Origin of the sequence: Desulfocucumis palustris (assembly GCF_002933875.1) — a bacterium.
Lineage (GTDB): Bacteria > Bacillota > Desulfotomaculia > Desulfotomaculales > Desulfocucumaceae > Desulfocucumis > Desulfocucumis palustris.
Genome location: NZ_BFAV01000016.1, coordinates 1 through 51,296, shown reverse-complemented (window position 1 = coordinate 51,296; position 51,296 = coordinate 1). Strand labels below are relative to the sequence as shown.

The following is a 51,296-nucleotide window of genomic DNA, read 5'->3' as shown; positions in this document are numbered from 1 at the left end:
TGGGATGAGGAATGTCCTAACGCATTTAAGGGGACACGCCTTTATTTCGGGCCTGGCTTTTGGGATGAGGAATGTCCTAACGCATTTAAGGGGACATTCTTCCATTTCGGATCAGGTTTTGGGGTGAGGAATGTCTCCAATTTATAAAGTTCGCTCTAAGGGTCTGGCGGGAGAATAGCCCTTCCGGACCCAAAGTTTACTTTATTCCAGAATAGTCCACTTGCCGTCAACTATTTTCAGCATCACCAGGGCGTCTTTGGTCAGGCCGCTGTGATCCTGGGGAGACATGTTAAACACCCCGGAAATGCCCGGGTAATTCTGGGTTTTTTCCAGTTCATCCCTTATTTTAGCCCTGTCGGGCCCCGCCTTTTCCAGGGCCGACACTATAAGCGAAACCGCGTCCGCGCCGTGACCGCCAAAGGTGCTTCTGGGCTGATTGTATTTATTTTCATAATCAGCGGCGTATTTCACCAGAACAGCCTTCTGGGGATCGCTGTCCGGAAGGCTTTCCGCCACCAGCAGCCTGCCCGCCGGGAAGATTACCCCGTTGGCCGCGTCCTGGGCTAAATCCACAAAGGTTTTATTGCCGATGCCGTGACTATGTATCAGCGGCGCGTCAATCTGCAGTTGCCGGTAGTTTTTGGTTACAATGGAGGCCGAAGGAGGAATGGCCCATACTATCACGGCGTCCGGCCGGGCGGCCTTTACCTTGGTCAACTGGGCAGTCATATCGTTGTCTGTGGCCCCGAATTTTTCATCCGCCGCAATTTCAATGCCCGCCTTTTGCGCGGCCGTTGTAAACTCTTGCCTGCCGCTGTCACCGTAGGCGTTGTTCATGCACAAAAAGGCAACCTTTTTGGCTCCTATACTTCCCAGATATTCTATAATTTTTTCCACCACCACGGAGTCGTTCTGGGCTGTTTTAAATACCCACTGCCGCTTATCCACGGGATTTACTATGGATACGCCGGCGGCAGCCGACACCAGGGGCACCTGGTTTTTCTGGGCCGTATCCACTATGGCCATGGAGGTGCCGGTGGTACTGGGTCCGGCAATGGCCAGCACTTTATCCACTTCGATCAATTTTTTGGCCACCTGTACGGCTTTAGTCTCATTGCTCTCGTTATCCCCGATGACAATTTTCACCGGATGTCCGTTAATCCCGCCCCGGGCGTTAATTTGCTCCTCCAGCAACAACGCTGAGTCCCTTTCCGGGACCCCCAGCGAGGAAGAAGGGCCGGTAATATCAAAAATGGCCCCGATCTTGTAAACCTCTTTTTCCTGACCGCCCTGCTCCCCGTCTTTAGCTCCCCCGCCGCAGCCCGCCAAAAGCAGAAGCGCCAGCGTCAACACAACCGGCAAAATGAATCTTTTTGAAGCAAATCCAAACAAATTTTTTTCCTCCCTGCTCTTTAGAATATATATTTCCACGGAAGCTCCGCCCCCGAGTATTTTCCAGGGCAGGGAAAAAGGGTAAATAAAAAGGCACCAGGTGGGTGCCGTAAATAGCCTTCCCTACCGTACTACCGTACTACCGTTGTCGCGGACTAAAAGCAATATTTTAGCCGCGTCCACCAGGGAAATTATTGGCAGACAAACAAAAAAACACCCGATGGAGTGTTTAATAAGCCAACTTTCCCTCCCGTACTTCCATCCGTTTATAATAATTTAAAACCATTTATCACTGTTTACTCAAAACCAAGGAAACAACTTCATGCCATAAATAACCTGCCATTCTACTTCCATTAAATATAACATAATAGAAATACTGGTGACAAGTTAAAAAAAAGATTACATCTATGGAAATTAATGTGTTTAGTTATCCCGCCGTAGTGGAAACATATTTTATTACCGGCTTAATTTATGCGCATACTAATTGCCAAAGGAGGTGTAAAAATGCGTTTAATCGCAAGAATGTCTGATAAACGTCAGGTGGGCTTCCTGGTGGATACACTCCGCAAAGGCGGGTTCGACCGCAAGGACATGATTATTTCACACTTGGGGGACACGGACGAAAGGCTTTTAAAAGACCCGGAGGAAGTGGCCGACGAAATCTCTTTCATTAAGACCGAGCGGGACGGACTTTGGGAGACGGGTTCCTTCGCGCAGGGTATCAAAGAGCTTAAAGGTAAAACAGGAATCCTTGTGGCGGTAAATACCCCAAAACTTGATGCTGACCGGGTAAGAGCCATGATGGAACAATCGGGCGCGGCGGATATTATCCAGGATTAGCCGGCGTTATGCCGGCAGCGTACTTTATTTGATAATTAATTGATATGCTTGAAGGATTATGCAAATTATTGTAAGAATATCCTATTAATTTCTATATACAAATACCGGTTCGGACACAGAGGTAATTTAAAATGCATTCTATTGAAAAAGACAGGGAAAAATTATTACGCGAAATGGCATCCATGCGCCGCAGCATTGACGAACTTGAGCAGTCCAGGGAAACACTCCGGAGACGTAATGATATGTTGAAGGTGTTGTCCCAGTCATCCGCAAATCACCTGGAGTTTCCATTTGCCAAGATTAATTACCAGCCAATAGCAAAGCAGCTTTTAAAACTCACGGGCGCCCTATGCGTAGCGGTCAATACATATCATGAAGCTGAACGAATGGCCACAACCAGGGCTTTGGCGGGGAAAAAGCAATTTCTTCAAAAAGTTGTTGAATTAGCGGGCTTCAGTCCGGTGGGCAGGATCTGGCCGATCGATGATGAATACCTTGTACTTTACAAAACAGGCCGGTTAGTGGAGATTAACGGGCCATATGAACTGCTGTTTAAAAATATCCCCGGACTAAACTGCCTGAATTTTGAAAACATATATGAAACCGGCAAAATATATGGAATAGGGTTAGTACGGAAGGAACATATATTGGGTAACCTCACCATTATCATGCCTGCGGGGAAAAAACTTGAAGAAATTGACATGGTCGAAATTTTTGCCAATATACTGGCGGCCGCTTGCCTGCGCAATAATGCCGAGAAGGAATTAGGTGAAAGCCGCCAGCGATATCTCTCCCTGATTGAAAACTTCAGGGACGCCATTTTTGTTGCCAGGTCCGACGGAAGATTTATTAATGCAAACCCTGCGGCTTCCCGGTTGCTGGGCTACAATAAAAATGAATTGCTGAAAATGAATATACCTGACATCCCCCCCTCCGAGTTGGTGGAAGTAATTATGGCTAAATTTAATGAACTGGTTGAAAAGGGTGTCCTGGAAAATTTTGAAACAATCCTGCAACATAAAAACGGTAGTCATGTCCCTGTTGAAATAAGCGCCACCGTGCTGCCTGAAGGATTATATCTGGGCACCGCAAGAGATATCAGGCAAAGAAAAGGTATTGAAGAATGCCTGCGGCTCTCCGAGGAACGTTTCTCTATAGCCTTTAACGCCAGTCCCAGCCTTATGATGATTTTGAATTTTAAAACCGGGCGAATAATTGATGTAAACGACAGCTTTTTACTCAAACTGAAATACCAAAGACACGAAGTCCTGGACAGGAAAACCACGGAACTAAAATTCTGGGTTAAATCTGAGGAGCCCGGATCTATAAGGAGGAAAATAATAGAAAAGGGTACTGTATATAACCGCGAAATAAATATATATGACAGTTCCGGCGAAATTCACGTGGGACTGTATTCTGCCGACAAAATATACATTGATGGGAAAGAACATCTCCTGGCCTCCATCAATGATATCACACAATATAAAAATCTGGAAAAGGACATGGCCCGCCTGGAGAAGCTTCACCTGGTGGGAGAAATGGCAGCCGGAATAGGGCACGAAATCAGAAATCCCATGACCACAATCCGGGGGTTGCTGCAGATGCTGGGTAAAAAAGAAGAATGCGTAAAATATAAAGAATTCTACGACCTGATGATCAGCGAGCTGGACAGGGCCAACTCCATTATTACGGAATTTCTTAGTGTAGCCAAAAACAAGCATACTGAATTTAAAACCCAGAATCTAAATGAAATACTTCGAAAAATATTGCCGTTAATACAGGCTGACGCCATAAACGCCAAGATGCAACTGTCGGTAGCGACGGAGAACGTCCCTGATACACCTTTAAATGAGGAAGAAATCAGGCAGCTTATACTTAACCTGGTCAGAAACGGACTTGAGGCCATGCCCGCCGGGGGAATACTGGAGATTAGAACTTACAGCGAAAACGGTGAAGTATTTCTGTCGGTAAGGGATCAGGGCAAAGGCATAGAAAAGGAAATCATAGACAAAATCGGAACCCCCTTTTTTACCACCAAGGACTATGGAACCGGGCTGGGCCTTGCCACCTGCTACGGCATAGCCGCCAGGCATAACGCAGTAATCAGCCTGGAGACCGGTCCCGGCGGTACAGCGTTTTCCGTCAGGTTTAAAGTGAACCGCCCCTCCCTTCGCTAACGCTTTCGGGAGGGGCTTCCAGGAGCATAGGCAAAGTTGCGAAACTTCCTGGTTCACCGTAAGCCAGTGGGCCTGGCTCCCCAGGCATCGATTCGCCCGGTTTCCGGCCTGCTACCCAACCTTTTAGTTTCTTTAGGCCGGACTTGAAACTTATGCGCCCAGCTTCTTTAACGCATCGTTAAGCTTACCCAGGTAGACTTGATACTGTTTTTCGGTTTCAGCATATTTTGTTTTTAGCTCGGCGTCATTTAGGTTCTTTATCTGCAATTTTGTTTTACCCTGCTCCTTTACATATTCGCCCTCGGTTGCCAGCCGGATCATTGTAGCCGCAGATGAACGCAAATTTTTTCCGTATTTCAATCCATCCTTGTATAAGGGATCGTCTTTAAATCCGGTTCCCAGCCGGTATTCCCTGTTAAAATCATTGGATTCGCTTTTAATTTTGGCAATATCGGGCTGTATCAGTGATAATTGGCTGTTTAGTTTTTCCCGGTCTATTTTACCCTGGCCAAAGCTGGTATATAAATCAGATATCTTTTTATGCTGGGGTTCCAATTCGTTTGCCAATTTCCTCTCTTTTTTGGCGATCTCCGTTAAACCGACCGTTTTTCTGACTGTTGACTCCGTGGTTCCCGGTGCAGTGGCCGAAGGCTTATTATCCACATTGGTTTCCGGTTTTTTGCTTGCCGAGCAACCAAATGCCATAGCCAGCAAAAGGGTAACAAACAATAAGGACGTCAAAAATTTCTTCACAATAATTCAGCCCCCCGCAAATTTGATTTACTAAGTATTATTGGGAAAACGATATAAGAATATAAATGGCAAAAACCGCCTGTGCGCACCCGGGGGCAAATGATTTCCTGTCCTTAACATTAACATTACAAGGAAAGTCCCACTATTTAAGAAAAGACTGAAATTAATAGTAAAATGTGGTAATATATGAGCGAAAAGGTCTGATCATTTCCATGGAGCGAGGTATATCAATTGCTCTCCATAATCAACAGTACCGCCCTGCACGGCCTCGCAGGCCACATAGTCAAAGTCGAGGTGGATGTCTCTAACGGGCTGCCCTGCTTTGATCTGGTCGGATTGCCCGATGTGGCCGTAAGGGAGTCCAGGGACAGGGTAAGGGCGGCAATTAAAAACTCGGGGTTTGAATTCCCGGTAAAACGTATAACTGTAAACCTGGCCCCCGCCGATATAAAAAAGGAAGGCCCCATGTACGATCTGGCCATAGCCGTGGGAGTACTGGCCGCCACGGGGCAAATAGACCCGGAAAAATGCGGCCCGCTCGTATTTATTGGCGAGCTTTCACTGAAAGGGGACGTGCGCGGGGTTGCCGGCGTACTGCCCAACGTGCTGGCGGCTGTGGAGAACGGATTCACATCGGTGGTGGTTCCCCGGGAAAATGCCGGAGAAGCCGCGCTGGTCAGAAGCGCCGGCATATATCCGGTATCTTCGTTGAATCAGTTAAGCTATTTTTTAACCGGTGAGGAAGAAATATTTCCTTATACCCCTGATGAAAATGAACATCGCCCCGGCCGGGACAACCGTTATCCCGATTTCTCGGAAGTAAAGGGCCAGTATGCCGCCAGGCGGGCTCTGGAAGTGGCCGCCGCCGGCGGGCACAACGTTCTGATGACGGGAAGTCCGGGATCCGGCAAAACTATGCTGGCCCGCTGCCTTCCAGGCATAATGCCGGACTTGAGTTTTGAAGAAGCTTTGGAAACCACCAAAATATACAGCCTGGCCGGGCTTCTTAAACCGGGCCAGGCCATGATAACCGAAAGGCCCTACCGGGCGCCGCATCACAGTGCCTCCTCCATTGCCCTGGTGGGGGGGGGAAAATATCCCCGGCCCGGTGAAATCAGCCTGGCTCACAACGGCATACTTTTTCTTGACGAAATGCCGGAGTTTCACAAGGATGCCCTGGAGGCCCTGCGCCAACCCCTGGAAGACGGCACCGTAACCATTTCCAGAATCAACGCGTCACTCAGCTACCCGGCCAGACTGATGCTGATCGGCTCCTGCAACCCCTGCCCCTGCGGCTATCATGGAGACACGCTCAAGGACTGCAACTGCACCCCCTTGCAGGTGCAGCGCTACATGGGGCGTATTTCCGGGCCTCTGCTGGACAGGATAGATATTATTATAGACGTTCCCAGGGTTACTTTTGACGAACTGGCAGACAGTCAGCCGGGAGAAACTTCGGAGGCCATAAAAAAAAGGGTCGAAGCGGCCCGGGCCATACAAAGGGAGAGATTTAAAAACTCCGGTACAGGCTGTAACGCCAACATGACCGGCTCAGTTGTAAGAAAGAACTGCCTCCTCTCCCGGGAAGCCTCAAGCCTATTGAAATCTGCCTTCAAACAATTGAAGCTCAGCGCCCGGAGCCACGACAGGGTGCTGAAAGTGGCCAGAACGGTGGCCGACCTGGCCGGCAGCGAAAGGATCCAGGCGGAGCATCTGGCTGAAGCTGTCCAGTACCGCCGGGAAATGCAGGGTGGATAGCTTTAATTGACCGGAATCCCCAAATAAGAACCAGGTGCTCCGGGCTTGGAGTATATTATTACAAAAATTTCGCGAATATAAAGTGAGTCTTGGGTTTCGAAGGGTTTCTACCCTTCGAAACATACGTTGGGGACATTTTTCACCCAAAGTCAGGCTCTCAATAGAGGCGTGTCCCCTTTGCTTAGGCTGAAGTTTGAGACTTTCAAACTTTATTGTTAGAAAGGAAGTCCAAAACCCTGTATAGATAATGTTGTTCCAGACAGGAGAAGGCAGACCAATATATTGTATATAGGTTCTTGTGGAACCGTCTTTGTTGGTGAAGGTTTTTGACCTCGGATGGATCAAAAATCCCTGAAAAGTGCCAAGCTTAAGCCTAAGAAAATATTGTCAACCCATGCAGGAATATTTTACAATTATGCCGAAACATAGTAGAAAATATCCCCAGGAACAAAATCCGCGCTTCACAGCGCGGATTTTGTGATGTTTTCAGGCGTCGACACATTCTGACATTTTATCACGGTGTGGAGGTGATTTAAAATGCCGTCGCTTACATTTACAGAACTTTCAACACTAAAATAGTTTAAGTTTATTAAGTACATAAAGAAGGGTAAATTGTTGTTTAATCTGAATGCGTAAAGCTTCCTGATAGTATTCTTTATTTTATAAGGAATGATAATTATAGTGGAGGTTATTGTATATGAGGTCTGCAAAAAAACTGCTCACATATCTGCTGATATTGGTTATTGCTATTGTTTCGCCTGTCTGTCCTGCGCTGGCGGCATCAAATGAAGGCGATTCAAAAGGCTTCGACGTTATCTCAAAAACATATAAATTTGGCACAGCAATAGTTGGCCCAAAAGATTTATCGGGCTTCAATTCGGTTAATATCAATAGTCTAAAATTTATGGGTAAACCGGGGCACCCTATGATACCCTTTAAATCTGTTGTGTTGCTTATACCAAAAGGAAAAAGTATTAAAAAGGTAAACATCTCTCTTGGCGAGCAAAAATTAATTAATAATGTCAAGATTAAGCCGGCTGCTAATATTTATCCCACATTTTCAAAGTCCTTTCTAACAACACCCAATACAAAAATATATAAATCTGACGCCGCTTATCCCGGCAACAGTAATTCAGAGCCGATGGTACAGTGGAAGTCAGCCTATCAACTACTTTTTATTAATTTATACCCAGTTCAATTCTTTCCTTCCCAGGAGCAAATAAAGGTGGCGGAATCCATTAAAATAGACATATCGTTAAAAGATTCCTCCCCGACTAATTCCTTTGCCAATGTAAAACCCACGTCTTTGGACAAAAAAGCCGTTTCCCAACTGGTGGATAATCCGGAAATTTTGCAAACGTATGATTCCAACGACAGTAATTTTTTTTCAGAAGATAAAGTAAATCAGCAGGCACAGTCATCTGTGCTAATTGAAGGAAACGCTGATTATGTTGTTATTACTTCCCGGGATTTTGTTAACGATTTTCAGCCGCTGGTTGACTGGAAAATGTCAAAGGGGCTGACGGCGGCCACTGTGACGGTGGAAGATATCTATACTAATTATCCAGGAGTTGATCAGCCGGAGCAAATAAGAAATTTTATAAGCGATGCTTATCTTAACAATCAGAGTCTGTTTTTTTTGCTGGGCGGCGATGCTGACGGCGGCGATGAGGGTTCGGAAAGCGGAGATAACATTGTGCCGGTAAGAAAGCTATGGGGGCCATTTAGCGACTATCCTTCCCCCATTGCAGCCGATTTATATTATGCTTGTTTAAACGGTGATTTCGATGGTAATGGTAACAGGATATATGGTGAACCCGGAGATAATCCGGATTTACTGGCAGAAGTGTATGTAGGAAGGGCACCAATAGATTCCCATGATGAAGCCTCTAATTTTGTTAACAAAACGATTAATTATGAAAAAGCAAATAAAAATAAGTCAGCCTGGATGATTGGGGAAAAGCTAAGTGAGGATGACCCTCATTGTTCTGTTGAATATGCGGCAATACAACAAGATGAAATGGATCCGAGCCTTGTAGTAAAGACATTGAAAGAACTGCGAGATAGTAAGATTTCTGATGAATATGTTAGCTTCTATTATAAAAACAGTGATTTCTTCAAACAAGCCTTTATAAATAACGCTTTGCTCCTGGCACATTTTACTAAGCTGCTGGTGAAATATGTCCCAGAGTTGAATAATATTTTATCCGGTAATGGCTGTGACAGCATTATTAACCAAGAAGACATTGATAATTTACTGGATTTAACCACGGAATTTCACAATGAATTAACAGTAATTAACATACCTGCGGATAATTTGCAGGATATAGAAGCAAAAATATACCAGTTACAAAAATATATAACTACACTGGAAGGAAAAACAATACAAAATGCCCTAGAAATGTCTCCCTATGTAGACCAAAAGAGTACAAACAGTCTGGCCGACGAAACCTGGGGTGGTGATTGCAAGGATGAGATTAAGAATGGATCGGAGAAAGAGTTTTCAACAAAAGGGTTCCCTTCTGGTTATACAGTAAACACGCTGTATGATCGTGATTATGAAGGAAATGACTGGCCCAAATCGGAGTTGGTAGATAACGTCATAAACACCGATCCAAATTTAATAAACCATTTAGGACATGCCGATATTACTAAACTTATGAAAATGGAAAACGGTGACGTCGATTCCCTGACAAATACAGAACCATTTTTTTTGTATAGTCAGGGATGTTATGCAGGCTCCTTTGACAACATGAACACAGATGGCACTATAAACAGTAGCGACTGCATCTCAGAACATCTGGTAACAGGCAGCAATGGCGCCTTTGCAACCATTGTTAATTCCCGCTACGGCTGGTTTACAAAAAATGATACAAGGGGATCCTCCCAGTTTTTTGACCGCCAGTTTTGGAATTCAATTTTTGGAGAAAAAATATATAACCTGGGCGCTGCCTTAAATTACTCTAAGGAAACCAATTTAACGTATCTGGAAAATAGTGATAGCAGCAACTATATTAGGTATTGCTATTATGAAATTAACCTACTCGGCGACCCGGAAACAAAGCTTACTATAAAGGAACAAGGTTCACCAGTATTAAGAATTAACAATACTAAACCTGCGACCAATCAAAAAGGCGTAAAATTGGATGAAACAATTACTGTTAAATTTAACAAGGCTGTAACAAAAGGAGATAATTTTCAGCAAATATTGGTTAAAAATTCTAGTGATGAACCAGTGGCCACCAATAACACTATTTCTTCAGATACATTGAGCATTGACCCCATTGAACTACTTAAAACAAATATGGCTTATACAGTTTATATCCCGGCCAGCGCTGTTAAGGATAAAGAGGGCAACAAACAGGAGAATTCTTACTACCTGTATTTTACAACCGGAACTAATGACAATGTTATCATGGTAGATAGCTCTTACCCTGAAGATGGGGAAGTTGATATCCCGTTAAAACCAATGGTAAAAATTGAGTTTGACCGGGAAATAGTAAAGGGGAAAGACTTCAAAAAGATAAAACTTAATGATTATAACAATAAAAGCGTTCCTTATAAAGCCTCAATTAAAAAGAGTGCGTTGACAATTACACCCAAAAAGAAATTAAACGAAAATGAATCATACGTGTTAACAATTCCCGCAAACGCTGTAAAAGACAAAAATGGTGCCAGTTTGGCAACAGACCATATAGTCACCTTTACAACAACAGATTAATGCTAATGTTTACTGCTCAAATGCAAGGCGTCTGTGAAAATAGCTCACAGGCGCCATATTTTTTAATCTTCTCTGTAATAAAATCAAGAAAATACCCGGGTTTTCTGGGATAATTCTTGTAGGCTTCTTTTAACAACTCCCTCCCTCACCGCCAAATTCTGCTATATGATTAATCCAACCATATAATCACCTATCCCAGGAGGACCTCTATGCGTATCGCCATCTATGCCCGTGTCTCATCCGAGGGCCAGACCGAACCATTACACCGGAGACCCCTCCGGACGCTTTCTATTGACCATTTTAACAGGTGTAGCGGAACTGGAGAGGGAAACTGGCTTTGACTTGGCTCTAACAGGACAGCACGGAACTGGAAAATGGCTTGGCGGCATAGTACCTTATGAGTACATCGTAAACACCGAGGGTTACCACGAAACAAACGAAAACCCCCTCCCCAGCGTCAACATGACCGAGGATGATGTCGTGCGTCTCATTCACCGCTTGGTAGCCGAAGAGAAATAGAATCAGAAAAGGAATGTATCCTGGAATTGTTCAGGAAAAAAGTGATCAATTTCTCCGATGTTGAAAAGCAGTTTAGTAAGATTTAGCAGGAAAAGGCTTCCCTGGAACAACAGGTGAGAGATATTGAACTGCGGCTTAACTCCGGGGAAAATATATTTGCCAATGTTGCCTCGAAGGAGGAACTCCTGGCGGGGCTCCGAGATAAAATAAAAGAAGACCCTCCGTTTGAGGTTAAGAGAGAAATCGCAAAAACCCTGGTGAAGGAAATAATCGTCCATACCCGCCATGACAATGACGGGATAAAAAGGCCCAAGGCAAATGTGACGGTTCGCTATAACCTTACCAAAGGTATTGTCCACACGGGTGCCCGTGTAGTTAACATAAGCCCCTACCCGGTAAAGAAACCAGGTAGGGGCTTAAAAATTTACTTGCAACTTCATTTGCATGCCGACACCTCCTCAGATGCCGGCTATTTGTTCTTTCTTTCTGTTTCGATGTAACGGAAACCTACGTTAGCAAATTCCATAAAGCCGCGAATTATTTTTACAATACCGTTTTTTATTATTGCTGTCATCGTACTTACCTCCTTGTTTTATTTGATTTAATAATCTTACTAGTACTATTTTTTCTCAATAAAGAAGCTGCCAAACGTATTAACTGGCAGCTTAACAGCTAATTGCAATGTCTATTATTTCACAGCTAAAAAATGAGCCCTTAAATGCATATTGATTTCACAATAGCAACCTTTAGTACAAGCAGTAAACAGTTACTTTGTTTCCATATAAATCACTCCCCGATAAAAGGAACGATCTTTATATATCTACCATACTATACTATGACAGTGAAACAAAAGGAGGTTATTTAATGGGTTACGGTTGCGGCGGAGGCGGCGGTTTCGACGGTAGCTTTATTCTCTTTTTGATACTTATTCTCCTGGTCTTCTCAATGCCTTATGGCGGAGGCTACTGCCAAAAGTAAATGAAAACCCCTGGAGCGAGTGCCCATAAAAGGTCTTCCTGCTCCGGGGGTTTTTACTTTTCCTCCCCGGTCCTGCCGGGGTTCCATATCTTTCACCCCAGTTGGTCGATGTGCCAGAGCTGGAGATATTGCAGTCTTTTAATTGGCGTTGAAGTCGGCGAGTAAAAAGACTGCCACCCAAAAGATAAATAGCCTTTTCATACGGAACCTCACTCCTTAAACAGGTCATCAGCCAGGCCATGGACTTCTTTTTTCAAGTTGGCTGTGGCCTCGGTGTCGACGGTTATCGTTATCTTTATGACATCTCCCTCTTTGGCCCCCTTGGGAATGAGCGATTTAGGGACGTGGAATATTTTTCGATTCATTTCAATTAAAGCATATTGGCCTTCAAAACGATTAATGATTTGCATAAAAAAAGACCTCCTTTATCATGGAAGTATTTCGCTACCCAGTATATTATTTTCCTTCAAGTTGTCTTATTGTCTGGTTGATAAAGTTAAATTTTCCCTTCCATCTTTTTTATCTCATGAATGGCAGTTTCGTCATCAGCAAGAAAATCAGCGAAAGCCTTGCCCTTCATGGCTTTTATTTTTGAACGCAGAAGGCCATTGACGTCTTGTTCTCCTTAATCCATCGGACAACCTAACAGTTTTACCGAAAACATTCCATACTATGCCACTACCTCTAATTAAAATAATGTAACGGTGCTGTACCATAATGTTCAGCCATTTAGGCGTTGACATGGGCGGTAATGAGGAATTTCAATAAGGCATTACCTTCATACCATGGAAGAATTCTTGTAATACACCCAGTAAGGATCAACCGGCGAAGCAAAAAAAGCTTGAGCATCAATAGGTTGTATTTCTTTAAAAACTTTGCATAGGTATTCCCAACGGTCCTTAAACTTGTGTTTGAGAGCCGTTTTATAATACATGTTAAAATCCACCCCAGGGAGAAAACTTCTAAGCAGGTTTTCCCTTTCTCCACGGATGCTGGGGATCTTCTTTTCTCCAAGCTTTCTAAGGATAAATTCTATGTCTCTTGAGGTTAAATTTTCCATTTGAGAATCGGTGTTTAATTTGGGGCTCAGTTCCGCTGCCTTTTCTTCTTCGAGATGTATTTTTCCGGTCCTTACTTTACCGGTCCTTACTTTATATGTAATGACCCCGCAGTGGGCAGGAACAATGTCGCGAACCTTATCCAGATGCTTAGGGTGAATGACGACATAAATATATTCCAGGACTTTTGAGTAGTCCTCCAATTGCTTTGAAAGCTTTGTTAGCGTATCCAACTCTGTTTTTATCTCATAACCATATGAGCAGCCGTTAATCCGCCCTAAATCAAGCCTGCTATTGCCAATATTCATTTCAAAGACGGTAATGTCTTTTTTCTTTTTCTTGAACTCCTTAACCATCAGAAATTTGACCACTTTTTCACAATGGTAATATTTCATTACCATGTCATTGACAATCTTATGCCCTACCACCGTTTTTCTCAACGGCTTTAAAACTGGTTGAGCCCGTTCCGGTATAGCTGCATCAATAATATTCCATATATGATAATCATTCATTAACGGTTGATAGGAATCATGTAGCGTTTTTGCTATATGAACCAGCTCGGGTTTGTCAAAGCTTTTTTCTATTAATGAAAACTTGACATCATAAAAACCCCTTACTGTAGCCTATCCTTCAGTTCATAATCTTATTTAAATTCTAGTTATGCGTCAATAAAAACGTGTCACTCGAAAAAGGTGTTTTTGTAAAATAGCGCCATGAAAATCCAAGAAACTCTTCTGTTTATAGAATATAAAAATTTTCCCAAAAAGGAATAATCTACATCCTAGCGAAAAACTTCTGAATTTATGCTCATGCCCCGGCAACCCCGGGGCAATTCTATTGTACTGAGGCTGCTGCCCAAGCTGCGGGGTATGAGCATTATGGGGTTTGTAAGCCATAAAAAATAAGAGAGGGGCATACTCATGGCCCCTCTTTTTTATCTAATATTTTTGCCCCTTACCCACCCTCGCCAAAACAATAGATCAGAACATGGTAGTAACATTAACGATATAATGTAAACAGTTACATGTACGAGGCATGAACTGTAATTGCAGGAATCGAACCCGCTAGTGCTGCCTTCGCACCACCATCGAAATGCTTAACAGGCATTTTTTTCTGTCCTCGCCTCTATTAATTTTGGCTACCAACAAAGATTTAGCTCTCAATAAGCTCTACTGTCCAGTTTTTTTCCTGGATTTTTGAGTCAAGTTCACGATATTTTTTTGATAAGTCATCAACTTGCTTTTGTATTTCCGCTATATTAACCGTACTAAAAAATTTAACCTCTGACTTGCTGTATCTATCTTGCTTTATGGAAGCAGCCTCGACTAAATCATACAAAATGACGAATTTTAGTAACATTCCCATTAACCACTATCGGGGAGTAGAAAAATGACCTTCGACAACGAGATCCCTACGTTTCTGAGTACGCCAAACGTAAGGCAAAAGGCATCTGCCAGTTGTGTGATTCCCCGGCCCCATTTAAGGACAAAAAGGAAGAACCCTACCTGGAGACACATCATATTGAATGGCTCTCGCAAGGAGGCACAGACACAATAGACAATACTGTCACCCTTTGCCCGAACTGCCATAGGAAGATGCACACACTAAATTTAAATTCAGATATAGAAAAGTTGAAATTGAAGATTTAATTCCCTTTGTATTTACCCCCTACCTAATCACCAAATTTTGCCATACAATAAACCCAAACATCTGATCCCTCGAGGAGGCACCTCACATGCGTATAGCCATCTATGCCAGAGTTTCGTCAGATGATCAGGCTGAAAGAGGAACAATAGAAAACCAGCTTGAGTTCGCCAGGAAATATTGCGACCTCCACCAGCTCGAAATCCAGGATTGGTATAAGGATGACGGCGTTACCGGAACCATCCCCTTGGAGGAACGGCCGGAAGGTGAACGCCTTCTCGATGACGCCAGGCCGCTTTGACCTCCTCCTCATCTACAAGCTGGACAGGCTCGGAAGGTCCGCCAGAATCATTTTAAACGCCGTCTACGACTTGGAGAAGCATGGGATAAAGATACGCAGTATGACCGAACCCTTCGACACTGGAGACCCCTCTGGACGCTTCTTACTGACCATTCTGGCCGGGGGTAGCAGACCTGGAAAGGGAAACGGCTCCAACAGGGCTGCACGGGCTGGAAAATGGCTTGGTAGCATAATACCTTATGGGTACATCGTAAACACCGAGGGATACCTTGAAATAAACGAAAACCCCCTCCCCGGCGTCAACATGACCGAGGCTGATGTCGTGCGCCTCATTTACCGCCTGGTGGCCGAAGAAAAATATTCAACTATAAAGGTGGCTGATTACCTTAACGCCCTGTGCATCCCCACCTCTTACGCCAAGGATGGCCGTAAAATGCGCAAAGGTATCCGGAAAGTCAACACCGCAGGGATCTGGCGGCCAGGCCGGTGAGGCGCTAAAAGAGAGTGCCGCCGGCATGGAGGACAACAGTTCAAAAAAATACTCCCTTCTGGCGGAAAAGGCCACCCTGGTTAAAGAAATGGAAGGAATAGAATCCGAAAAGGAGTGTATCCTGGAATTGTTCAGGAAAAAAGTGATCAATTTCTCCGATGTTGAAAAGCAGTTTAGCAAGATTGAGCAGGAAAAGGCTTCCCTGGAACAACAGGTGAGAGATATTGAACTGCGGCTTAACTCCGGGGAAAATATATTTGCCAGTGTTGCCTCGAAGGAGGAACTCCTGGCGGGGCTCCGAGATAAAATAAAAGAAGACCCTCCGTTTGAGGCTAAGGGAGAAACCGTAAAAACCCTGGTGAAGGAAATAATCGTCCATACCCGCCATGACGATGACGGGATAAAAAGGCCCAAGGCAAATGTGACGGTTCGCTACAACCTTACCAAAGGTGGGTGCCCGTGCGGCTATCATGGAAACCGCTCAGGGACTGCAGCTGCGCTCCCTGCAGGCGCAGCGCTGCAGGGAGCGTATTTCCGGAGCCAAAAGAGGAGCATTTTGGATGAAGGCATTTTTTAGTTACGCCTTAGGGATTTTTTTATCAATTATTCTTTTATTAGCCCTTAGCAATGTAGTGGTATCTTGTTGCAAACATCTGGGATACACAAAAGAAGCCGGTTCGGTAGCAATCTATTTAGGTTCCATCCTTTCAGTTTTAATAATTGGCATAAGTATTGGAAGACATATAATGTCAAACCCAAATGCAATAGTAATCGGCGGTGTTGCCGTGCCTAATTATTTATATAGTGAAAAATTTGAGAAAAATTTTTTTGCCCTTGACCAAAAAACCCACAATGAAAATAAAATACTAAAAAAGAATAACGAAAGCCTTAAAGAGCTATTTGATCAAGTATACCAGCAAAAAGAGGAACATAAAGCATTGCTGGAACAACTCATATATGTTAATGATATATTTATTAGACACCATAATAATGCAAGCAGATTAATCCGTTCATTACTTAGCCTATGGAAAGAAGGAAAGGAAACATGGCTTTTTGAATTCTGTAATTGCGTATTGGATGAGTGCGTTACAACTCTTACTAAAGATCGCGCGGATAAATCATCTGCGATATATTTTAAACATAATGATATTATGGAAATGTACGCATATAATAGAATAGACTATTCATCAGCAAGAGAAAGAAAATTTAAAATAAGTGAAGGATTTACCGGATCTATTTGGGCTATAAACACGCCTGATATTGTTCAAAATGTTTCCCTGGATGACAGGTTCAAAGGAGAGTTTGCGCCATTACATGAATATGGTTCTATCCTCGGATACCCTGTACATATTGGTTCGGAAACCGTCGGTGTTTTATGCATACAGAGTGAATCAATAAATGGTTTTGAGCAGGATGACCTTGTTATGGTAAGTTTTTACGCGGAAATATGTGGACTTGCCAAACTGTGTGATATACTAAAGAAGAATAATTGTTAAAGGAGGGGCATCCGTGGCGGTAAAAGCCTCTCATTCCATGGACATGGTAAAAAGAATTCGGGAAGGATTCAAACAATCCATTGAAAAAGAAGATGAACTAATCCGTAAGGCTAATGAATACGGATATGTCATGGTTCAAAATATAAACAATGCCCCCTCCTTTAGCAAGATGAGGGGAAAAAAGCCAAAGCAACTTATTATGAGTATAAACGACCTTCAAGACATGGCTAACAACCAGGACTTTACTATCGCGAATGATATTAACGGAAAGAAATTTTTAATACAATATAAACCCAATAATAGAAGAACAGTTTCGGTTCGCAGTGAGCCCCGAAATATTTCATCCCATAAAGAATTAAACGGGAATAAAAAATGATCACATCAAAACGGCCCCTTCGGCGGCCGTTTTTTCTTTATAGTAACAGATATAATTGTACGGATGTCCTGCCAATTATAACAAGTATATCCCCGGATAACATAGTCTGGTTTGAAAATGCTGCTGAAGCTAAAAGCTGCAGGCTATGAGCCCTGTAAGGTGTGTAAGCCGTAAGTTATGGAATGACCCTCGCCAGGTGCCGGAGGTTCTGGCCTTTTGGCCCAAAGCGGAATATTGTCATTCCATGCAGGAATATTTTACGTTACGCCGAAGAGTATGTAAGACAATAGTCTCAAAGAAAAACCCACGCCGGCTGGTGTGGGTTTATGGTGTTTCAGGTGTTTCGACAAGAATCGTCATAACAACTGCCTGGACCAAAACTGGTGACCGGCACACTGATGGCAAGTTACCTGTGAGCTTATTGATTATAATGACGTCCTGAAGGTACGGTAAAGGTATCCGCAAGGAAAACACCGCGGATCACCCGGCCGGAGCGGTCCGGTACCGGCGGAAAAAGCAGGGTGGATAACCGGGCCGGTTTGTTTCGTATAATAAAAATACAAAAATAAATTACCTGTCAAAGGAGTGATTTTCTTGGTCAGCAGAAAACTGCGCAGGTCAAACAGATACAAAATGATAGCCGGCGTTTGCGGAGGCCTGGCAGAGTTTATAGGCTGGGACCCAACGCTGGTACGGTTGCTATATGTGATATTGTCAGTATTCTCAGCTGCCTTCCCCGGGATTATTGTGTATATTATCGCCTGGTTTTTAATGCCCAAAGACAACTCCAACGGCCCGGTGATAGATATTGATTAAGAAGAAGATTTTCCCGGGGGCGCGGGTTTTACAAAAGAGGGGTGCGGACTTATACAGCCGGTCTATTTGGGAGTATTATTACGCTGCTCATAAACCGGCATAATTTTTCCTGATACCTCCCCAACCAGTACGGCTCCGCCTTCCTGGTTGGTACAGGTAATCTGAAGAACCAGTTTATTTTTTTCGGCGTCCTTATCTATTATGGTGACCCTGGCGCATATGGTATCTCCTATATATACCGGCGCCAAAAAACGAAAGGACATTTTACCGGCAGGGTATGGCTCGGGAAGTAAAGTGCCCCCGGCGTGGGTAAGCATACTGGCTGTGAGAAGACCCGGCACGACCCTTCCCTTGTAGCCGCAAAGCTTGGCAATTTCAGAATCCATGTGTATGGGATTAAAATCTCCGGTTATTCCCGTAAAGTTAGAAACATCACCATCAGTAAAGGTACGGTAAAATGTAACGTTATCGCCCACCTGCATATCCTGCCACGAAGAAAAAAAACGCATGCTTTTATCCCCCTCATATTACTGGTAGGTTTGTTTTCTATAAATATTCTGAAAAATCCTTCGCTTGCACCTATTGTCAGTCTTTATAAAACCAAATGTTCGGGGTGAACCGCTAATGAAAAGGATTAAATTGACCAGGACGGCATGGCAAAGGAAACCGCAGACCCAGGTTGTTCCTAATAAAAAGGCGTTGAAAAAAAAATACGGCTGCAGGAAGGCCAAGGGGTCCACAAATAATGAAGCCGATTAGCAGGGGTAATAAAGATAATACTGATTTTCGGAAGGCTCCGGAGCCCGCTGCGAACCCCGCCTGTCCTTTCTGCGATCCCGGGAGAAGAGGACAGGCCGTGGCTGAAAATGGTGCGGTTATTGCCATAAAGGACAAATACCCGGTAACGCCGGGTCACCTCCTGATTATCCCCCGCAGGCATACGGCCGACTTCTTCACAATGACCTCCCGGGAGCTAAAGGATGCTGAAAATCTTATAAAATACTTGCGGAATAAAATCTCTGAAGACGACCCCACTGTTTCAGGCTTCAACATTGGCGTAAACTGCGGCGAGGCAGCCGGACAAACCATAACGCACGCGCATATACACCTGATACCCCGGAGAAAAGGCGACACGGAATCGCCCAGAGGCGGCGTTAGAGGGGTTATACCAGAGAAGATGAGTTATTGATATATCGCTTTTGTCAGGCAGGATACAGGCAAGAGTCAGGAAAGAATAGTAAATTTAAGATTTGCATAGTTTAATAATTGTATTATGAAACAAAGTATGTACAGGAGGTGTATTAAAATGCAGGAAGGATTGTTTGAAGCAATAAAAGGGCGGTATAGTGTGCGGGCTTTCCTGGATAGAAAAGTACCGGAGGAATTAATTGAACAAATATTGGAGACAGCGTTAAAATCCCCTTCCTGGGGGAACAACCAGCCCTGGGAGATTGCAGTTGCAAGCGGCCCGGTTCTTGAAAAAATTAAAATGGAGTATTTAAAAGCAATGGATGAGGGAAAGCCGCACGCGCCTGATATTCCTTTCCCGGATTCCTGGCCGGAAGAGAACAAAAAACGGTATTTTGAAAACGGTGTCCGTATGTACGAAACCATGGGAATTGCCAGGGATGACCAGAATGCCAGGAATGAATTTGCCAGAAAGGGCTTTGGGCTGTTTGGAGCTCCCCATGCTGTTTATCTTTTTCTGGATAATGGACTCTCGCCCTGGGCACTGTTCGACTTGGGGCTGTTTACTCAGACCCTCATGCTTACGGCCTACGGCCTTGGGTTAGGAACCTGCACAATGGCAATGGCGGCTGTCTACCCTGATATTATTCGTGAAGCGTTGGGAGCAGGGCAAAATAAAAAACTTGCCCTGGGAATCGCCATCGGTTATCCGGATACAAAGGCCAGGATAAACCAGCATCGAAGCACCAGAATCCCCTTTGCTGAAGCAGTCCGGTTTTTGCGGTAAAACACTAGCCCCTACACGGCGGGAAACCGGGTAGGGGCTTAAAAACCCACCTGCAACTTCTCCAGCATGCCGGCACCTCCTCAGTCGCCGGCTATTTGTTATTTCTTTCCGTTTCGATGTAACGGAACCCTAAATCAGCAAATTCCATAAACCCGCGAATCATTTTTGCGATACCGTTTTTAACTTTAGTTGTCATTATGACGACCTCCTTGTTTTATTTGATTTAATCTTCCTACTAGTGCCATTTTTACTCAATAAAAGAGCTGCCAAAGGTATTAACCGGCAGCTTAAAAGTTAATTATATTGTCTAGCGTTTCACAGCTTAAAAAAAGAGCTTTTAAATGAACATTGCTTTCACAATAACAATCCGGAACCTGACCCAAAATCACTTCGGCTGAAAGAATCCTGTCTCGCCCGGGGGAAAAAGTACAGGACGGCTTAAAAGATACGCCTGGTTTATCCCTGAAATTTTTGGATTAATTGGTTAAGCACTTCTTCCGCCTGCTGGTTGGACACCTGGCATGTTCCAACGTTTGTATGCCCGCCGCCTCCGTAACTGAGCATAATTGAACCGATATTTACACTGGAACTCCTATTAAAAATACTCTTTCCGCAGGTAAATACACAATTGCCCAACTTGCCGTCAACAATCCATATATTGATATTCGCCGCAGGGTATAAGGCATAAGGCAAAAATCGGTTACCGGTGTATATGGGATCAACATTTCTAAGATCCGTTACCAAAACATTATTATGAATAATAGAGGTTGCTTTAACCATCTTTATAAATAATTCGGTTTGTTCAAAGTATAATTTTGCCCTTTCCTTAACATCAGGATCTTCCATTATCTCGGCTATTGGCTTATGTATTATATCATTCGCAAGTTTCTCCATAAGCTGATAATTACTAATGCGGAAATCCCGGAACCGTCCGAGGCCTGTGCGCGGGTCCATAATAAAAGCCAAGAGCGCCCAGCCCTCAGGGTTTAATACTTCCTCCCGGTTAAATTGGGCCGAATCAGCCTTATCAACGGCAATCATTAACTCATCAAAATTGGGGCCGAATTTTTCACTCCCCCCATAATAATCATAAATAACCCGCGCGCAGGACGGTGCGGAAGCCGATCGGCCCTCAAACCGCTCTTTCAAACTTCCCCTTTCCTCTTCCGAGCTATGGTGGTCAAACCACAGGCCACATCCTTTTGCGTAAGGAACATTGGCCAGTATGTCATTGGAATTAACCTCTATTTTGCCATCCTGAACATCTTTGGGGTGAACAAATTTAAATGAATCCACCAGGCCCTGTTTAATTAATAGTGCCGCGCAAGCTAAACCGTCAAAATCGGATCGCGTGAGCAACCGCATAGAAAAGCCTCCTTACTGAAGTCAAGTAGCCAATTTATTATAAATTAAATTGCCCTTGTGACATTCTACAATACCTGACAAAACTCCTTTTTGTTTAACGTATATTTAACACTGCTCACAATTATTATAAAGACCGCCGGAGCGTGCATTATTCCCCTGTTTATATAGTTGAAACAGTATCCTGACAGGTAAATAATGGTAGACAATCCGGATAGAAAAATTAAAAAGGAATAGGGTTAACCCGTGTCGAAATTTTACATCGCAATTATCGCAAAACAAGGGTATTTCTTGCTATTAAATACTAAGACCCGCCATACCGGTTAAGGAGGTTGTAAAAGTTGGAGAGCAGTGGTTGTTTATCTTTTTTGGGCAGTTTAGTAGTCCTGGTAATAATAGCAATTACAATTTTTAAATAATCGAAAAACATACGGCCGCTCACAGTAAAGACCGGCCCGTTATTATTCCAAATGAGAAACCCAAAAACCCGCTCATCAAGTAAAAAGCGGGTTTTTTGGTATACGGCAATTAAAATCATTCATCCTTCAGAAAAACTCTTCGATATTCATTGCCATGCTTAAGCCAGTATTTCAAAAAAAGTTCTACAACATCCGGATCAAACTGCCTGCCTGCGTTTTCAACTATTTCCTCTATTGCCGCATAAGCCGGCAACGCTTTTCTATATGGCCTGTCCGAAGTTATGGCGTCAAAAGTATCCGCTACGGCCAAAACACGACTATATAAGGGGATTTTCTTGCCTTTGAGACCCAATGGGTACCCTTCTCCATCCCATCTTTCATGATGACACAGAACCGCTTTAACTACCTCATCGCAATATCCCATTTCAAGCAGCATCTGTGAGCCATCGTACGAATGGTTTTTAGTAACAGTAAATTCTTCCTGTGACAAAGGACCGTTTTTATTTAATATTATCGAAGGTACTTTTGTTTTTCCTATGTCATGGTATAATCCTGCAATTAATAAGTTATTTTTGCCTTTTATAATTCCCGCAGATATATAGGATACTTTTATACAGTGGTTTCTTAAACTCTCTTCCATATTTTTATAATACTCCATTACCGTATTCCTTTCGCTGTAGACTTGTTGCTTTGTGACGGCGAATCACTGCAAACCCACACATATTTAAACCATTTCTTGCCCAAGAAATGGTTTGTTACACTCCCCGGCAGCCTGGCAATCATACCATATCGGCTTAGACCCACGGCTTTGCGGCCCCGGGTTTCCCCAGGTGTGCCTTTACAATGGAAAACTATATTTAATATCCCGAGAGGAATAAAAGCGATTTTGCAGAATTATTTAATAATGCTTCTAATTTACATTATTAGGTGATTTTACCAATGAATGTTCTTATCGCCCATAGTGAAAAAAGTATAAGATCAGTGTTCATTAATGTAATGAAAAAAATTGATAGCATCAACATAGTTGGGGAAGCCAGCACTGGTTTTGAATGCATACAATGTATTGATAAATATAAACCTGACGTTATATATTTAGATATCGCCATGAAAGATATTTCTGGACTGGAGATAGGCAACATCGTAAATGTTAATTACAAAAACATTTTAATTGTAATTATCACATACAATGCAAAATTTATTTCGGAAGCATTAAAGATAAATGCGGTTGATTACATATTTGAGCCTATAACACCTGACAGAATAATATTGTCAGCCTTAAAAGCAAGACAGTGCTTAAATCACAACATCAAAAGAATGTCTATCAAAAGAGGCTCCAGTATCTATATTCTTGACATAAACAACATTTGTTTTGTAGGCAAAGAATTAAAAAAATCTGTTATATACACAGATGATGATAAAATTGACGTATATGAATCTTTAAATAACCTATTATATAAATTGCCAGGCAATAAATTTTTAAGAACGCACCAAAGTTATATAGTCAATGTAACAAAAGTGAAAGAATTAACTCCATTTAGTCCCGCATCTTATTATGTTCGATTTTCGGGAATTAATGATACCGCATTGCTTTTGAGGGAAAAATACGATGAATTCTGTAAAATGATCCAAAAAGCTTAATCAAATTTTCCGGGACTAAAGTCCCTTATTTTGAGACATAAACCTCATTTAAAAGACAATATATCATATAATAAACTTGGATTCAGCAAAATTTGACATCAATAAATTTTCTTTGCCTATTAGTGCATTTTCATGGAATATTTGTTAATATTGTTAAATAATAAACAGTTGCCGAAAACAGCCTTCAGAATTAACGTTAAAAATTCCCGATTTGACAAGGCTACTGAACCGGCGGCGGTGGTAACCGGCCTTACCTGGGAATGGGATAAGACAATTATTGCCAGCTGAAAAACATCAAAATTTATCGAAGGATTATATCTATGCCCTATACATATTTGCTTCAATGCTCTGATGGAAGTTATTATACCGGCTGGACAACGGACCTGGAGGCCAGGCTGAAGATTCACAATGCGGGAAAAGGCGCGAAATACACCCGAAGCCGACTACCTGTCCGGCTGATTTACTGGGAAGAATGCGCGAACCGCAGCGAGGCGCAAAAGCGGGAAGCCGCCATCAGGAAACTTAATAGAAAAGAGAAGGAGCTTTTAATTAATAAAGGCAACTGAAATGAACAAGTAAGATTAAAATTCTGAACAAAATCACCCTTCAGGCGACTGAGAAGTTATCCGCAGCTCCACCATGCTCATAATTTCCCTAATAAATCAAAAAACCGGGCAGGTGCCGGTTCATACGCTGACAGTGTCCTCTCCGGCGAGGGCACTTTTTGTTTCTCCTCATCCAGCATTACTTTAAATAAAATTAAAAGAAAATTTAGCGAAAAATGACGAGACAATAACTATAATTAATGACAGGTTGATAAATAATTTACCAATGCGGGGCCACTGCTAAAATTATATAATGCATGAATTAGGGCGGATCCGATATGGCAAATAATATTTATATTGACAAGCTAATCCCTAACATGGTATTAAACCAGGATATTTATAATGAGCACAATGTATTAATGCTTACCAAGGGTGCAATTCTGACAGGGGAAAACATCCAGACCATTAAGGTACTGGGTTATTCCAAAATAAGCATTCTCGAAGAAAGTAATTTAAATGAACCCGCCTGCTGGCAAAGAAGCGATGAGGAGATATTCATTAATTTCCAGAAAAAATATGAAAAATCGGGCAGGGAAACGGCTGAACTGATAAAATTCATTAGCGACGGAAATCAGTTTGACCTAGAACAGGCCTACAATATTCCGGAGTCAATTTTAAATGATATAAAATCCCCGTTTAACCTGATGTCCTATCTGAATATTGCCAAACAGCTGGACAACCACACCTTCGGGCACTCACTGAACGTTTCCCTCATCTGCGGCCTGATATGCCGCTGGTTAAAGCTTCAAAACAAAGAAACAAAGGACATAGTGGTGGCAGGACTCCTGCACGATATTGGAAAAACCCGAATAAGCCGGACGATATTACAGAAACCCGGGCCGCTGACGGAAGAGGAACGGGAGGAAATTAAAAGACACACCATATTGGGGTACCGGATTCTTGAAGCCGCCAGTTCCCCTCCCTCCCTCCGGGTGGGAGCGCTTTTTCATCACGAGCGGGAGGACGGTCTGGGCTACCCTTCCGGTCTGAATAGCGGCAACATACCCCTGTCGGCGAAGATAATTTCCATTGCCGATGTTTACGACGCAATGACCTCCAATCGCCCATACCGGGGTAAAATATGCCCCTTTAAAGTAATCGAACAGTTTCAGCACAACTTTTACGGCGCCCTTGACACCGGCATTCTATTGACATTTCTTAACAGAATTGCGGAATGTTACGTGGGTGAAGTGGTGCAACTAAGTGACGGCAGGACCGGGCAGATAGTGCTGATTAATCCGGGCACCCCGTCCAGGCCCCAGGTGTGGACCAGCGATGGTATTGTTAATCTAAAGAACGAACCGGACCTGGAAATTGATACCCTATTGCCCTGGTTCAACTTTGCCAGCTAAAAGGATTGGTGAAAATGTCAACTGGAGAAAAAATAACCATAAGGGAAAAACAGGAAGTCTGGTTGCGGGAAATCTCCCAACCCGGCGCGATACCAACCACCGTAACCAAAGTGGAGGGCGAAATCTTCTGGATAGGTCTCCCCAGGCACGGCGGGCAGGTTATGATGCTCCTGGAAAACCAGCCCGTTCAAGTAAGCGTTTCTTACCAAAAATCCTTTTTCTGCGGTGATAGTAAAGTGGCGGCCATAGGAAAGGATTTTGACAAATTTTACGGGCTGACTATACCGGAAGAATTTAATCCCACCAGGGAGCGAAGATTTATAAGGGCAAACTACCCGGTAAAAGTAATATTCAGAACTGACGATCTCTCCACGCAAACGGTTCTGGTGAATTTTTCCGCCGGCGGGGCAATGGTTTATTCCACGCCGGAAATTGAAAAAATTATCAACTCTAATATTAAAGCCACCATGTCCCTTAGAATAAGCAATTACGACTTTAAACTGGAGGTGCAGCCCGCCTGGCTCAGGAAAGTAGGAGACAAGGCCTTCGCGGGCTTTGAATTTACCGATTTGATGCCCGCCCTGCAGGGCGCCCTGGCGGCACTGGCTGTTAAATACAAATAAAGAGGTACAAGCCGTTCAAAAACAAACCTGGCGGGAGACTAAGCCGTTCGGCCCGTAACGCTCCGGCAGTAAAAAGGCCGGGGGACACACAGCTTTCAATGGTGCGTCCCCCAACCTTTAAAGCCGGGCGAAAGTTTTAGCAACGGCCTCAAAAAGCCTGTCCGGCAGGCTTTCTATTTTTCACCAATTTCATCCCGGTATCTATCCCTGATCTTTACCAACTCCCCGATATTATCCAGGAAAAGGTCCACCAGCACCGGATCAAAATGATTCCCCTTCTCTTCCTTAAAAAGGTTCAATATCCTGTCCAATTCCCAGGCCTTTTTGTAACACCTGTCGCTGCCCAGGGCGTCAAAAACGTCGGCAATGGCGGTTACCCTGCCATATATGTGAATCTGTTCGCCGCTGACTCCGTCAGGATAGCCCCTGCCGTTCCATTTCTCATGGTGCTGCCGGGCCACAATGGCCGCCGCTTTTAAAATGCGCCTGCTGGAGCCCTTTAAAAGATTATATCCCACCTGGGTATGTGTTTTCATGGTATCAAATTCTTCATCGGTGAGCTTGCCGGGCTTTTTTAATATTGAGTCCGGTATGGCCACCTTGCCGATGTCGTGCATGGGAGAAGCTATCCTCAGCAGTTCCGCCTCGGTTTCGTCCATGCCGTATTTTAAAGCCAAGATTTTGGAATACTCGGCCACCCTTTTGATATGGTTGCCTGTCTCCTTGGAGCGGCTTTCTCCTATTTCCCCCATGGTAAAAATAATTTCCTTCTGGGTTTCCTCTATCTCTTTATTGAGCAGCGCCGCCTCCAGCGATTTCCCAGAGTATGAGGCTGCCAGGGTCAAATATTCCAGATCCTTCGACGTAAATTTTTTGGAGCGGGTCATTTTATTGATAGCCTGGTAGGCGCCAATAGTTTCGCCTTCACTGTTTTTAAGGGGTATGACAATAATAGCCTTGGTCCGGTAGCCCGTCTTTTTGTCCACGTCGGGATTGAACCTGTGATCATTGTAGGCGTTATCGATAAAAAGAGGCTGGTCGTGATCGATGGAATAACCCACCAGCCCGGTGTTGGCCGGTATGCGGATTTCGTTCACCCCGTGGGCGACCCTGGTCCAGAGTTCGTTTTTTTCCCTATCCAGCAGCCACAATGTGCAGCGGTCCGCTACAATCATGTCCTTTCCCAGATCCGCCATCATCATCAAAAGGTTGTCCAAATTTTTTTCGTTTGCCATTCTGGCCACGTAGCCGAATATTAACTCCAGCAGCTCCCTGGAATTAATGCGCTTTCTCGGCTTCGGCCCAAACTGCAAATCATAAGTCTCGTGCATTTTGACACCCCTGTTAAACAATTATCCGGCTGGGAGCATTTAATACATCTTTTTCCAGAATAAAGCTGTGCATGAAAGTTCTACAAATTATATTAATTTTCCTGCGATTTATTGGATATAATAAAATATTTTGCATAATGTCACCCGCAAAAAAACCGCCCCGGGGGCGGTTATAAATATTTATTATGCGCTATGCTTTTTTAACAGCAGGCAAAGTCGCGTGGCAGTCCGGTATTAAAAGGCTATGCCGTGTTTCAGGTAACGCCATAATAGCACCAGAACCATGGTGGAAGCCCTGCGGGAGGCTTCCAAACGGTCTCCGCCCCGCAGGAGCAGTTCCCTGCCCATAATCTTCCCGTCAATATCGGCGCCCAGGTGGAATGCGTAGCCAGTCACCCGGCTGCTGGGATCTCCAGCATTGTCCATGCCTATGGCAAGACCCGCCCGGCAGCCAAAATTTTCCTTTATGGCTGTGGCCAGACTCTTCACTGCCTCTTCTTTTTTCACCGGCGGTTCCCCGGCGTGCAAAAAAGGCATCCCCCGCAAAACGCCAAAATCCCGGGCCACAACGCCCGCGGCGAAGAAATCGCCTGCTCCCGGCACTGTCGACAGCAGGGCGGAGACTTCTCCCCCGGAAAACCCCTCTAAAACCGCGAGGGTTTTATGCTGCTCCCGGAACAGTCCGGATACAGCCCCCGGCAGTGTTTCCCCGTCAACCCCGAATATAAAAGAGCCCAGGCGTTCCCGGACCCGGGCCTCCATGACTTCTATCATTTCACCGGCCCCGGCTTCATCCCCGGCCCTGGCAGTAATCCTTAAATGGACTTCAGAAAATTTTGCGGTGGGCGCCAGGGTGGGATTGCTGCTTTTTAAAAGGTCGCTGAGCTTTTCATCCAGTTTTGACTCGCCTATACCGCAAAATTTAAGCACCCTGGATTTGATAATGCCGCTTTTCCCGGCCAGTTTTTCCTTCAGGAAGGGTATGACGCGGTCATTCACCATCCTCTTAAATTCATTGGGCGGGCCCGGAAGGAGTATGTAGGTCTTGCCCCTGTTCTCCAGTATTATTCCCGGCGCTGTGCCCACCGGGTTGTCCAGCGCCCTGCCCCCCTCCGGTATCAGTGCCTGTTTTAAATTATTATCGGAAATGGATATATTCCTCTGGTCAAAAAACCTTCTCACCACTTCCAGGGCAAAATTATCCTTAACAAGCTTTAATTTTAGGGCCTCGGCCAGTGCCTCCCTGCTGATGTCGTCCTCGGTGGGTCCCAGACCGCCGCCCACTATTATTAAATCCGCCCGTCCGGCGGCCTGGCTGATGGCCGAAGCGCAGCGCCCCAGATTGTCCCCCACCGTCACCTGGTAATAAAGATTTATTCCTAAAGAGGATAATTCAACCTGCAAATATTGGGCGTTGGTGTTCAGTATCTGGCCAAGCAGCAGTTCCGTACCCGTGAATATCACTTCCGCAACCATCATTCTCTCCCCCGGCTATCACTTTTTTGTCCCGGAACATCCGGTTTAATCATATCCCATTTATCATTATTCCGCCACCAGGATATAAAGTCTGCCCGTCGAAATGTATATCCAATACCTATAATTTTAATTCCGGAGGTCTAAATAATGGCCGTTAAAAAGAAAAATCCCCGGCAGCCCGCTCCACCAAGGCGAAATCTAATAATTGCCGCGATAATAGTTTTTACCCTGCTGCTGGCCGCAGCCACGGGCTACAGCACATACCGGCAGGAACAACAGCCGGAATCCAATGCCGCCGCGGAAAAGCCCAATGATAAGCAGGCAGACGCCGGCAAAGCAGATGATAAAAACACCGGGAATAATAAAGCCGCTCAGTCCGCCGGGGATCTGAGCAAAACCAAAAAGGATCTGGTGGTAATAAAAACATCCCTTGGGGATATTGAAGCGGAAGTTTACCCGGAACTGATGCCGGTAACCGTAACAAACTTCGAAAAACTGGCCGGAAGCGAATTTTACAACGGCCTCACCTTCCACCGGGTGGAGGACTGGGTTGTTCAGGGAGGAGACCCCGAGGGCGACGGCAGCGGCGGCCCTGGCTGGACAATAAAGCTTGAAACCAACCCGCTGTTGAAAAACACCAGGGGGGCAGTGGCCATGGCCAGGAGTGAGAAACCGGATACCGCGGGCTCTCAATTTTATATACTGAAAAAGGACGCGTCCTGGCTGGACGGCGATTATGCCGTTTTCGGCAGGGTGGTCAAGGGCATGGAAATTGTGGACAGGCTGAAGCCCGGGGATAAAATGCAAACAGTGGATATTGCCAAAAATTAAAAAAATAAATATAAATTGCTGCGCACAAAACAACGGCCGGTAATGTTCCGGCCGTTGTCAGCGCCTTTTTTTCCTTGTTATGTCTTCCGGCAGTCCCAGCCCTTCCAATTCCAGCACTATCCCTTTTAAAATAATCCTGTCTTCATCTGTAAGGCCGGCTGTGGCCAGCAACTCCGGGCGGCTCTGAAGTGTTTTAAGCAGTGACTGCCTGCGCCGCCACAGGCGGATCTGTTCATGGTGCCCGTTCAGCAGAACTTCCGGCACGGGCAGTCCCCTGTATTCCCTGGGCTTGGTGTAGTGAGGGTATTCCAGCAAACCGTCGCTGAATGATTCTTCCTCGGCAGAGGCGGTTTCACCCAATACCCCGGGAATTAACCTCACCACCGCGTCCACCAGCACCATTGCCGGCAATTCCCCGCCGGTCAGCACATAGTCGCCTATGGATATTTCATCATCCACCAGTTCGTCCCGCACCCTCTGGTCCATGCCCTCGTAGTGCCCGCAGAGAAGAATCAGGCGCTCTTCCCCGGAAAGCTCCCGCGCCGTTTGCTGGTTCAACTTTCTTCCGGCAGGACTTAAATATATCAGTTTGCCGGTTCCGGGGCGGCTGGATTTTATATGGTCCACGGCTTCGAAGACCGGCCCGGCGGCCATAACCATCCCGGCCCCGCCCCCGTACGGCGTGTCGTCAACGGTATTATGCTTGTTTTGGGAATAATCCCGAATGTTTATATAGTCGATTGCTACCAGCCCCTTCTCCCGGGCGCGTTTGATGATGCTGGCGTCAAAGGGGCCTTCAAACATTTCCGGAAAAAGGGTCAAAATATCAATATGCAAATAAAGACCTCCTAATATTCCTCCGGCATTTCCACTACCATCCTTCTGCCAGGCACGTCAATCTCCTTTACCACGCTTTTTAAAGCGGGAACCAGCACCGGCTTGCCGCCCTGTTCAGCAACCACGTAAACATCGTTGGCCCCGGTATGAATGACTTCCTCAAGAATTCCCAGGGAATTGCCCGCAGGATCATATACGTTGATGCCCACCAGGTCAAAAATATAGTAGCTTCCCTCCGGAAGTTCCACCAGTTCCTCCCTGGTAACCTTGAGCAACGCCCCTTTTAGTTTTTCCGCGGCGGTCATATCGGGAGTTTCTTTAAATTTTATTATCACAAACTTTTTGTACAGCCGGGCTGTCTCTATGGTGTACTTACGTTTTTCACCGTTTAATTCCACCAGCACAGTATCCATATCAAGAAAGCGCCCGGGAAAATCCGTCAAAGGAAATATTCGCAGCTCTCCCCTGTTTCCCTGGGTATTCACAATCTTTCCTATGTCAATGTATTCCTCAGCCACCTTCATACCCCCCGCCGCCCTGCCTTATCTCAATCACCCTGCCGTCCTCAATTACCACTTCCACATTAAAAAGGCTGCTCCAGTGGTCCCCCACCTTCAATTCCACAATGCTTTCCACCTGCCCGTGGACAATTTCCTCGCCAATACTCATATTAGCGGTCTGCTTTAGTTTATCCAGCAGCCTCTGCCTGGCTTCCAGCTTGGCTGAACGTTCTTTCTCCAGGTGCTGTTTGGCGGCGGTTATGCCCTGGGGGTTTTTTTTCTCCAGTTCGGCCAGCAGTCGCCTGGCCTGAAACTCAATATGCCGGATTTGCATATCCACCCTGGATATAGCCTCCTGAATCTCCCCGGCAACATTTTTTTTATATTCCTCTGTCACTTTAATTTTAACAATCACCGGGCGGGTGATGGTTATGCCTCCCATGCCGCATTACCACCTCATAGTTTATGCGTAAAGACGCCACATATCAGAAAAGGGAGCATAGAGCCCCCTTTTTTAATCAGGCATAACGGGATGAGCCCGAAATGCGTTGCTGTGGTTTAGTATTATACTATTTCCACTATAACTTTTTTCTTCTGCTTGGTGGCCGCTGCTTTGACCACCGTACGAATTGCCTTGGCGATGCGCCCCTGCTTTCCGATTACCTTCCCCATATCATCAGGGGCCACTTTCAATTCTATCAGGAAGGATTTTTCTCTTTCAACCATTTTAACCGAAACTTGATTCGGATTATCCACCAAGGCCTTAGCCAATATTTCTACTACTTCCTTCATCGGTCAGAACCCTCCTGGAAAATACTACTGACCGCTGTCAGCGGGCTTGGCCAACAAACCTGCCTTACTGAACAGTGCGCGGGCGGTATCGGTCAGTTGGGCTCCCTTTTTAAGCCAGTCTGCGGCTTTTGTCTCGTCAATCTTAATTACAGCCGGGTCCTTCAGCGGGTCATAATATCCGATTTCTTCTATAAACCTGCCGTCCCTGGGAGAACGGGAATCAGCCACCACTATCCTGTAAAAGGGATTTTTCTTGGCACCCATTCTTCTTAATCTGATTTTGACAGCCACGACATTTTCACCTCCTTTAATGATCTTACCAATTTATATTTTTGCAAAAATATTCCATAGCGCATCGGCGCCGCCGGCACAGGCCGCGGTTTAAAGCCTCCTGGGAAAGTGTTGAAAAACACATCAAAAAGCAATAAAGATGTTGATAAATTACCGCCCGAGGCCGTTCAAAAAGCTCCAGATGCAAGGCGCGGCAAGGCCTCAAGCGGAGGCGTACCCATCGTACGTTGAGCATTGAGGCCGCAGCCGCAACGCAGCAGATGGACTTTTTCAGCGGCCTCCTAGAATAGATCCTTTTTGCCTAATCCCATAAAGGGGTTCATCCCCATTTTGCCGCCTTTTTTAATATTTTTCTCCATATCGGCAAACTGTTTCATCATTTTTCGGGTTTGTTCAAACTGTTTCAGCAGGCGGTTTACCTCCTGCACGGAGGTTCCGCTGCCCCTGGCTATGCGCTTTTTCCTGCTGCCGCTTATTTCGTGAGTATGCCTTCTTTCCCAGGGTGTCATGGAGTTGACAATGGCCTCCACATACACCAGTTCCTTTTCATCTATCTCGCCCAGATCCTTAAGCTTTTTAGCGCTGCCCAATCCAGGAATCATACTTATTATCTGCTGCAGCGGGCCGAGCTTTTTCACTTCCTGTATCTGTTGCATGAAATCCTCCAGGGTGAAATCCGCAGCCTTAATCTTTTTATTTAGTTTGGCCACCTGTTCCGCGTCAAAATTTGCCTGGGCCTTTTCAATAAGGGTCATTACATCGCCCATGCCCAGAATGCGGTCGGCCATACGATCCGGATGAAAAGGCTCAATGGCGTCGAGCTTCTCGCCAACCCCGGCGAATTTTATGGGACAGCCGGTGACAGCCTTGATGGACAGCGCCGCGCCCCCCCGGGTATCGCCGTCCAGCTTTGTCAGCACAACCCCGTCCAGGCCCAGCCGCTGGTTGAAGGTTTCAGCCACGTTCACAGCCACCTGGCCGGTCATGGCGTCCACCACCAGCAGTATCTCATGGGGCTTTACCGCCGCTTTGATGGACTCCAGTTCAGTCATCAGCTGGTCGTCCACATGCAGCCGGCCGGCGGTGTCTATAATCACCAAATCCCTGCTGTTGCTCTGGGCGTTCTCCAGGGCGGCCCTGGCGATATCCACCGGGCTGTTTTTGTCACCCATGGAAAACACGGGTATATCCAACTGGGCGCCCAGCACCTGCAGCTGCTTAATAGCCGCCGGACGGTACACGTCCGCCGCCACCAGCAGGGGGCGCCTTCCGCCTTTTCTCAGCATATTGGACAGCTTGGCGGAGGTGGTGGTTTTGCCGCCCCCCTGCAATCCCACCATCATAACCACTGTGGGCGGCTTGGAGGACAGGTTTATTTTGCTCTGCACCCCGCCCATGAGTTCAGACAGTTCTTCATGTACAATTTTTATAACCTGCTGGCCCGGGGTCAGGCTGGTAAGCACATCCGAGCCCACAGCCCTTTCCTTGACCTTCTTCTGGAAATCCTTCACAACCTTGAAGTTAACATCGGCGTCCAGCAGCGCCCGTCTTACCTCTTTCAGGGCCTCGTCCACATCTTCCTCGGTCAGCCTGCCCTTGCCCTTTAGCTTACGGAATGTTTCCTGAAGTTTTTCAGCAAGTCCGGAAAAGACCACTGCTTAAGCCTCCCCTCATTCCTCTTCAATTGCCATAACTTTGCTGAGGATACTTTTAACCTCCGGCAATTTATCCGGGTAGCCGCTTTCCAGCAATTCCAGCGCCGTGCTCAAAAGCCGGCGATTGTCAATATGTCTGGCAACCAGTCCCAGCTTCCGCTCATAATCCGTTAGAGACTGTTCCGACCTCTTTAATATGTCATATACGGCCTGCCGGCTCACGTCGAACTGCTCCGCAATTTCACCCAGGGACAGATCATGGGCGTAATAGAGTTCCACAAAACGCCTCTGCCGCTCGGTGAGCAATTGACCGTAAAAGTCGTAAAGCAAATTTATTAACGCCAGCTTTTCCATGTTAAGCCTCCGCTTCAATTGCCCTAATGTTGCAAACATCAAGGAGGAATACTTAACAGGTAAATTTTAATGCAACCGGGCGGCTTCTGTCAAGTAAAAATACATTACACGCGGTATTAATAAATCATTTCCCGGCAAGACTATTTTAACAACATTTTATCCGGTGGAACAAATATGCATTTTTTATGGTAAAATTATGCTGTGCACAAATCTGTTTACAATTTCAGAGCGGAAGGATTGTGATGGGATATGCAAAGCGAAACAGCACATGACATTGCCATAGATTTTCAAAGCCATCTTCTATCGCTGGACAAGGCCATTGAAATGAGCCGTGAAGAAATTAGACAAAACCACAAAAATCACGTCAACCCGGAGCTGACTTCAATGATGGGATTTTTGAGTTTTGACAAAAAATTTGTACGGGCCCGGGATACCCTGGTCTGGGACAGCGATGGGAACCAGTACCTGGACTTCCTTGGAGCCTACGGGGCCATGAATGTGGGGCATAACCACCCGGAAGTGCTGGCGGCGCTGGACAGGGTAAGGGAAATGCCCAACCTGATCCAGGCCTCCCTGGGCACCCTGGCCGGGGCCCTGGCGCACAACCTGGCTCTTATTACCCCGGGAGCTTTAACCAGATCTTTCTTTTGCAACAGCGGGGCCGAGGCGGTGGAGGGAGCGCTTAAACTGGCCCGGGCCGCCACCGGGAGAACAGGTTTCATATACTGCGAGGGTTCCTTTCACGGCAAATCCTTTGGCGCCCTGTCGGTAACGGGCAGGGAAAAATACCAGAAACCTTTCCGCCCCCTGCTGGAAGGCTGCCACGCCGTTCCCTACGGGGACATTGAGGCCCTGCAAGCCGCCCTGTTGAATTCCCGGGCTGCGGCATTTATCGTTGAGCCTATTCAGGGCGAAGGCGGAATTATTGTACCTCCCCCGGGCTATCTGGCGGAAGCGGCCAGGCTGTGCGGAGAAAAAGGGACCCTTTTAATTGCGGACGAAATTCAGACCGGTATGGGGCGTACCGGAGACATGTTCGCCTGCCAATATGAACAGCTGGAGCCCGACATTCTGTGCCTGGCCAAATCGCTGGGCGGCGGGATTATGCCGGCGGGCGCCTTCATCACCACCGACGACATATGGCAAAAGGCCTACGGCAGCTGGGAAAAATCAACCCTGCACACCTCCACCTTCGGGGGCAACACCTGGTCATGCGCGGCGGGTATCGCCACCATAAGCGTTATCTACCGGGGAAATCTGGCAGAACAGGCAAGGGAAAAAGGGCTATATTTTATGAACGGGCTAAACCAATTAAAGGAAAAGTATCCTCTATTGCAGGACGTTAGGGGCAGGGGCCTGATGGTTGGGATAGAATTCAACCAGCCGGGCGGCATGCTTACCAAAGCTACTTTCGGCCTGGCCTCTAAACTTTCCCAGGAATACCTTGGCAGCCTGGTGGCGGGTGAACTACTGAACAAATACGGCATAATAACAGCCTACACCCTGAACAACCCCAATGTCATCAGGCTGGAGCCGCCGCTTACGGTAACCCGTGAGCAGCTGGACAGGGTGGTGGAGGCCCTGGACCAGATTCTGGCCAGGCACAAAGGCCTGGTAAGCATGGCCGCCTCCAGCGCGAAAACCTTCGTAAAGTCACTGGTAAAATAAAGAAAACACCCCCCGGCCGTTTAAGTCGGGGGGTGTTAAGCTTCTGTCCGTTTTTTTATTTTCAATCCATACTCCACCTTCCCCTCCATCCGCTTTGCCCTGTTGTTTTTTAGGATTACCAGTTCACAAAGGCGCTGTAGTTGCTTTTAAACCTCTCCAGCAACGAGCCGGCCGGCTGACGTGTTACCTCCACGTCGTTCCACTCCCTGAAGGTGGCGAAATTATCATTCACTGCGTCAATAAGCCTGTTCATATCTCCGCTGTTGTTTTTCTTTTTTCCGGCATAGCAGCCGTAGTACGCCACATCTGCTGAACGTGCCATTTCTTACACTCCCTCCGGCGATTTTTTTGTCATCACCGTTATTGTTTTATTTGTTCTTATATTATTGCCGCCGGAGGGGTAAATAAAGCATTTGCCTTTGAAATGCAAAAAAAATGGTCACTACCATCCATCTTTAACGTCGATTATTTCACAAATATTAATTTGACCAATGGGGTTGTCGAACAATTCACAACGTGCTGCCTGCATGAAGATACGGCCTTTTCATCGGCTGTCGTATATTATTTTATCCCTTCCCTGCCAAAGGGACTCCGCCAGGGCGGCGGCAAATTTTTTCCTGACCTCCCCGTCCTGCCTTACCTCCCTGCTCACTTCCAATTGCAGTCCCTTCATTACCATACCGTCGGAATATTGCCTGGTAATGAATCCTCCCCGGTACGGGCCGCCGGTGTCATGCCTGGCGGTACAGCCCCTGGAGCCCAGCAAATTTAATAAAAGCTCCACCGGCTCCCGGTCCATGCTACTGTAATTGGCTGTTCCCAGCACCACCTGGGGAGCTCCGGGACCGGCCCCCCTGCGCCCGTGGATATCCAGCAGCAGGCAGCGGCGATATGTTTCCGCACAGTGGTCCACACATTCCCTCAGGTCGCCGTGGTACTCCCTGTAATATTTGACCGAAACAGGGTCTTCGCAGGCTTCCGGCTGGGAACGGTTAAAGTCTATTTTAACGCGCCTGATCAGGGCCTTGACCAGGTAGGGCTCACCCCACACCCCTTTTAAGGAGTTACTAATCTCCATGGCCAACTCCTGGGTGAACTCGTCCGCCATTCTGTTGCCTTCCCGGCGGAAGGGAAGAAAGGCCGGTTCTTCCGTCCCCCCGTGGGGGACAGATAACACCACCGGTATCTGTCCTTTTTGACTGATAATATACCTCATGCTCCTTACCCCGCTTTAAGTTTTGAGACAGAAGCCATATATTATTCTATCCCGGAAGCCATTAACCGAATTAACATAATTGAGGCTTCAGGCCGTTCACCGGCAACCCCCTATTAATAAACCCCGCCTCCGGGGCGGGGTTGTCTAAAGTTGCTATTTGACCACGATGTTTACCAGTTTTCCCGGCACGGGAATAACTTTCACAACCTGTTTTCCCTCTATCATATTCTGTACCCTGGGCTGGGCCAGCACCAGTTCCTTCATTTTGTCCGGGGTAATGTCCGCCGGCACCAGCACCCTTTCCCTGACTTTGCCGTTAAGCTGCACCACAATGGTAATTTCGTCCTCAATAATGGCTTCCGGGTCGTATTCAGGCCAGGGCTGTCTGTGAATACTGTCCCTGTGGCCTATTCCAGCCCAAAGCTCCTCCGTTATATGCGGCGCAAAGGGAGCCAGCAGTATCAGCAGGTGTTCCACCGCTTCCCTCATTACGGCGGGATCCCGGTCGGTCTCCGGCAACTCCTTGTACTGGTAAAGGCCGTTAACCAGCTCCATGATGGCACTGACCGCGGTGTTGAAGTTAAAGCGGTTGCCGGTATCCTCCGTTACCTTTTTGATGGTGGCGTGGGTAAGCCGCCTCATTTCCCTGTTTACCCCCGCCGGTTTGCCGTCAAACCCGGACGGTGCTTTTAAAAGCTCTTCGGACATGGGCGCCACCAGTCTCCACACCCTGTGCAGGAAGCGGTAGCAGCCCTCAACTCCCTGGTCGCTCCACTCCAGATCCCTTTCCGGAGGCGCGGCAAACAGTATGAACAGCCTGGCGGTATCCGCTCCGTAGGTGGCCACTATCTCTTCCGGACTCACCACGTTGCCCTTGGATTTGGACATCTTGGCCCCGTCTTTTAAAACCATGCCCTGGGTAAGCAGGTTGGTAAAGGGCTCTATGTTCTTAATCAGGCCGACGTCATAAAGGAACTTGGTAAAGAACCTGGAATAAAGCAGGTGCAATATGGCGTGCTCCACCCCGCCGATATACTGGTCCACCGGCAGCCAGCCGTTCACCTTTTCCCGGTCCCAAACGGCATTTTCATCCCGGGGGCTGGTATAGCGGTAATAATAAAAGGATGAGCACATGAAGGTGTCCATGGTGTCCGTTTCCCGGCGGGCGGGTTTACCGCACTCCGGGCAGGTTGTATTCACGAAATCCGGGCTGTCCGCCAGGGGAGAACGGCCGGTGGGCTTAAACTCCACGTTCCCGGGCAATAGCACCGGCAGATCCTGCTCCGGAACGGGCACAACCCCGCACTGCGGGCAGTAAATCATGGGTATGGGCGCGCCCCAGTAGCGCTGCCTGGAAATAAGCCAGTCCCGCAGGCGGAAATTTACAACACCCCGGCCCAGTTTTTTCTCTTCCAGATAATTGATTACCGCTTTAATTCCTTCCTCTTTGGGAGTTCCGTTAAAGGGGCCGGAATTAACCATTTTCCCGTCCCCGGAGTAGGCTTCGGCCATGGTGTCCGGGTCAAGGTCGGGGCCGTCCGGCTGGATTACAATACGTATGGGCAAATTATACTTCCTGGCAAATTCAAAGTCCCTCTGATCATGGGCGGGAACACCCATTACAGCTCCGGTGCCGTATTCCAGCAGAACGTAGTTGGCTACCAGGATGGGCACCTTTTCCCCATTCATGGGATTGATGCAATAGCCTCCGGTAAAAAGTCCTATCTTTTCCGCATCCGTGGCGGTGCGGGCGATTTCGCTCAAATTCCTTACATTATTGACGAATTCCCTGATTTCCGCGGCCTGGGGCTTATCATCTATTATTTTTTCCACCAGGGGATGCTCCGGCGCCAGCACCATGTAGGTTACCCCATAAACGGTGTCCGGGCGGGTGGTAAACACGGTAAAGCTTTCCTCCAGCCCCTCAATGGGGAAATGGATTTCCGCCCCCTCGCTGCGGCCAATCCAGTTTTCCTGCATTATTTTGACCTTTTCCGGCCAGCCTTCCAGAAGTTTGATATCATCCAGCAGCCTGTCGGCATAATTGGTGATCCTGAAAAACCACTGTTCCAGTTCCCGTTTTTCCACAATAGTTTTACAGCGTTCGCAGGAGCCCTCCTTAACCTGCTCGTTGGCCAGAACCGTGGCGCAGGAGGGGCACCAGTTCACCGCCGCCTTCTTTTTGTAGGCCAGTCCGTGTTTATAAAGCTGCAGGAACAGCCACTGGGTCCATTTATAGTAACCGGGATGGCAGGTGGCGATTTCCCGGTTCCAGTCGTAGCTGATACCCAGCTGTTTAAGCTGCTCGCGCATGGTATCAATATTATCTATGGTCCACTCCGCCGGGTGCATGTTACCGTGCTTGATGGCGGCGTTTTCCGCCGGCAGGCCGAAGGCGTCCCAGCCCATGGGGTGCAGCACGTTGTAACCCTTCATGGTTTTAAAACGGGCCACCACGTCGCCTATGGAATAGTTTCTCACGTGGCCCATATGCAGCTTGCCCGAAGGATAGGGGAACATCTCCAGGCAGTAGTATTTGGGACGCTGGCTGAAATCCGGAACAGTGTATAGGTTTTCCGCCTCCCAGTATTTCTGCCACTTTCCCTCAATTTCTTTGAAGTCATAACGTTCTTTCAACACGTTTATCCTCCTAACACAACTCCATTTTGGGATTTTATCACAAAATGGAGTTGTTAACAAGATTCAATAAAAATAGGGGTGGAGAACTGAATTGTTCAGCCACCCCGGGGGCAACAGACAGTTTTTATGCGGTCTCCACTACGGCCGCTTTTTGCAGGCCCAGGTCGTCTATGGCCTGTTCGCGGAGTTTGTATTTCTGCACCTTGCCGCTGGCCGTGGTGGGATAGCCGTTGACAAAGGTTATAAACCTGGGTATTTTATAGCGGGCTATTTTATTGGTGCAGAATTCCCTTATTTCCTCAACAGTGGCCTCCTCACCCTGGTTCAGACAAATAAAGGCCATAACCTCCTCGCCGTATTTCTCGCTGGGCACACCCACCACCTGGACATCCTTGATCTTGGGGTGCGTATATAAAAATTCTTCTACTTCCCTGGGGTAAATATTTTCACCGCCCCGGATAATCATATCCTTGATACGTCCTGTAATCCTGAAATACCCTTCTTTATCCATAATGCCCAGATCCCCGGTATGTAGCCAGCCCTCCCTGTCAATGGCGGCGTTGCTGGACTCTGGCATCTTGTAATACCCCTTCATGACATTATATCCCCGGGCGCAGATTTCACCCTGTACTCCCAGGGGAACTTCCTCACCTGTGACCGGATCCACCACCTTCACCTCAACGCCGGGCAACGCCTTGCCCACGGTGGACACCCTGCGCTCAATGGAATCGGAGGTGCGAGTCATGGTTATCCCCGGGGCCGCCTCCGTCTGGCCGTAAGTAATGACAATCTCCTTCATGCCCATGCGGTCCACCACCTGCTTCATAACCTCTATGGGGCAGGGTGAACCGGCCATAATGCCCGTTCTCAGGGTTGAAACATCATATTGGTGTTTATTCAGCACTTCCAGCTCGGTAATAAACATTGTGGGCACTCCGTGCACAGCCGTGCAGCGCTCGGCTTCTATGGTCTCCAGCACCCTGGTTGGATTGAAGGCCTCCAGCAGGGCCATGGCGGCGCCGGATACAGCGCAGGTCAAGGTGCCCAGCACACAGCCGAAGCAGTGGAACAGGGGAACAGGAATACATAGCCGGTCACCGGGCCTGAAGTTGAGGCACTCGGCTATGCTGGTGGCGTTACCCACCAGATTTGTGTGGGTGAGCATGACGCCCTTGGGAAATCCGGTGGTCCCCGAGGTATACTGCATGTTCACCACATCGTCAGGTTCTATGGAAGCTTCCCGTTCCGCCAGCTGCCGGTCGGTTACATCCCCGCCCGCTGCCAATACATCTCCCCAGGTATACATGCCCGGGTACCGCTCATCCCCCAGGAATATCACATTCTTCAGCCTGGGAAGCCGCTTTGAATTCAATCTGCCCGGCTGGCAATCCTTTAATTCGGGGCAAAGCTGATTGATCATGTCGATGTAATCGGCGTCCTTTGTGCCCCGGATCAGCAATAATGTGGTGCTGTCCGACTGTTTGAGAAGGTACTCCAGTTCAAACAGTTTATAATTGGTGTTCACCGTAACCAGAACAGCACCCATCCTGGCGCTTCCGAACTGTGTTATCACCCACTGGGGCACATTGGTGGCCCATATGGCTATATGCTCCTCCTTGTTGATTCCCAGGGCCATCAGTCCCTTTGCCAGTCTGGCGCATTCCTCCCGGAATTCCCGATAAGTATAGCGCAGGCCAAACTCAATACATACCAGGGCATCGTTATCGGGATTGTTCTCCACGGTTTTGTCCAGCATCTGGCCTATGGTAATCTTACTGAAAGGTTTCATGTTAATAGTGTCCTCCCCGCTGCCTCTTTTGGCTATTAAATAGTTAACATGCTAAAGGTAAGCCGGTACAGTGAATCCCCTTTTGCTATCCGTCCCCGTCGACGGCTTAAATAATAAAGAAAATCAAAAAACTCCCGCCCCGGTAAGGGACGGGAGTTAATACCCGCGGTACCACCCTCGTTGGTATAGTTATGTAATGGTGGAGCTGGCGGGAATCGAACCCGCGGCCTCTTCCATGCCAAGGAAGCGCGCTCCCTCTGCGCCACAGCCCCATAACTTTACCCACTCGTGTGTGTTTTTAACGGCCACCACCGGACCGGGGTACATATTCCCCCGGTCAACTCAGAGGCGAGTTCATCAACCGGCTTTACCGCCTTGCACCTTACGGCGGCTCTCTGCAAAAACACAGGTTGGTTACTACTCCTCGTCAAAGTTGTTCCGATATTTTGACAATACCAATTATAAAATATACCTATTTGGGTTGTCAACGGCAATTACAAAGCCGGCCTCAATGGCCGGCCGACATCTCCACCACCGGCGCATCGCCCCACAGACGTTCCAGGTTGTAAAAATGCCGTTCATCATCCTGAAAAACATGAACCACCACGTCACCGTAGTCCAAAAGCACCCATCGTCCCTCCTTCATCCCTTCCTTGCGGGGTTTGAGGGCGAAATCCTCCTCCAGGGTTTCCATGATGCCGTCCGCGATGGACTGAACATGAATTGAGGATCTCCCGCTACAAATAATGAAGTAGTCGGCGATGATAGAAATTTTGCTGATATCCAGCATGGTGATATCATATGCTTTTTTGTCCTCAGCAACTTGCACGGCAATACCCGCCAGTGTCTGTGGATCTAACGACAATAGCCACTCCTCCTTGTTTTATATGGTTTTTACATAATATATTCGCACCGGTTCTAAAAGTTCCTGCCGCCCACCATTAATGACAGTTTATTCCATGTACTTACCATGTCCGGGTGGATTATTTCCCCCCTCTTGATAAGATAATACATAAAATGACCCAGACAGGCAAGCATTCCTTCATCAGGACCCGTCACAGCCGCTTCCCTCAGTGCCTCAACCCCCGGGTGCCTCCTGCCCGGCTCAATCTTGTCGGCCACATATACGGTTTTCTCCAGCAGCCCCATGCCCGGGGAACCTGTTGTATGCAAAGCCACCGCCCGCAATACCTCTTCATCACAAACTCCGAAACGCCTGCGGCAAATAGCCGCCCCCACCGGTCCATGCAGCAAAAGGGGGAACCGCCTTTCCACCGGAGAGACGGTTACTCCCCATTCCCCGGCAAGTCTCAGCAATTCGCCCCCCTCCATGTCCCTGGCACAATCATGCAACAGACCCGCCCTGGCTGCGAGGTCCGGGTCCGCGCCGTAGGCAAGAGCCAAACGGACGGCCGTATCGCTTACCCCCAGCGAGTGGGCCAGCCTTTTCTCCGAAATCATTTCCTTTAGAATTATTACTATTCCTTCCCTGTCCAATACAACCTCCGGCCACTTTAAAATTTGTTATTTTGATTTACCATTTACAAATATTAATCTTTCCAGACCGGTATCCTTTTTTCCATAAAAGCGCTAATTCCCTCCCGGGCATCGGCAGTTGAAGTGTTTAAGGATATTACCTCGGTGGCATAGTTAAGGGCCATGAAATCCTCCATGTTCAGCTGGCGGTAAAAAGCCCTTTTTCCCACTGCTATGGCGGAGAAACTATTGGCGGCTATTTTTGCGGCAAGCTTCAGGGTGGCTTCCTCCAGTTCCTCCGGCTTTACCACCTTGTTCACCAGGCCGTGCGAGAGGGCTTCACCCGCGGTGATGGATTCCCCGGTAAACAGCATCTCCAGAGCTTTCTTCCGCCCCACGTTGCGGCTTAAAAACACAGAGGGAGTGGTACAAAACAGTCCTATTTTTGCTCCCGGCACACCGAAAGCGGCATCTTCGGAGGCCACGGCTAAATCACAGGCAGCCACCAGCTGGCACCCTGCCGCGGTGGCTATGCCGTGAACCTGGGCTATAACCGGCTGGGGAATCTCCCGGATAAATCGCATAGCCGTAAAACACGTCTGGAAAAGATCCAGCACATCCTGCGGCTCCGCCCCCGCCACTTCCTTAAGGTCATGGCCGCCGGAAAAAGCTTTTCCGGCTCCCTTTATAATCAGCACGCGCACCCGCTTCTCCTCCGCCGCTTTTTGCAGAACGTCGGTTAATTCCAGCAGCAATCCCTTTGAAAGGGCATTTCTTTTTTCCGGCCGGTTAAGAGTAATATATCCTATTTTTTCAAAGGTTTCATATATAATGTTCTGGTAACCCATGTCTATACCCCTCCTCTTTTTTTAAATTTGTATTCGATGCCTTCAGGGTAAAACCCTTGATATTTTGAAAATTCAAATATCCGGGCTTGGAGGGTTTAGGGTTAACTGATTGAAATAAATTTTTAATATCCCGGGACAAATGGCAGGCGCATTTATCCGGCGGCTATTTCACACAGAGGGCAAAAAGAAAACCTCCTTAAGGTGGAGGTTCCTTTTAAGTCTTATCCTATTTTTTCCTCCCGCTGTTTGGCCTCGTTAACCGTTATCGCCCTGCCGTTAAGCTCTGCCCCGTTCAGTGCGGCTATCATTTTTTCGGCATCATCGTCAGCCACTTCTACAAAACCAAAACCGCGGGAGCGCCCGGTCTCCCGATCGGTGATTACCCGGCTGCTTATTACCTCACCGTACTGTGAAAAAGCCTCCTGCAAGTCCTCCGCCTTGGTGGCCCAGGGAAGGTTACCCACATAAAGGGTGCGCACCACTAAATTCACCTCTTTCATTGCTGCTTTGATTCATTGCTATTATTTGCAGAACCAAAAAGGCTAATGCAAACCGGTAAATCAAAGATTTTACCAATTCTGGCTTAACATTAATTTAATCATGTGGGAATTGAGAAATCTCTCTTACCGTAATTCTGCGCATAATAATTTTAAATTATTAATTGAAGTACTTTCCGGAATAGCGACGTCTATATATACAGAGGCAGTCGAGGAGAGGTAAAAATGACGGCGGTAACGGACGAGCTTCTGGTGCACAAAACAATACAGGGGGACAGGGACGCATACGGGCAGTTGGTGGAACGTTATCAGCACCAGCTCTATGACCTGATTTTCAAGATGCTGAACAACCAGGAAGACGCCCGGGATGTGTCCCAGGAAATATTCATTAAAGTTTTCCGCTCCCTTGATAAATTCAGGTACGAGTCAAAATTCAGCACATGGCTGTACAGGGTGGCCACCAACCACTGCCTGGATTTTTTAAGAAAGAAAAAACGTGAAAAGGAAAGATATTTGATCCGGGAATCTCCGCCGGAAGACGGCGCGGGTAGGGAACCGCAATCAGGCGGCTGCTGGGAGCCGGAGCAAAGCCTGCTGCAAAAGGAAAACCTGCAGAGACTGCAGAAAGCCCTGGAACAGCTGCCGGAAACCTACCGGCTGCCGTTATTGATGCAGCACTACCGGAAAATGAGCTATCAGGAAATAGCTCAAATAATGAATATACCTGTTAAAACAGTGGCCACCAGAATTTATAGGGCAAAAAACATGCTAAAGGAATGCCTAGGGGGAGGTGACGGCCGTGAACTGCAACCAGATCAGGGAAAAACTTGTACAGTATCTGGACGGGGAATGCACCTGTTATGAACAAAAACAAATTGCGACGCACCTTTCATCATGCCCGGAGTGCCGGAAGGAATTAAATGAACTTAACGAATTAACAGCATTGATGTGGGAAATCCCCTCCCGGGCTGCGCCGCCCGGTTTTCTGGAAGGAGTCATGGCTGAGGTTAAAAGCCGGGAAATGTCTGATTACTCCGGCCCCGTGGAAAAAACGCTTTATAAGCCTTTGCCACGCAGCCCGGGCACAAAACCAACTTTCCGCAAGGGACGGTGGGAAACCCTGCGGGACCTGACCCTGGCCGCCGCGGTCTCCCTGGCGGTATTCTGGTACGGCGGGGCGTGGTTCAGCAATGAAAATATTGTTTCCGCCGGCAGCAAGCTGGACCTGGCCTTTAAAAGCTATGTGCAATATTCCGGCGGCACACTGAACAGGGTTTACAGCAACGTTGAAGACCTGAACGGCACTTTACTGAAAGAGAGGTAATCGGTTTATGAAATGTGCCAATCACAGCGACCTGGAAGCGGTGGATATCTGCTCAAGCTGCCGCCAGCCGGTTTGCGAACAGTGCATTGTATCACTGGCGGGAAAAAGCTACTGCAAGACCTGTCTGGAGAAAAGGATGGAGAAAATTCCGGAGGTACAGGAAAACAAAAGCGGTTTTATCGCCCTGCTGATGTCCATGATTCCGGGTGGAGGCTATCTTTACCTGGGGCTTATGAAAAGGGGACTGCAGACCATGCTGCTGTTCTTCGGAACCATATTCATCAGCGCGGCCATACAGATGGAAGAACTAACCGCCTTGATTCTGCCGATAATATATTTTTACACGGTTTTCGATACCCAACAGTATGTAAAAAATATTAACCGCGGCTATCCAATTGAAGACAGGGAGCTGTTTGACTGGGGTTCCTGGGAAAACAAGCGCAGCATAATAGGAATAGCTCTTATCATTATCGGAGCCATGGCGTTGTTTAACAATTTCGCGCATTACCTTATTCCCTACCGGCTGATTAAAAACGCGCTGCCCCCGATTCTTATAATAGGCGTCGGCATGTATATACTCTATTTGAGCACGGGCAAAAAGGAAAAGGAGGAAAACAGCGATGGAAGCCAAACCTCCGAAGATTAAAGTGGGTACCATAACCCTGGCCGTTAGTCTGGTGCTCCTGGGTATCGGCATGCTGCTCTACAACTTTGGCGGAATAAAGTCCCCCGAAACCGTCTGGAGGCTCTGGCCCCTGCTTCTTATCGGACTGGGTGTGGAATATTTTGTGCGCCGGGCCGGCAGGGGCGAGAGGGAAATTGAATTCAGCCTACCCAGCGTTATACTAATCGGCATCTTCATTCTGGCTGGAATCACCGTAATGGCAGTGTCCAACGCCCTCCAGGGTCTCGGCATAGGCGGGCTTATAGACCATATATCCTTTGGGGACAGCCACAGCCACGTTAAGGAATGGCAATCCGGGCCCATGGCTGTTGACAGGGGCATGGCCCTTGATATTGACAACATTATGGGGGAGATAAATCTGGAACCCAGCACCGACGGAAAACTGCATGTATCCGCCCGCATAACCGGACGGGCCGGTAGCGACGCGGAGGCCAGGGCGGTGGCCGATGCCGCCCGGGTGGTCATCGAAAAGGGGCAAACAACCAAAATATACACCGACAGCGGGGAAGAAGCTCTCAAAAACAACCGTATATCCTCAGACCTGAAGATTCAGGCGCCCCCTGATTTAAAGATTAACATTGAGAATAAAATGGGCAGAATCGCCTCACAAAACATCAGCGGCAATCTGGAACTGACTTCCAGCATGGGAGAAATAAATGTGGAAAACCTGCGGGGAGATTTAAAGGCCTACAGTAAAATGGGCGCCATAAACGCCGTCAACACAACAGGAAAAGCGGATCTGGGCACGGAAATGGGCAGGATAAACATACAGGAACCGGGCGGCGCTGTGGACGCGGTTACCCGTATGGGCGAAATCGAACTGGTATCCGGCAATCCCCTTGAGAATGACTACCGCCTGGATACCACCAACGGCAGAATTGTATTCCGCCTCCCCGAAAAATCCAACCTGACCGTGGAGGCAAAGACGAACCACGGCAGGATTTCCGGCATGGGAAACGGCGAAGACCCGGCGCATAACAATGCGGAAAAAATGGTTCTGGGCGGCGGAAAAGGCACCGCCCGGCTAATCACCGGCAACGGCAGCATAGAGGTTGTAACTTACTAGAATAAGCGGACCTCATTACGGCTTTACAGCTTGTAAGCCCCGGCCTTTAAGAGCAGGGGCTTACAACCCGTTTGCGAAAATAATACCCGGGAAAATACCTCCTGATAAAAACCATTAATACCTTGGCCTTTTCTTTTGCTCTTCATAATATACTTCAACGCCCACTTCCTTCATTCTGTCGTTTATACGGCGCCACCTTTCATGCAGAGGCGCATCGTACCGGTTGCGCCCGCAGGGATACTCGTCACACTGGAAACAAAAGTCCACACCCTTCTCCTTAAAGCAGCTCTTTGCGGCGCAGAGTGGAAATTGAGCCTTGCCGCTCCGGCACCCGGCACAGCCGGCCAGGGTAAAAAAGTCCAGCATTTCACGGAACTGCCGGTAGTTTTGCATCACCGGCATAAAAGATGAAAGTTTATCCGCCACACTCTGAAAGTCACCCAGTGCCTCTATCAACTGTTCACTGAGTTTCTTTATCTCGCCCCCCGCAAAGCCGTGGCACCTTGAGCAGTCCAGGCCGCATGGAGCCAGGGATGTTAAAATTTCCTCCCGGATAGCCATAACTGACACCTTCCATTTCTGTTTAATTGGATTACAATAGTTTTCTTCACGGCATTTAAAAAACAAAGCAAAGAATTGATATCCGGCCCGCGGATGAAATAACGGCGAAATCATTAATCCTCCAGACCCACGTCGGCGCCTAAAACTCCCACCACCTTACCCTGGGATTTTATAGGAACCGATACTGTTATACAGGGCTTGCGGGTAATGGCGGAAATATAAGGGGATGAAGTGTATATTTCTCCTGCCATGGCCCGGCGCCACCATTCCCTGGAAGAAGCGTCGGCCAGTCCTGCCGGGGGACTGGAAAATAAAAAACCGCCCTCACTGTTGTTTGACCAGATGGCCTCTATTTCCGGGGTCACCGATATTTTAGCGGAAAGCGCACTTTCATGCCGCTCCGGAACCATACCCGATATTTCAGGCAAAACCGCCAGATGCTCCATCAGGCCTTTTACCCTTTCCAATATTTCCATGGATTTTTCGTCTATGCCGTACTGCAATTCGGTGTTCTTCACCGCCTGCTCCAGGTTTTCCGCCACCCCGCTGAGAAGCTTCCCGGTGTCAATTATATCCTTTAAAGCCGCCCCTCTCTCATTCAGCATTGCCGCAAGTTCCTGCAGCCCGCTGCTTATTTCCCTGTAAGCATCAACCAGCCCGGCGTTAATGCCCCCCATTAAATCTATGGAATCCTTTAACATGTCGGCAGCCGATAAAATTTTTACGACACCGGTTTCGCCGGACGCCGCGCCCCTGTCGGCACTCTCCACCACTCCGGAAACCCGGCTGCTTATTTCATCCAGGGAGCCGGTTATTTTTTTCAAGGCCTCCTCCGTCTGTTCCGCCAGTTTGGTTATCTCCCTGGCCACCACGCTGAAGCCCGCGCCGTAATTGCCGGCCCTTGCGGCCTCAATGGTGGCGTTAAAGGCTAATAGCTTTGTCTGTGAAGATATATGCCCTATGGCGGCAATTACCTCCCTTACGGTAGCCACCGCATCGTTCAGGGTGTGAACCTGAAGGGATACCTCCCGCTGCTCGCTGTTTATGCCTTCCATGGTGGCGGAAACCTCATTCAAGGTATCCATGCTCTCTGAAATTACCCCTGTCCCCTTTTTCAGCTCGTCCTCAAAATGGTTGCCATCATCCTGAACCTTAAGGGCAAGATTATGCAAACTTGAGAAAATACTTCTTATATCCCCGGCGGACTTCATGGTGCTTTCCATCTTCTGCGAGGCGGATCTCACCTGATGCGTTGTCACATGAATTTCCCTGGCGAAGGACCTGGCCCGCCGGGACAGCCTTCCGATTTCCTCAAGAAGCTCATTTTGTTCGCCGGATATTTCAGACTCGGTTGTCGCCCCGTGATATACCTGCCAGTCCACAGCTCTTTGAACCGCCTCCCGGGATAACTTTTTTATTTTTAAACTGCTTGATTTTACCAATGCAGCAACCGCGCCAAACAATATTAAAGCATTCGCTGCCGCCAGAACAGCACGATTGTCAATAAGGTAAGCCAGGCATACCTGGGCGGCTACGGCAATGGCCGACAACCATAATAACGGCATATTTACCCCTCCGAAAAAAAATTAGGCCCGGTAAATAAACCGGGCTTCGTCGCCTTAAAACATCATCGTTGTAAGTATTGCATAATATTATATTTTAGTTTTAATCCAAAGACAAAACATATTATGGAAACATTTCTATCAAGTGTACCTGTATAGTCTCCTGGAAATGATATATTCCTCCACCGGTTCCGGAAGCAGGTATTTAATCGGCCTGCCTTCATTAACCCTCCGGCGGATGTCCGTGGATGATATGGCCAGTGCCGGAACTTCCATGGTGGCTATGCAGCCCCTGACGCTGTGAATAATGTCTTTTAAACGTCCGGCAAGGGCTTCCAGTCTATAACCAGGTCTGGTGGCCGCGATGAATACCGCCAGCTTCAATAATTCATCCACACGGTGCCAGGTAAGTATCTCCAGAACCGCATCAGCCCCGGTGATAAAATATATTTTTGCGCCCCCATACGTACCCGCAACGGTTCGCACCGTGTCAATGGTATACGATAGACCCTGGCGTTCCACCTCCAGGTCCGACACCTCAAAATGGGGATTGCTGGCCACGGCCAGGGATGTCATTTTAAGCCTGTGCCCGGGATCACTGATGGTCCTGTCCGTTTTATGCGGCGGACGGGCGGCAGGCACAAATATAACCTTATCCAGGGAAAAATGGTGGCGGGCGCCTTCGGCGGCCACCAGATGGCCGTAGTGTATGGGATCAAAGGTGCCGCCCATGATACCAATTTTACTGAATTTAGAAGCTCTCTCCGACATTGCCTGACACCTCAGGGACCATTTTATAGGGCGCCGGGTTAAAAATCAATAAAGTTTTTAAAAGGCAAATTCCCCGGCCCTATTATTTTAACATTGGCCCCGAGAAGTAAACGTAGAATAATCTATGACTTGGAGCAATAATTGGCAGTGACAATATTATTCAATCTTCTCTTGCTGCTGCCGCACATTGGGCAACCGGTGGAACTCAACAGCGGATACCACCTATTTTTCAATCCGTAACCGCACGAAGCGCATATGGCCGCCCCCGCAGCCAATTCACTTTCAGTCAGGGTATAAAATGTTTGGTTAATTAATTTAATTTTATATTCTTTAAGGGATACCACTTTTTCATCAGGTTGAAATTCAGTCGCCATTTTTAAATCCCCTTTCTCCTTTTATTAATAGTTTCATTTGTTACGCAAAAATAGCTTTATTATTCTGCGCTATAAAAACAAAAACGTTCCCATATCCTGCCCTTTGGACAAGATACGGGAACGTCATTGCTCCCCAGTACTGTTTAAAGTAAATTATATTATAAATTTCTTAAATAACAATACAATAAGAAAAAGAATATTGTATACTTGATTAACCGCCATTTTCACAGACAAATATATATTTTTTATTTAATCTTCCCACTGGTCAAACCTCTAATCCTTTAATTATTTTTACGTCTCCCCATAATCCAAAAAGACTCACGACACGGCCGTAAAGCGGAAAATGAAAGAGGACACACCAAGATGTGTCCTCAAAATTTATTCCGGCGACGACCTACTCTCCCAGGGGTTAACCCCAAGTACCATCGGCGCTGAAGGGCTTAACTACCGTGTTCGGGA

The 51,296-nt window shown here is 47.1% G+C and carries 53 protein-coding genes, 1 tRNA gene, 1 rRNA gene, 1 pseudogene and 1 riboswitch; of the genes and pseudogenes, 25 read left to right on the top strand and 31 right to left on the bottom strand.

Translation table 11 applies throughout. From position 1 onward, the window contains the following. Positions 1–201: 201 nt before the first annotated feature. Positions 202–1,431 carry an ABC transporter substrate-binding protein gene (locus tag DCCM_RS01045; RefSeq protein WP_231702591.1) on the bottom strand — a complete coding sequence of 410 codons (1,230 nt, stop codon included), beginning with the start codon at positions 1,429–1,431 and terminating at the stop codon, positions 202–204. Between the two features lie 465 nt (positions 1,432–1,896). Here DCCM_RS01045 and DCCM_RS01040 point away from each other — a divergent pair, with 465 nt between their 5' ends. Further along, the gene (locus DCCM_RS01040) at positions 1,897–2,232 is read left to right on the top strand and encodes a hypothetical protein (protein WP_104370613.1); all 336 of its coding nucleotides are present in this window, start codon (positions 1,897–1,899) and stop codon (positions 2,230–2,232) included. Positions 2,233–2,363: 131 nt separating this feature from the next. Next, positions 2,364–4,409 (top strand): PAS domain S-box protein, encoded by a 2,046-nt coding sequence (locus DCCM_RS01035; RefSeq protein WP_104370612.1) that lies wholly within the window; start codon positions 2,364–2,366, stop codon positions 4,407–4,409. A 150-nt stretch (positions 4,410–4,559) separates the two neighbouring features. On the opposite strand, the gene DCCM_RS01030 is transcribed toward DCCM_RS01035, so the two are convergent. Then, a complete protein-coding gene (locus tag DCCM_RS01030) occupies positions 4,560–5,162 on the bottom strand; it encodes a hypothetical protein (RefSeq protein ID WP_104370611.1) in 603 nt (200 codons plus the stop codon). 231 nt (positions 5,163–5,393) lie between these two features. Between DCCM_RS01030 and DCCM_RS01025 the strand changes: the two genes are divergently transcribed. The 4 genes from DCCM_RS01025 (at position 5,394) to DCCM_RS18280 (ending at position 11,660) form a co-directional block, all read left to right on the top strand. Further along, complete coding sequence (locus tag DCCM_RS01025) at positions 5,394–6,920, top strand: YifB family Mg chelatase-like AAA ATPase (protein WP_104370610.1); 1,527 nt, start codon at positions 5,394–5,396, stop codon at positions 6,918–6,920. A 697-nt stretch (positions 6,921–7,617) separates the two neighbouring features. Next, a complete protein-coding gene (locus DCCM_RS01020; protein ID WP_104370609.1) occupies positions 7,618–10,641 on the top strand; it encodes a C25 family cysteine peptidase in 3,024 nt (1,007 codons plus the stop codon). A 231-nt stretch (positions 10,642–10,872) separates the two neighbouring features. Next, on the top strand, positions 10,873–11,160 hold the full coding sequence (locus DCCM_RS01015) for a hypothetical protein (RefSeq protein WP_128739038.1): 288 nt from the start codon (positions 10,873–10,875) through the stop codon (positions 11,158–11,160). 113 nt (positions 11,161–11,273) lie between these two features. Beyond that, positions 11,274–11,660: a hypothetical protein gene (locus DCCM_RS18280; protein WP_128739036.1), complete on the top strand. Its 387-nt coding sequence runs from the start codon at positions 11,274–11,276 to the stop codon at positions 11,658–11,660. Between the two features lie 687 nt (positions 11,661–12,347). On the opposite strand, the gene DCCM_RS01005 is transcribed toward DCCM_RS18280, so the two are convergent. The 3 genes from DCCM_RS01005 to DCCM_RS18360 all read right to left on the bottom strand — a co-directional run bounded on the left by DCCM_RS01005 (position 12,348) and on the right by DCCM_RS18360 (position 14,555). Then, complete coding sequence (locus DCCM_RS01005; RefSeq protein ID WP_104370606.1) at positions 12,348–12,548, bottom strand: DUF3006 domain-containing protein; 201 nt, start codon at positions 12,546–12,548, stop codon at positions 12,348–12,350. Between the two features lie 368 nt (positions 12,549–12,916). Then, a complete protein-coding gene (locus DCCM_RS01000) occupies positions 12,917–13,708 on the bottom strand; it encodes a sce7726 family protein (RefSeq protein WP_207655519.1) in 792 nt (263 codons plus the stop codon). A gap of 640 nt (positions 13,709–14,348) precedes the next feature. After that, complete coding sequence (locus DCCM_RS18360; RefSeq protein ID WP_104370604.1) at positions 14,349–14,555, bottom strand: DIP1984 family protein; 207 nt, start codon at positions 14,553–14,555, stop codon at positions 14,349–14,351. A 98-nt stretch (positions 14,556–14,653) separates the two neighbouring features. Here DCCM_RS18360 and DCCM_RS00990 point away from each other — a divergent pair, with 98 nt between their 5' ends. The 6 genes and pseudogenes from DCCM_RS00990 to DCCM_RS00970 all read left to right on the top strand — a co-directional run bounded on the left by DCCM_RS00990 (position 14,654) and on the right by DCCM_RS00970 (position 18,319). After that, the gene (locus tag DCCM_RS00990; protein ID WP_231702590.1) at positions 14,654–14,845 is read left to right on the top strand and encodes an HNH endonuclease; all 192 of its coding nucleotides are present in this window, start codon (positions 14,654–14,656) and stop codon (positions 14,843–14,845) included. Between the two features lie 86 nt (positions 14,846–14,931). Then, positions 14,932–15,631, top strand: a pseudogene (locus DCCM_RS19095) (recombinase family protein). A 25-nt stretch (positions 15,632–15,656) separates the two neighbouring features. Further along, a complete protein-coding gene (locus DCCM_RS19090) occupies positions 15,657–16,208 on the top strand; it encodes a DUF3450 domain-containing protein (RefSeq protein ID WP_231702587.1) in 552 nt (183 codons plus the stop codon). Continuing rightward, positions 16,192–17,127 carry a GAF domain-containing protein gene (locus tag DCCM_RS00980; RefSeq protein ID WP_165791971.1) on the top strand — a complete coding sequence of 312 codons (936 nt, stop codon included), beginning with the start codon at positions 16,192–16,194 and terminating at the stop codon, positions 17,125–17,127. The genes DCCM_RS19090 and DCCM_RS00980 overlap by 17 nt, the downstream gene beginning before the upstream one ends. Positions 17,128–17,140: 13 nt before the next feature. Next, positions 17,141–17,503, top strand: a complete 363-nt coding sequence (locus DCCM_RS00975) for a hypothetical protein (RefSeq protein ID WP_104370601.1) — start codon at positions 17,141–17,143, stop codon at positions 17,501–17,503. A gap of 594 nt (positions 17,504–18,097) precedes the next feature. Beyond that, positions 18,098–18,319, top strand: a complete 222-nt coding sequence (locus DCCM_RS00970) for a PspC domain-containing protein (protein ID WP_104370600.1) — start codon at positions 18,098–18,100, stop codon at positions 18,317–18,319. Between the two features lie 62 nt (positions 18,320–18,381). On the opposite strand, the gene DCCM_RS00965 is transcribed toward DCCM_RS00970, so the two are convergent. Next, a complete protein-coding gene (locus tag DCCM_RS00965; protein ID WP_104370599.1) occupies positions 18,382–18,828 on the bottom strand; it encodes a MaoC family dehydratase in 447 nt (148 codons plus the stop codon). Positions 18,829–18,943: 115 nt separating this feature from the next. Here DCCM_RS00965 and DCCM_RS19385 point away from each other — a divergent pair, with 115 nt between their 5' ends. The 3 genes from DCCM_RS19385 to DCCM_RS00955 all read left to right on the top strand — a co-directional run bounded on the left by DCCM_RS19385 (position 18,944) and on the right by DCCM_RS00955 (position 20,294). Continuing rightward, a complete protein-coding gene (locus DCCM_RS19385) occupies positions 18,944–19,078 on the top strand; it encodes a hypothetical protein (protein ID WP_269433722.1) in 135 nt (44 codons plus the stop codon). Then, a complete protein-coding gene (locus DCCM_RS00960; protein WP_104370598.1) occupies positions 19,065–19,508 on the top strand; it encodes an HIT family protein in 444 nt (147 codons plus the stop codon). The genes DCCM_RS19385 and DCCM_RS00960 overlap by 14 nt, the downstream gene beginning before the upstream one ends. Before the next feature lie 117 nt (positions 19,509–19,625). Next, positions 19,626–20,294, top strand: coding sequence for a nitroreductase (locus tag DCCM_RS00955; RefSeq protein WP_165791970.1), 669 nt, complete (start codon positions 19,626–19,628; stop codon positions 20,292–20,294). 456 nt (positions 20,295–20,750) lie between these two features. Here the strand turns inward: DCCM_RS00955 and DCCM_RS00950 are convergent, their stop codons facing one another. Beyond that, on the bottom strand, positions 20,751–21,659 hold the full coding sequence (locus DCCM_RS00950) for a DHH family phosphoesterase (protein WP_104370596.1): 909 nt from the start codon (positions 21,657–21,659) through the stop codon (positions 20,751–20,753). A gap of 531 nt (positions 21,660–22,190) precedes the next feature. Continuing rightward, complete coding sequence (locus tag DCCM_RS00940; protein ID WP_104370594.1) at positions 22,191–22,733, bottom strand: HD-GYP domain-containing protein; 543 nt, start codon at positions 22,731–22,733, stop codon at positions 22,191–22,193. A 105-nt stretch (positions 22,734–22,838) separates the two neighbouring features. After that, a riboswitch (cyclic di-GMP riboswitch) is annotated at positions 22,839–22,922 on the bottom strand. 92 nt (positions 22,923–23,014) lie between these two features. Here DCCM_RS00940 and DCCM_RS00935 point away from each other — a divergent pair. From DCCM_RS00935 to DCCM_RS00920, 4 genes are all read left to right on the top strand, one after another. Beyond that, positions 23,015–23,713, top strand: coding sequence for a LytR/AlgR family response regulator transcription factor (locus DCCM_RS00935; protein ID WP_104370593.1), 699 nt, complete (start codon positions 23,015–23,017; stop codon positions 23,711–23,713). A 320-nt stretch (positions 23,714–24,033) separates the two neighbouring features. After that, positions 24,034–24,279 (top strand): GIY-YIG nuclease family protein, encoded by a 246-nt coding sequence (locus tag DCCM_RS00930; RefSeq protein WP_104370592.1) that lies wholly within the window; start codon positions 24,034–24,036, stop codon positions 24,277–24,279. Between the two features lie 317 nt (positions 24,280–24,596). Further along, positions 24,597–25,670: an HD-GYP domain-containing protein gene (locus DCCM_RS00925; RefSeq protein WP_104370591.1), complete on the top strand. Its 1,074-nt coding sequence runs from the start codon at positions 24,597–24,599 to the stop codon at positions 25,668–25,670. A 14-nt stretch (positions 25,671–25,684) separates the two neighbouring features. Further along, positions 25,685–26,293 carry a PilZ domain-containing protein gene (locus tag DCCM_RS00920; protein ID WP_104370590.1) on the top strand — a complete coding sequence of 203 codons (609 nt, stop codon included), beginning with the start codon at positions 25,685–25,687 and terminating at the stop codon, positions 26,291–26,293. Between the two features lie 173 nt (positions 26,294–26,466). On the opposite strand, the gene DCCM_RS00915 is transcribed toward DCCM_RS00920, so the two are convergent. Beyond that, on the bottom strand, positions 26,467–27,624 hold the full coding sequence (locus DCCM_RS00915; RefSeq protein WP_104370589.1) for an HD-GYP domain-containing protein: 1,158 nt from the start codon (positions 27,622–27,624) through the stop codon (positions 26,467–26,469). 234 nt (positions 27,625–27,858) lie between these two features. Continuing rightward, positions 27,859–29,103 carry a CinA family nicotinamide mononucleotide deamidase-related protein gene (locus DCCM_RS00910; RefSeq protein ID WP_104370588.1) on the bottom strand — a complete coding sequence of 415 codons (1,245 nt, stop codon included), beginning with the start codon at positions 29,101–29,103 and terminating at the stop codon, positions 27,859–27,861. Between the two features lie 144 nt (positions 29,104–29,247). On the opposite strand from DCCM_RS00910, the gene DCCM_RS00905 reads away from it, so the two are divergent. Then, the gene (locus tag DCCM_RS00905) at positions 29,248–29,931 is read left to right on the top strand and encodes a peptidylprolyl isomerase (protein ID WP_104370587.1); all 684 of its coding nucleotides are present in this window, start codon (positions 29,248–29,250) and stop codon (positions 29,929–29,931) included. Between the two features lie 57 nt (positions 29,932–29,988). On the opposite strand, the gene trmD is transcribed toward DCCM_RS00905, so the two are convergent. From trmD to ylxM, 7 genes are all read right to left on the bottom strand, one after another. Further along, positions 29,989–30,768, bottom strand: a complete 780-nt coding sequence (gene trmD / locus DCCM_RS00900) for a tRNA (guanosine(37)-N1)-methyltransferase TrmD (protein ID WP_104370586.1) — start codon at positions 30,766–30,768, stop codon at positions 29,989–29,991. 11 nt (positions 30,769–30,779) lie between these two features. Beyond that, positions 30,780–31,286 carry a ribosome maturation factor RimM gene (rimM, locus tag DCCM_RS00895; protein WP_104370616.1) on the bottom strand — a complete coding sequence of 169 codons (507 nt, stop codon included), beginning with the start codon at positions 31,284–31,286 and terminating at the stop codon, positions 30,780–30,782. After that, entirely contained in the window at positions 31,279–31,710 is a 432-nt protein-coding gene (locus tag DCCM_RS00890) for a YlqD family protein (protein WP_104370585.1), read from the bottom strand. The genes rimM and DCCM_RS00890 overlap by 8 nt, the downstream gene beginning before the upstream one ends. Positions 31,711–31,832: 122 nt before the next feature. Continuing rightward, positions 31,833–32,060 (bottom strand): KH domain-containing protein, encoded by a 228-nt coding sequence (locus DCCM_RS00885; protein ID WP_104370584.1) that lies wholly within the window; start codon positions 32,058–32,060, stop codon positions 31,833–31,835. 24 nt (positions 32,061–32,084) lie between these two features. Then, positions 32,085–32,351: a 30S ribosomal protein S16 gene (gene rpsP / locus DCCM_RS00880; RefSeq protein ID WP_104370583.1), complete on the bottom strand. Its 267-nt coding sequence runs from the start codon at positions 32,349–32,351 to the stop codon at positions 32,085–32,087. A gap of 281 nt (positions 32,352–32,632) precedes the next feature. Further along, complete coding sequence (gene ffh / locus DCCM_RS00875) at positions 32,633–34,006, bottom strand: signal recognition particle protein (RefSeq protein ID WP_104370582.1); 1,374 nt, start codon at positions 34,004–34,006, stop codon at positions 32,633–32,635. Between the two features lie 15 nt (positions 34,007–34,021). Further along, positions 34,022–34,360, bottom strand: a complete 339-nt coding sequence (ylxM, locus tag DCCM_RS00870) for a YlxM family DNA-binding protein (RefSeq protein WP_104370581.1) — start codon at positions 34,358–34,360, stop codon at positions 34,022–34,024. Positions 34,361–34,609: 249 nt separating this feature from the next. On the opposite strand from ylxM, the gene DCCM_RS00865 reads away from it, so the two are divergent. After that, positions 34,610–36,028 (top strand): aspartate aminotransferase family protein, encoded by a 1,419-nt coding sequence (locus tag DCCM_RS00865; RefSeq protein ID WP_104370580.1) that lies wholly within the window; start codon positions 34,610–34,612, stop codon positions 36,026–36,028. Positions 36,029–36,143: 115 nt separating this feature from the next. Here DCCM_RS00865 and DCCM_RS00860 read toward each other — a convergent pair whose 3' ends face one another. The 9 genes from DCCM_RS00860 to rbp form a co-directional block, all read right to left on the bottom strand. Next, complete coding sequence (locus tag DCCM_RS00860; protein WP_104370579.1) at positions 36,144–36,350, bottom strand: hypothetical protein; 207 nt, start codon at positions 36,348–36,350, stop codon at positions 36,144–36,146. Positions 36,351–36,572: 222 nt separating this feature from the next. Beyond that, positions 36,573–37,244 carry an N-formylglutamate amidohydrolase gene (locus DCCM_RS00855; RefSeq protein ID WP_104370578.1) on the bottom strand — a complete coding sequence of 224 codons (672 nt, stop codon included), beginning with the start codon at positions 37,242–37,244 and terminating at the stop codon, positions 36,573–36,575. Between the two features lie 153 nt (positions 37,245–37,397). After that, a complete protein-coding gene (leuS, locus tag DCCM_RS00850; RefSeq protein ID WP_104370577.1) occupies positions 37,398–39,881 on the bottom strand; it encodes a leucine--tRNA ligase in 2,484 nt (827 codons plus the stop codon). 127 nt (positions 39,882–40,008) lie between these two features. Beyond that, a complete protein-coding gene (locus tag DCCM_RS00845; protein ID WP_104370576.1) occupies positions 40,009–41,673 on the bottom strand; it encodes an AMP-binding protein in 1,665 nt (554 codons plus the stop codon). A gap of 197 nt (positions 41,674–41,870) precedes the next feature. Beyond that, positions 41,871–41,945: transfer RNA gene (locus DCCM_RS00840), tRNA-Ala, on the bottom strand. A 236-nt stretch (positions 41,946–42,181) separates the two neighbouring features. Further along, complete coding sequence (rsfS, locus tag DCCM_RS00835; protein WP_104370575.1) at positions 42,182–42,538, bottom strand: ribosome silencing factor; 357 nt, start codon at positions 42,536–42,538, stop codon at positions 42,182–42,184. 53 nt (positions 42,539–42,591) lie between these two features. Next, positions 42,592–43,170: a bis(5'-nucleosyl)-tetraphosphatase (symmetrical) YqeK gene (gene yqeK, locus DCCM_RS00830; RefSeq protein WP_104370574.1), complete on the bottom strand. Its 579-nt coding sequence runs from the start codon at positions 43,168–43,170 to the stop codon at positions 42,592–42,594. A gap of 53 nt (positions 43,171–43,223) precedes the next feature. Beyond that, the gene (locus tag DCCM_RS00825; protein WP_104370573.1) at positions 43,224–43,997 is read right to left on the bottom strand and encodes an enoyl-CoA hydratase; all 774 of its coding nucleotides are present in this window, start codon (positions 43,995–43,997) and stop codon (positions 43,224–43,226) included. Between the two features lie 221 nt (positions 43,998–44,218). After that, positions 44,219–44,476: an RNA-binding regulator gene (gene rbp / locus DCCM_RS00820; RefSeq protein WP_104370615.1), complete on the bottom strand. Its 258-nt coding sequence runs from the start codon at positions 44,474–44,476 to the stop codon at positions 44,219–44,221. A gap of 243 nt (positions 44,477–44,719) precedes the next feature. Here rbp and DCCM_RS00815 point away from each other — a divergent pair, with 243 nt between their 5' ends. The 4 genes from DCCM_RS00815 to DCCM_RS00800 are packed head-to-tail and all read left to right on the top strand — an operon-like array spanning position 44,720 to position 47,569. Further along, on the top strand, positions 44,720–45,358 hold the full coding sequence (locus tag DCCM_RS00815) for an RNA polymerase sigma factor (RefSeq protein ID WP_104370572.1): 639 nt from the start codon (positions 44,720–44,722) through the stop codon (positions 45,356–45,358). Further along, positions 45,294–45,818 carry an anti-sigma factor gene (locus DCCM_RS00810; RefSeq protein WP_165791969.1) on the top strand — a complete coding sequence of 175 codons (525 nt, stop codon included), beginning with the start codon at positions 45,294–45,296 and terminating at the stop codon, positions 45,816–45,818. Before DCCM_RS00815 ends, DCCM_RS00810 begins: the two co-directional genes overlap by 65 nt. Positions 45,819–45,825: 7 nt before the next feature. Beyond that, a complete protein-coding gene (locus DCCM_RS00805; protein WP_104370570.1) occupies positions 45,826–46,464 on the top strand; it encodes a B-box zinc finger protein in 639 nt (212 codons plus the stop codon). Continuing rightward, a complete protein-coding gene (locus DCCM_RS00800; RefSeq protein WP_104370569.1) occupies positions 46,439–47,569 on the top strand; it encodes a DUF4097 family beta strand repeat-containing protein in 1,131 nt (376 codons plus the stop codon). Before DCCM_RS00805 ends, DCCM_RS00800 begins: the two co-directional genes overlap by 26 nt. 114 nt (positions 47,570–47,683) lie before the next feature. Here the strand turns inward: DCCM_RS00800 and DCCM_RS00795 are convergent, their stop codons facing one another. The 5 genes from DCCM_RS00795 to rrf all read right to left on the bottom strand — a co-directional run. Next, positions 47,684–48,130 carry a DUF3795 domain-containing protein gene (locus tag DCCM_RS00795; protein WP_104370614.1) on the bottom strand — a complete coding sequence of 149 codons (447 nt, stop codon included), beginning with the start codon at positions 48,128–48,130 and terminating at the stop codon, positions 47,684–47,686. A 113-nt stretch (positions 48,131–48,243) separates the two neighbouring features. Beyond that, on the bottom strand, positions 48,244–49,695 hold the full coding sequence (locus DCCM_RS00790) for a methyl-accepting chemotaxis protein (protein ID WP_104370568.1): 1,452 nt from the start codon (positions 49,693–49,695) through the stop codon (positions 48,244–48,246). Positions 49,696–49,833: 138 nt separating this feature from the next. Then, positions 49,834–50,463, bottom strand: a complete 630-nt coding sequence (gene nadD, locus DCCM_RS00785; RefSeq protein ID WP_104370567.1) for a nicotinate-nucleotide adenylyltransferase — start codon at positions 50,461–50,463, stop codon at positions 49,834–49,836. Positions 50,464–50,585: 122 nt separating this feature from the next. Next, positions 50,586–50,837, bottom strand: a complete 252-nt coding sequence (locus DCCM_RS00780) for a hypothetical protein (RefSeq protein ID WP_104370566.1) — start codon at positions 50,835–50,837, stop codon at positions 50,586–50,588. Between the two features lie 381 nt (positions 50,838–51,218). Then, positions 51,219–51,296, bottom strand: a 5S ribosomal RNA gene (gene rrf / locus DCCM_RS00775); the annotation flags it as partial.

What these genes read in the sequence shown, in the direction of transcription:
- DCCM_RS00790 (WP_104370568.1), bottom strand. Translation starts at nt 49,695, where the DNA reads ATGCCGTTATTATGGTTGTCGGCCATTGCCGTAGCCGCCCAGGTATGC.
- DCCM_RS00865 (WP_104370580.1), top strand. Translation starts at nt 34,610, where the DNA reads ATGCAAAGCGAAACAGCACATGACATTGCCATAGATTTTCAAAGCCAT.
- DCCM_RS00950 (WP_104370596.1), bottom strand. Translation starts at nt 21,659, where the DNA reads ATGCGGTTGCTCACGCGATCCGATTTTGACGGTTTAGCTTGCGCGGCA.
- DCCM_RS00845 (WP_104370576.1), bottom strand. Translation starts at nt 41,673, where the DNA reads ATGAAACCTTTCAGTAAGATTACCATAGGCCAGATGCTGGACAAAACC.
- DCCM_RS00935 (WP_104370593.1), top strand. Translation starts at nt 23,015, where the DNA reads ATGAATGTTCTTATCGCCCATAGTGAAAAAAGTATAAGATCAGTGTTC.
- DCCM_RS00930 (WP_104370592.1), top strand. Translation starts at nt 24,034, where the DNA reads ATGCCCTATACATATTTGCTTCAATGCTCTGATGGAAGTTATTATACC.
- DCCM_RS01005 (WP_104370606.1), bottom strand. Translation starts at nt 12,548, where the DNA reads ATGCAAATCATTAATCGTTTTGAAGGCCAATATGCTTTAATTGAAATG.
- DCCM_RS00915 (WP_104370589.1), bottom strand. Translation starts at nt 27,624, where the DNA reads ATGCACGAGACTTATGATTTGCAGTTTGGGCCGAAGCCGAGAAAGCGC.
- DCCM_RS18360 (WP_104370604.1), bottom strand. Translation starts at nt 14,555, where the DNA reads ATGTTACTAAAATTCGTCATTTTGTATGATTTAGTCGAGGCTGCTTCC.
- DCCM_RS00960 (WP_104370598.1), top strand. Translation starts at nt 19,065, where the DNA reads ATGAAGCCGATTAGCAGGGGTAATAAAGATAATACTGATTTTCGGAAG.
- DCCM_RS01040 (WP_104370613.1), top strand. Translation starts at nt 1,897, where the DNA reads ATGCGTTTAATCGCAAGAATGTCTGATAAACGTCAGGTGGGCTTCCTG.
- DCCM_RS00800 (WP_104370569.1), top strand. Translation starts at nt 46,439, where the DNA reads ATGGAAGCCAAACCTCCGAAGATTAAAGTGGGTACCATAACCCTGGCC.
- DCCM_RS00980 (WP_165791971.1), top strand. Translation starts at nt 16,192, where the DNA reads ATGAAGGCATTTTTTAGTTACGCCTTAGGGATTTTTTTATCAATTATT.
- DCCM_RS00855 (WP_104370578.1), bottom strand. Translation starts at nt 37,244, where the DNA reads ATGAGGTATATTATCAGTCAAAAAGGACAGATACCGGTGGTGTTATCT.
- DCCM_RS00825 (WP_104370573.1), bottom strand. Translation starts at nt 43,997, where the DNA reads ATGGGTTACCAGAACATTATATATGAAACCTTTGAAAAAATAGGATAT.
- DCCM_RS00965 (WP_104370599.1), bottom strand. Translation starts at nt 18,828, where the DNA reads ATGCGTTTTTTTTCTTCGTGGCAGGATATGCAGGTGGGCGATAACGTT.
- DCCM_RS00890 (WP_104370585.1), bottom strand. Translation starts at nt 31,710, where the DNA reads ATGGGAGGCATAACCATCACCCGCCCGGTGATTGTTAAAATTAAAGTG.
- DCCM_RS00910 (WP_104370588.1), bottom strand. Translation starts at nt 29,103, where the DNA reads ATGATGGTTGCGGAAGTGATATTCACGGGTACGGAACTGCTGCTTGGC.
- DCCM_RS00885 (WP_104370584.1), bottom strand. Translation starts at nt 32,060, where the DNA reads ATGAAGGAAGTAGTAGAAATATTGGCTAAGGCCTTGGTGGATAATCCG.
- DCCM_RS19385 (WP_269433722.1), top strand. Translation starts at nt 18,944, where the DNA reads ATGAAAAGGATTAAATTGACCAGGACGGCATGGCAAAGGAAACCGCAG.
- DCCM_RS00955 (WP_165791970.1), top strand. Translation starts at nt 19,626, where the DNA reads ATGCAGGAAGGATTGTTTGAAGCAATAAAAGGGCGGTATAGTGTGCGG.
- DCCM_RS00805 (WP_104370570.1), top strand. Translation starts at nt 45,826, where the DNA reads ATGAAATGTGCCAATCACAGCGACCTGGAAGCGGTGGATATCTGCTCA.
- DCCM_RS01020 (WP_104370609.1), top strand. Translation starts at nt 7,618, where the DNA reads ATGAGGTCTGCAAAAAAACTGCTCACATATCTGCTGATATTGGTTATT.
- ylxM (WP_104370581.1), bottom strand. Translation starts at nt 34,360, where the DNA reads ATGGAAAAGCTGGCGTTAATAAATTTGCTTTACGACTTTTACGGTCAA.
- DCCM_RS01035 (WP_104370612.1), top strand. Translation starts at nt 2,364, where the DNA reads ATGCATTCTATTGAAAAAGACAGGGAAAAATTATTACGCGAAATGGCA.
- DCCM_RS00815 (WP_104370572.1), top strand. Translation starts at nt 44,720, where the DNA reads ATGACGGCGGTAACGGACGAGCTTCTGGTGCACAAAACAATACAGGGG.
- DCCM_RS01000 (WP_207655519.1), bottom strand. Translation starts at nt 13,708, where the DNA reads ATGAATGATTATCATATATGGAATATTATTGATGCAGCTATACCGGAA.
- DCCM_RS00860 (WP_104370579.1), bottom strand. Translation starts at nt 36,350, where the DNA reads ATGGCACGTTCAGCAGATGTGGCGTACTACGGCTGCTATGCCGGAAAA.
- nadD (WP_104370567.1), bottom strand. Translation starts at nt 50,463, where the DNA reads ATGTCGGAGAGAGCTTCTAAATTCAGTAAAATTGGTATCATGGGCGGC.
- DCCM_RS00795 (WP_104370614.1), bottom strand. Translation starts at nt 48,130, where the DNA reads ATGGCTATCCGGGAGGAAATTTTAACATCCCTGGCTCCATGCGGCCTG.
- DCCM_RS00905 (WP_104370587.1), top strand. Translation starts at nt 29,248, where the DNA reads ATGGCCGTTAAAAAGAAAAATCCCCGGCAGCCCGCTCCACCAAGGCGA.
- DCCM_RS19090 (WP_231702587.1), top strand. Translation starts at nt 15,657, where the DNA reads ATGGAGGACAACAGTTCAAAAAAATACTCCCTTCTGGCGGAAAAGGCC.
- DCCM_RS00780 (WP_104370566.1), bottom strand. Translation starts at nt 50,837, where the DNA reads ATGGCGACTGAATTTCAACCTGATGAAAAAGTGGTATCCCTTAAAGAA.
- DCCM_RS00920 (WP_104370590.1), top strand. Translation starts at nt 25,685, where the DNA reads ATGTCAACTGGAGAAAAAATAACCATAAGGGAAAAACAGGAAGTCTGG.
- DCCM_RS00925 (WP_104370591.1), top strand. Translation starts at nt 24,597, where the DNA reads ATGGCAAATAATATTTATATTGACAAGCTAATCCCTAACATGGTATTA.
- DCCM_RS00940 (WP_104370594.1), bottom strand. Translation starts at nt 22,733, where the DNA reads ATGGAGTATTATAAAAATATGGAAGAGAGTTTAAGAAACCACTGTATA.